General features: G+C 67.0%; 57 protein-coding genes and 1 pseudogene (1 of these 58 only partly in view). 20 read left to right on the forward strand and 38 right to left on the reverse strand.

All coding sequences use genetic code 11. The annotated features are described in order from the left end of the window. Positions 1–80: 80 nt before the first annotated feature. From istB to EI73_RS13470, 3 genes are all read right to left on the reverse strand, one after another. Positions 81–839 carry an IS21-like element helper ATPase IstB gene (gene istB, locus EI73_RS13460; RefSeq protein ID WP_034388521.1) on the reverse strand — a complete coding sequence of 253 codons (759 nt, stop codon included), beginning with the start codon at positions 837–839 and terminating at the stop codon, positions 81–83. Between the two features lie 7 nt (positions 840–846). After that, on the reverse strand, positions 847–2,406 hold the full coding sequence (gene istA / locus EI73_RS13465) for an IS21 family transposase (RefSeq protein WP_051935621.1): 1,560 nt from the start codon (positions 2,404–2,406) through the stop codon (positions 847–849). Positions 2,407–2,763: 357 nt separating this feature from the next. Continuing rightward, entirely contained in the window at positions 2,764–4,410 is a 1,647-nt protein-coding gene (locus EI73_RS13470) for an IS1182 family transposase (RefSeq protein WP_034388523.1), read from the reverse strand. A gap of 90 nt (positions 4,411–4,500) precedes the next feature. Between EI73_RS13470 and EI73_RS17010 the strand changes: the two are divergent. Then, positions 4,501–4,852, forward strand: a pseudogene (locus EI73_RS17010) (ATP-binding protein). Here the strand turns inward: EI73_RS17010 and EI73_RS13480 are convergent. Both EI73_RS13480 and EI73_RS13485 read right to left on the reverse strand, forming a co-directional pair. Then, the gene (locus tag EI73_RS13480) at positions 4,837–5,937 is read right to left on the reverse strand and encodes a HAMP domain-containing sensor histidine kinase (protein ID WP_034388528.1); all 1,101 of its coding nucleotides are present in this window, start codon (positions 5,935–5,937) and stop codon (positions 4,837–4,839) included. The pseudogene EI73_RS17010 and the gene EI73_RS13480 sit on opposite strands and share 16 nt — an antisense overlap. Before the next feature lie 165 nt (positions 5,938–6,102). Continuing rightward, the gene (locus tag EI73_RS13485; protein WP_034388530.1) at positions 6,103–8,013 is read right to left on the reverse strand and encodes a BTAD domain-containing protein; all 1,911 of its coding nucleotides are present in this window, start codon (positions 8,011–8,013) and stop codon (positions 6,103–6,105) included. Positions 8,014–8,411: 398 nt separating this feature from the next. On the opposite strand from EI73_RS13485, the gene EI73_RS13490 reads away from it, so the two are divergent. The 3 genes from EI73_RS13490 (at position 8,412) to EI73_RS16405 (ending at position 12,432) form a co-directional block, all read left to right on the forward strand. Next, entirely contained in the window at positions 8,412–9,752 is a 1,341-nt protein-coding gene (locus EI73_RS13490; protein ID WP_197050785.1) for a M23 family metallopeptidase, read from the forward strand. Between the two features lie 786 nt (positions 9,753–10,538). Next, positions 10,539–11,558: a hypothetical protein gene (locus EI73_RS16400; protein ID WP_156103607.1), complete on the forward strand. Its 1,020-nt coding sequence runs from the start codon at positions 10,539–10,541 to the stop codon at positions 11,556–11,558. Between the two features lie 271 nt (positions 11,559–11,829). Further along, on the forward strand, positions 11,830–12,432 hold the full coding sequence (locus EI73_RS16405; RefSeq protein ID WP_156103608.1) for a hypothetical protein: 603 nt from the start codon (positions 11,830–11,832) through the stop codon (positions 12,430–12,432). A 157-nt stretch (positions 12,433–12,589) separates the two neighbouring features. Here EI73_RS16405 and EI73_RS16045 read toward each other — a convergent pair whose 3' ends face one another. Then, entirely contained in the window at positions 12,590–12,715 is a 126-nt protein-coding gene (locus EI73_RS16045; protein WP_231557357.1) for a hypothetical protein, read from the reverse strand. Between the two features lie 49 nt (positions 12,716–12,764). Here EI73_RS16045 and EI73_RS16585 point away from each other — a divergent pair, with 49 nt between their 5' ends. Beyond that, a complete protein-coding gene (locus tag EI73_RS16585) occupies positions 12,765–12,902 on the forward strand; it encodes a hypothetical protein (protein ID WP_197050810.1) in 138 nt (45 codons plus the stop codon). 27 nt (positions 12,903–12,929) lie between these two features. Here the strand turns inward: EI73_RS16585 and EI73_RS13505 are convergent, their stop codons facing one another. The 5 genes from EI73_RS13505 to lgt form a co-directional block, all read right to left on the reverse strand. Continuing rightward, on the reverse strand, positions 12,930–14,501 hold the full coding sequence (locus EI73_RS13505) for a tetratricopeptide repeat protein (RefSeq protein WP_034388538.1): 1,572 nt from the start codon (positions 14,499–14,501) through the stop codon (positions 12,930–12,932). Continuing rightward, positions 14,498–15,586 carry a protein kinase gene (locus EI73_RS13510; protein ID WP_034388540.1) on the reverse strand — a complete coding sequence of 363 codons (1,089 nt, stop codon included), beginning with the start codon at positions 15,584–15,586 and terminating at the stop codon, positions 14,498–14,500. Before EI73_RS13510 ends, EI73_RS13505 begins: the two co-directional genes overlap by 4 nt. Positions 15,587–15,687: 101 nt before the next feature. Next, complete coding sequence (locus EI73_RS13515; protein ID WP_034388542.1) at positions 15,688–16,797, reverse strand: cell wall metabolism sensor histidine kinase WalK; 1,110 nt, start codon at positions 16,795–16,797, stop codon at positions 15,688–15,690. After that, positions 16,798–17,463 carry a response regulator transcription factor gene (locus EI73_RS13520; RefSeq protein WP_034388544.1) on the reverse strand — a complete coding sequence of 222 codons (666 nt, stop codon included), beginning with the start codon at positions 17,461–17,463 and terminating at the stop codon, positions 16,798–16,800. It lies immediately after the preceding gene. A 290-nt stretch (positions 17,464–17,753) separates the two neighbouring features. Beyond that, positions 17,754–18,701 (reverse strand): prolipoprotein diacylglyceryl transferase, encoded by a 948-nt coding sequence (gene lgt / locus EI73_RS13530; protein ID WP_034388548.1) that lies wholly within the window; start codon positions 18,699–18,701, stop codon positions 17,754–17,756. A gap of 137 nt (positions 18,702–18,838) precedes the next feature. Between lgt and EI73_RS13535 the strand changes: the two genes are divergently transcribed. Beyond that, positions 18,839–19,456, forward strand: coding sequence for a DUF305 domain-containing protein (locus EI73_RS13535; protein WP_034388550.1), 618 nt, complete (start codon positions 18,839–18,841; stop codon positions 19,454–19,456). 142 nt (positions 19,457–19,598) lie between these two features. Then, on the forward strand, positions 19,599–20,366 hold the full coding sequence (locus EI73_RS13540; protein WP_034388552.1) for a M23 family metallopeptidase: 768 nt from the start codon (positions 19,599–19,601) through the stop codon (positions 20,364–20,366). Between the two features lie 862 nt (positions 20,367–21,228). Here the strand turns inward: EI73_RS13540 and EI73_RS13545 are convergent. From EI73_RS13545 to EI73_RS13565, 5 genes are all read right to left on the reverse strand, one after another. Further along, positions 21,229–21,909, reverse strand: a complete 681-nt coding sequence (locus EI73_RS13545; protein ID WP_051935622.1) for a DUF1345 domain-containing protein — start codon at positions 21,907–21,909, stop codon at positions 21,229–21,231. Beyond that, complete coding sequence (locus EI73_RS13550) at positions 21,902–22,225, reverse strand: hypothetical protein (RefSeq protein WP_156103609.1); 324 nt, start codon at positions 22,223–22,225, stop codon at positions 21,902–21,904. The genes EI73_RS13545 and EI73_RS13550 overlap by 8 nt, the downstream gene beginning before the upstream one ends. Further along, positions 22,222–22,695: a cytochrome c-type biogenesis protein gene (locus tag EI73_RS13555; protein ID WP_051935623.1), complete on the reverse strand. Its 474-nt coding sequence runs from the start codon at positions 22,693–22,695 to the stop codon at positions 22,222–22,224. The genes EI73_RS13550 and EI73_RS13555 overlap by 4 nt, the downstream gene beginning before the upstream one ends. Then, positions 22,692–23,276, reverse strand: coding sequence for a TlpA family protein disulfide reductase (locus EI73_RS13560; protein ID WP_051935624.1), 585 nt, complete (start codon positions 23,274–23,276; stop codon positions 22,692–22,694). Before EI73_RS13560 ends, EI73_RS13555 begins: the two co-directional genes overlap by 4 nt. A 1,002-nt stretch (positions 23,277–24,278) precedes the next feature. Next, positions 24,279–25,787, reverse strand: coding sequence for a phospholipase D-like domain-containing protein (locus tag EI73_RS13565; protein ID WP_051935625.1), 1,509 nt, complete (start codon positions 25,785–25,787; stop codon positions 24,279–24,281). A gap of 312 nt (positions 25,788–26,099) precedes the next feature. On the opposite strand from EI73_RS13565, the gene EI73_RS15710 reads away from it, so the two are divergent. Together EI73_RS15710 and EI73_RS13575 are read left to right on the forward strand one after the other, a co-directional pair. Next, entirely contained in the window at positions 26,100–26,288 is a 189-nt protein-coding gene (locus EI73_RS15710; protein ID WP_051935626.1) for a hypothetical protein, read from the forward strand. Between the two features lie 381 nt (positions 26,289–26,669). Then, a complete protein-coding gene (locus EI73_RS13575; RefSeq protein WP_034388560.1) occupies positions 26,670–27,431 on the forward strand; it encodes a M23 family metallopeptidase in 762 nt (253 codons plus the stop codon). Here EI73_RS13575 and EI73_RS13580 read toward each other — a convergent pair. The 3 genes from EI73_RS13580 to EI73_RS13590 form a co-directional block, all read right to left on the reverse strand. Next, positions 27,401–28,009: a hypothetical protein gene (locus EI73_RS13580; RefSeq protein WP_156103610.1), complete on the reverse strand. Its 609-nt coding sequence runs from the start codon at positions 28,007–28,009 to the stop codon at positions 27,401–27,403. The two genes, EI73_RS13575 and EI73_RS13580, sit on opposite strands and share 31 nt — an antisense overlap. Positions 28,010–28,120: 111 nt before the next feature. Next, on the reverse strand, positions 28,121–28,612 hold the full coding sequence (locus EI73_RS13585; protein ID WP_034388566.1) for a TlpA disulfide reductase family protein: 492 nt from the start codon (positions 28,610–28,612) through the stop codon (positions 28,121–28,123). Between the two features lie 146 nt (positions 28,613–28,758). Then, positions 28,759–29,802 (reverse strand): peptidase C39 family protein, encoded by a 1,044-nt coding sequence (locus EI73_RS13590; RefSeq protein WP_231557358.1) that lies wholly within the window; start codon positions 29,800–29,802, stop codon positions 28,759–28,761. 502 nt (positions 29,803–30,304) lie between these two features. Here EI73_RS13590 and EI73_RS13600 point away from each other — a divergent pair. Beyond that, on the forward strand, positions 30,305–31,441 hold the full coding sequence (locus tag EI73_RS13600) for an LCP family protein (RefSeq protein ID WP_034388573.1): 1,137 nt from the start codon (positions 30,305–30,307) through the stop codon (positions 31,439–31,441). Between the two features lie 131 nt (positions 31,442–31,572). Here the strand turns inward: EI73_RS13600 and lnt are convergent, their stop codons facing one another. The 12 genes from lnt to EI73_RS13660 form a co-directional block, all read right to left on the reverse strand. After that, the gene (gene lnt / locus EI73_RS13605; RefSeq protein ID WP_051935627.1) at positions 31,573–33,030 is read right to left on the reverse strand and encodes an apolipoprotein N-acyltransferase; all 1,458 of its coding nucleotides are present in this window, start codon (positions 33,028–33,030) and stop codon (positions 31,573–31,575) included. Further along, positions 33,030–33,917 carry a cation diffusion facilitator family transporter gene (locus EI73_RS13610; RefSeq protein WP_051935628.1) on the reverse strand — a complete coding sequence of 296 codons (888 nt, stop codon included), beginning with the start codon at positions 33,915–33,917 and terminating at the stop codon, positions 33,030–33,032. The genes lnt and EI73_RS13610 overlap by 1 nt, the downstream gene beginning before the upstream one ends. Positions 33,918–33,942: 25 nt before the next feature. Beyond that, complete coding sequence (locus EI73_RS13615) at positions 33,943–34,362, reverse strand: hypothetical protein (RefSeq protein ID WP_034388574.1); 420 nt, start codon at positions 34,360–34,362, stop codon at positions 33,943–33,945. Next, on the reverse strand, positions 34,359–34,724 hold the full coding sequence (locus EI73_RS13620; RefSeq protein ID WP_034389060.1) for a metalloregulator ArsR/SmtB family transcription factor: 366 nt from the start codon (positions 34,722–34,724) through the stop codon (positions 34,359–34,361). Before EI73_RS13620 ends, EI73_RS13615 begins: the two co-directional genes overlap by 4 nt. 32 nt (positions 34,725–34,756) lie before the next feature. Beyond that, positions 34,757–35,386 (reverse strand): SCO family protein, encoded by a 630-nt coding sequence (locus EI73_RS13625; protein WP_034388576.1) that lies wholly within the window; start codon positions 35,384–35,386, stop codon positions 34,757–34,759. Between the two features lie 63 nt (positions 35,387–35,449). Then, positions 35,450–36,346 (reverse strand): cation diffusion facilitator family transporter, encoded by an 897-nt coding sequence (locus EI73_RS13630; protein ID WP_034388578.1) that lies wholly within the window; start codon positions 36,344–36,346, stop codon positions 35,450–35,452. Beyond that, on the reverse strand, positions 36,339–36,959 hold the full coding sequence (locus tag EI73_RS13635; protein WP_081909085.1) for a DUF305 domain-containing protein: 621 nt from the start codon (positions 36,957–36,959) through the stop codon (positions 36,339–36,341). The genes EI73_RS13630 and EI73_RS13635 overlap by 8 nt, the downstream gene beginning before the upstream one ends. Next, on the reverse strand, positions 36,929–37,429 hold the full coding sequence (locus tag EI73_RS13640) for a DUF3105 domain-containing protein (protein WP_034388579.1): 501 nt from the start codon (positions 37,427–37,429) through the stop codon (positions 36,929–36,931). Before EI73_RS13640 ends, EI73_RS13635 begins: the two co-directional genes overlap by 31 nt. Further along, positions 37,426–37,956, reverse strand: coding sequence for a signal peptidase II (locus tag EI73_RS13645; protein WP_051935629.1), 531 nt, complete (start codon positions 37,954–37,956; stop codon positions 37,426–37,428). Before EI73_RS13645 ends, EI73_RS13640 begins: the two co-directional genes overlap by 4 nt. After that, entirely contained in the window at positions 37,953–38,687 is a 735-nt protein-coding gene (locus tag EI73_RS13650) for a ZIP family metal transporter (RefSeq protein WP_081909086.1), read from the reverse strand. Before EI73_RS13650 ends, EI73_RS13645 begins: the two co-directional genes overlap by 4 nt. Continuing rightward, positions 38,684–38,935, reverse strand: coding sequence for a glutaredoxin family protein (locus EI73_RS13655; protein WP_034388581.1), 252 nt, complete (start codon positions 38,933–38,935; stop codon positions 38,684–38,686). Before EI73_RS13655 ends, EI73_RS13650 begins: the two co-directional genes overlap by 4 nt. Positions 38,936–38,943: 8 nt before the next feature. Continuing rightward, complete coding sequence (locus EI73_RS13660; RefSeq protein ID WP_034388583.1) at positions 38,944–41,481, reverse strand: heavy metal translocating P-type ATPase; 2,538 nt, start codon at positions 41,479–41,481, stop codon at positions 38,944–38,946. 122 nt (positions 41,482–41,603) lie between these two features. Here EI73_RS13660 and EI73_RS13665 point away from each other — a divergent pair, with 122 nt between their 5' ends. After that, positions 41,604–41,849, forward strand: a complete 246-nt coding sequence (locus EI73_RS13665; RefSeq protein ID WP_034388585.1) for a DUF2171 domain-containing protein — start codon at positions 41,604–41,606, stop codon at positions 41,847–41,849. 427 nt (positions 41,850–42,276) lie between these two features. On the opposite strand, the gene EI73_RS13670 is transcribed toward EI73_RS13665, so the two are convergent. From EI73_RS13670 to EI73_RS13695, 6 genes are all read right to left on the reverse strand, one after another. After that, positions 42,277–43,398 carry a cell wall metabolism sensor histidine kinase WalK gene (locus EI73_RS13670; RefSeq protein ID WP_051935630.1) on the reverse strand — a complete coding sequence of 374 codons (1,122 nt, stop codon included), beginning with the start codon at positions 43,396–43,398 and terminating at the stop codon, positions 42,277–42,279. A 25-nt stretch (positions 43,399–43,423) separates the two neighbouring features. Next, positions 43,424–44,104: a response regulator transcription factor gene (locus EI73_RS13675; protein ID WP_034388587.1), complete on the reverse strand. Its 681-nt coding sequence runs from the start codon at positions 44,102–44,104 to the stop codon at positions 43,424–43,426. Positions 44,105–44,144: 40 nt separating this feature from the next. After that, complete coding sequence (locus EI73_RS13680) at positions 44,145–44,654, reverse strand: redoxin domain-containing protein (RefSeq protein ID WP_051935631.1); 510 nt, start codon at positions 44,652–44,654, stop codon at positions 44,145–44,147. 19 nt (positions 44,655–44,673) lie between these two features. Continuing rightward, complete coding sequence (locus EI73_RS13685) at positions 44,674–45,150, reverse strand: DUF3105 domain-containing protein (RefSeq protein ID WP_197050786.1); 477 nt, start codon at positions 45,148–45,150, stop codon at positions 44,674–44,676. A gap of 303 nt (positions 45,151–45,453) precedes the next feature. Further along, positions 45,454–46,044, reverse strand: a complete 591-nt coding sequence (locus EI73_RS13690; protein WP_034388590.1) for an SCO family protein — start codon at positions 46,042–46,044, stop codon at positions 45,454–45,456. Next, positions 46,029–46,664: a M23 family metallopeptidase gene (locus tag EI73_RS13695; protein WP_051935633.1), complete on the reverse strand. Its 636-nt coding sequence runs from the start codon at positions 46,662–46,664 to the stop codon at positions 46,029–46,031. The genes EI73_RS13690 and EI73_RS13695 overlap by 16 nt, the downstream gene beginning before the upstream one ends. A 761-nt stretch (positions 46,665–47,425) precedes the next feature. On the opposite strand from EI73_RS13695, the gene EI73_RS13700 reads away from it, so the two are divergent. The 9 genes from EI73_RS13700 (at position 47,426) to EI73_RS13740 (ending at position 54,134) form a co-directional block, all read left to right on the forward strand. Then, the gene (locus EI73_RS13700; RefSeq protein WP_156103611.1) at positions 47,426–47,974 is read left to right on the forward strand and encodes a ferredoxin--NADP reductase; all 549 of its coding nucleotides are present in this window, start codon (positions 47,426–47,428) and stop codon (positions 47,972–47,974) included. 63 nt (positions 47,975–48,037) lie between these two features. Further along, positions 48,038–48,718 carry a cell wall metabolism sensor histidine kinase WalK gene (locus tag EI73_RS13705; protein ID WP_051935634.1) on the forward strand — a complete coding sequence of 227 codons (681 nt, stop codon included), beginning with the start codon at positions 48,038–48,040 and terminating at the stop codon, positions 48,716–48,718. Continuing rightward, positions 48,711–48,980 (forward strand): transposase, encoded by a 270-nt coding sequence (locus EI73_RS13710; protein WP_034388595.1) that lies wholly within the window; start codon positions 48,711–48,713, stop codon positions 48,978–48,980. The genes EI73_RS13705 and EI73_RS13710 overlap by 8 nt, the downstream gene beginning before the upstream one ends. 5 nt (positions 48,981–48,985) lie before the next feature. Continuing rightward, positions 48,986–49,795 carry an IS3 family transposase gene (locus EI73_RS13715; protein ID WP_197050787.1) on the forward strand — a complete coding sequence of 270 codons (810 nt, stop codon included), beginning with the start codon at positions 48,986–48,988 and terminating at the stop codon, positions 49,793–49,795. Between the two features lie 778 nt (positions 49,796–50,573). Further along, positions 50,574–50,972, forward strand: a complete 399-nt coding sequence (locus tag EI73_RS13720) for a cupredoxin domain-containing protein (RefSeq protein ID WP_034388598.1) — start codon at positions 50,574–50,576, stop codon at positions 50,970–50,972. Between the two features lie 67 nt (positions 50,973–51,039). Beyond that, on the forward strand, positions 51,040–51,405 hold the full coding sequence (locus EI73_RS13725) for a four-helix bundle copper-binding protein (protein WP_034388600.1): 366 nt from the start codon (positions 51,040–51,042) through the stop codon (positions 51,403–51,405). A gap of 142 nt (positions 51,406–51,547) precedes the next feature. Next, the gene (locus tag EI73_RS13730; protein WP_034388603.1) at positions 51,548–51,766 is read left to right on the forward strand and encodes a hypothetical protein; all 219 of its coding nucleotides are present in this window, start codon (positions 51,548–51,550) and stop codon (positions 51,764–51,766) included. Then, entirely contained in the window at positions 51,763–53,679 is a 1,917-nt protein-coding gene (locus tag EI73_RS13735; protein WP_051935636.1) for a copper resistance CopC family protein, read from the forward strand. Before EI73_RS13730 ends, EI73_RS13735 begins: the two co-directional genes overlap by 4 nt. Continuing rightward, positions 53,676–54,134, forward strand: coding sequence for a hypothetical protein (locus tag EI73_RS13740; protein ID WP_034388608.1), 459 nt, complete (start codon positions 53,676–53,678; stop codon positions 54,132–54,134). Before EI73_RS13735 ends, EI73_RS13740 begins: the two co-directional genes overlap by 4 nt. A gap of 384 nt (positions 54,135–54,518) precedes the next feature. Here the strand turns inward: EI73_RS13740 and EI73_RS13750 are convergent, their stop codons facing one another. Next, positions 54,519–55,633, reverse strand: the 3' portion of a protein-coding gene (locus EI73_RS13750; RefSeq protein WP_081909090.1) for a mercuric reductase. It continues 421 nt past the right edge of the window; the window shows 1,115 of its 1,536 coding nt (coding positions 422–1,536); its start codon lies beyond the right edge, outside the window — the gene reads right to left on this strand; the stop codon is at positions 54,519–54,521.

Here is a 55,633-nt window from a genome sequence, read left to right on the forward strand (position 1 = left end):
GGCACCCGCCGCTGGAAGTATCCGGCTCCCAAGAATGGAGTTATCCGGCACCCTTCCAGCCAGCGGACGAGCTGCTCCCATTATGAAAGGCTGACCGTTTCCGGGGTCAACTTCCTGCCCTTCTTCCTGAGGCTTTCTCCCTGGAGTTCGCTGCGGTAGGCATGGTGCAGGACGCGATCCAAGATCGCGTCCGCCAGGGTGGGGTCACCCAGGTTGGCATGCCAGGCCGAAGTCGGGAACTGGCTGGTGATGATCGTGGACGCCCGTTCATAGCGATCATCCAGGATCTCCAGCAGAATCCGGCGCCCTTCCGCCGTGGGCACGTCCAGCCCCCAGTCGTCCAGAATCAGGACACTCACCCTGGCGATGCTCGCCAGGAGCTTCAAATACCGTCCATCCCCTTTCGCCAGGGTCAGTTCCTGTAACAGTCGCCCGGTCTGCGCGTACAACGCCGTGAAGCCCTGACGGCACGCCTGATGGGCCAGGGCACATCCGATGAAGGTCTTCCCGACGCCGGTGGGGCCGGTGATGATGACCCCCCGTTTCTCGGCGATCCACTGCCCCTGAGCCAGCGAACGCAGCAACCGGGCGTCCAGTCCTCTCGGGTGTTTCGTGTCGACCTCTTCCAGGCTGGCCTCGACCTTCAGGCGCGCCGCCGACAGGCGGCGCTGGAGGCCCCGAGTGTCCCGACAGGCCCGTTCCCGGTCCACCAGCAAGGTGAGCCGTTCCTCGAAGCTCAACTCACGCAGACCGGGTTGTTCCTGCTGTTCTTGCAGGGCGAGCGCCATACCATCGAGTTTCAGGGCGCGCAGGTGTTGAATGACGGGATGTGGCAGCATCTCAACCTCAATTCAGGGTGCGCTCGGCACCCGGTTCGTCGATCTCGGCGAAATACCCGGGGCCACGCAGGTTGCTGTGCTGGGCCACGGGAAGTTCGATGGAGTTGCCCGGGAGTTCGGCTTCGTCCAGGCGGTGTTTCAGGATGGACTTCACGCTCTGCAAGCTGTGCGCTTGCAGAGCCAGGGCCCGCCGACAGGCCGCTTCCAGCCGCTCCCCGTACTCCCGGTGAAGACGAAGCAGACCCGTCACGACACGCTTTTTCTGTTCAGGATGTTGGTTCCCGTCGAAGATGGCGCGTACCAGGGCCGCCGTCGCCTCCCCGACCTGCTGGGCTTGCTGGGTGAGCTGTTCCGGGCCGACCTCACGGTAATGCCGGTGATGGGCGGGCATGTGGTCGGGCATCGTGGTCTGCTGTCGGGTCAGTGTCCCGGGAACGCGGTGGTGGACGGCGATCCGCTGTCCTGAACGGTAGATCTCGACCAACCGGGCGGTGAGGCGGATGTCCACGCGGGTCTTGGCGTACTGGTGGGGCACGCTGTACGCGTGCCCCTGCACGACGACGTGGTAGTCCAGCCCGACCGTGGTGTGCTTCCACTCGGCCACTTCAAAGGGCTGGGCGGGCAAGGGGCGCAGCACGGGTTGATCCAGGGCTTCGAACTCACTGCGGCGACTCCCGGGCCGTTTCTGAAAGGGCTGCCGATTCAGGGCCTCCAGCAACTCCCGAACCGCCTCGTTCGCCTCGGGCAGGCTGAAGAACACCCGGTCGCGCAGGGGGGCAAGAATGCGGCGTTCCACGATCTGCACGTGCACTTCCACCAGCGCCTTGTCTTTGGGCTTGCGGACGCGTGCTGGAATGACGGCCACATCGTAGTGCTGCGCGAACTCCTGGTAGGTGCGGTTCAGCTCGGGTTCGTAGCGGCTGGCGTGGGTCACGCCAGCTTTGAGGTTGTCCGGAACGATGATCTCGGGCACACCGCCGAAGAAGCTCAGCGCCCGGATGTGCGACTCGATCCAGTCGTGCAGCCCCTGACTGCGGGTGACCTCGGCGTAGGTGTAATCGCTGGCCCCCAGGGTAGCAACGAACACCTGCCCCGCCAGGACGTCGCCACTCCTGGGGTCGGTCACCGGCAGGGTCAACCCGGCGTAGTCGACGAAGAGTTTCTCGCCCGCCCGGTGGGTCTGCCGCATGGACAGGCCGGTTGTGGCCTTCCACTTCCGGTAGTTCTCGTTGAAGGTCGCGTACTGCCAGCCGTCCGGGTGCTGCCGACGGTACTCTTCCCACAGCAGTTGGCGGGTGACGCCTTTGCGCCTCAGTTCCCGGTCGAGGACGGCCCAGTCGGGCTGGTGGGCCGCACTCACAGCGGCCTGTTCGTGGGTGCGAAACAGCAGCGCTTCGAGCTGGACATCGTCCAGCTCTGGGGGGAGGGGCCAGTTGAGGCCTGCCTGGTTGGCTCGCGCCACGTAATCCTGCACGGTGCTGCGGGCAAGCTGGACGCTTTGTCCGACGAGGCGGTCACTGAGGTTCAGTTCCAGTTTCAACCGCAAGACTTCCCTGATTTTCCGCATGGACGCTCGCTTTCTGGTCATCCTTGCAGGATGACCAGGGGAGTCCCGTCCGCGGCTGGGGATGCCGGATTCAACCAGCGTAGGGGGTGTGTCAGGGAAGCTGCTGCGAGACGCAACAGAGCAAAAGCATCCTGCTGGCCAGCATTTCTCTCGCTTCTACCTCCAAGCGCCCAAGTTCCGCCTTCGCTTCTGGAGGTGGCACTTCGGGCCTTCCAGGTAGATTTCTACCCCATCGGCCACCCATCAGCAGTCTCTTTCTCGCCCAGAAATGCCGCCACCAGCAGAACACGGCACTTCTTCACCAACTTGTCTAGCTCTTTTGCGCCTGAACGCACCTTCCCGATACCGTTGGCGAAGTCAGGCGGTGATCGAAAGACGGGCGAAACGTGCCGTTCTGGTCGCTGCTCTGGGCCGCTCTTGCCACCAGGCGTAGATGCGGCCCAGATTGATGCCTGCTGCGGTCGCCATGCTCTGTAAGCGCAGTTTGGCTGTGCCTCGGTAACGTGCTGTCCGTGCCCCGTGGGCACGGACAGCGACGGAGAGGGTGCCTTCTATGCCAGCACGCTGCTGATACAGGACCTTCCATTCCGGCGTTTCCTGCTGCGCCCGCATCGCGTGCAGCGCTTCATAGGCTGCCTGGTCCTGAAGCATCACACTCCGGCCCAAGGACTTTGACTTGGTACAGCGGGGTTTGTCTGGGCACCGGTTGCAGAGGCCGCGACGGAAGGTTGCCGTGACCAATGGAAGCCCTTGCTGACTTCGCCCCACGCGCCATTTCGAAGAGCGGTGACCGCGAGGACAGACCACGCAATGTTCGTCCCAGTGCACGATGAAATCGCTGGATTTGAAGGCGTTCGGATCCTTCTGCTGCCAACCCGTGGCTGAACGTGGGGGGCCGATGACCTCAACCCTGTACTGCTCGTGGCTTTCCACCAGGAGGGTCCCGCTGACGTAGCCCGAATCCACAAGATGTTGCCGGGGCAACATCTCCTTGGCAGCCAACGCGCTGTGGACCGTGGGCATCACCTGAATGTCCTGGGTACACGACGACGAGACGTGAACGTGGGTGATCACTTCCGGCAGCTCCGGCTCACAGGCCTCCGTCAGGTGCAGCTTGTAGCCGACCCAGTCCTGGCCCCGCTTGGTCGAGAAGCGCGCCTCAATGTCATACGGCGATTCCGGGCGCTCGGCAGAAGGTGGAACTGCCGTCCCTGGCTTCCACTGCACCTCGCCATCCTTGCGGCTGAACTGCTGCGTCCAAACCAGTTCCAGGGTCTGAACTGCGGGCAAGCTCAGCAAGGGGGCGACGCTGGGATCGGCCCGGAGGGCCTCCAGCAAGGAAAACCCATCCTGGCCGACTTGCACCACATAGGCCAGGCGAGCGTCTTTGCCCTGTGGGAAGCGGTACGACTCGATTCGGTGGTCATACCACTCCCGCCAGCGGGGATCGAGTCGTGGGGCCAACCACTCGGGCGCAAAGCGCCCGAGTGCATTGAGCGTGGCCCGGAACGTCTCGGCGACCAACTCGATCCGGGTCAGGTACCGGATGGCCGCCAACACGTGGGTCGAGTCGGTCCGCTGTCGGCCACGCCGTTTCAGCAAGCCCTGTTCCCGGAAGCGTTCGAGCATTCGGTCCAGCAGCAGATGTTCGGCCTGTCCCGCGACCAGCCGTGAGCGAAATTCCGAGAGCACACTGAAGTCGAACCCTGGGTCGGTGAGTTCCAGTCCCAGCAGGTATTTGAGGTCCAGGCGTGCTCGCACCTGTTCAGCAGCTTGTCGATCTGTCAAGTTTTCGAGGAACTGCACCACCGTGACCAGCGCCAGTCGCCACGGGGGCAAGGCGGGTTGACCCAGCGCTGGAAACAGCGCTGCAAAGTCCTGATCTGCGTACAGCACGCCCAGTTCGTCTCGAAGCTTGAGGTAGAGGTTCCCCTTGGGAAACGCCGCGCGGGCGATCCGGAGCGTGTCTTCAGGGATAGGGCCGAGTGGGTCTGGACGCAGCATCTCTCAGTGTGCGCCTCACCCGCCGACTTCGCCAACGGTATCGCTTCCCTGACACACCCCCTGGTGCGCGGGGACACGGGGGCCTTGCAGGTGGTCTTCACCCAGCTCCTGACCAATGCCCTCAAGGCGACCCGCCCGCAGGAACAGGCGCGGATTCACGTGGGCGTGAAGCAACTGGAACGCGAGGATGCGGTCTGGGTGGAGGACAACGGGATCGGCTTCAATATGCGCTACCGGGAACGGCTCTTCACCCCCTTCGGCCACCTCCACCGCGAGGAGGACTTCGGGGGGGCTGGCGCTGGTCCGGCGGCTGGTGGCCCGGCAGGGGGGCCGGGTGTGGGCCGAGGGCAGGCCCGGCCAGGGGGCCATGTTCTGGCTGGCCTTCCCCAGGAATCCGGCGGAGACGGAACCCGCGAGGAAGCCGCCTCAGCGTCCCTCCTGACGGAAGAGGGCTTCGAGTTCGCTCACCGACTCGTCCCGGGGAAAGGCGAGGACGACCCGGCCCCCGTTCAGGCGGGCCTCGGCCCAGGCCCAGCCGCCGTGCCGCGCCAGGATGCGCCGCACCTGCACCAGCCCGCTGCCCGGCAGGAGCGGCACCGCCTGTTCGGTCCGCACCGCCAGGTCGAAGAGGGTGGCGGCTTCCTCGCCGGACAGGCCCAGCCCGTCGTCCTGCACCGTCACCCACACCTCGCCGTCGATCTCCTCGCTGCTCACGTCCACCGAGCGCGCGCCCCGGGTGTCACTCAGCGTGAAGGTGAGCAGCACTGCCAGCGCCTGCTTCAGCAGCCCCCGGTCCCCGCGCACGATGGGGAGGGGCTGAATCAGCCACTCGGCCCGGCTCCCGGCCCCGGCCTGCACCTCCGCGAACAGTTCGCCCAGCGGCAGCAGTTCCGTGTTCAGGCCCTGGTCTTCCAGGCGGGCGAGCTGGCGCAGGTCCTGCACGACGCCCCGCAGCCGCGCCAGCTCGTCCTCCAGGGCGGAGGGGCCGTGGGGCGGCAGCTCCGCGAGGAGGTCCGCCGGACGCCCGGGGCCCAGGAAGCGGCTGAGGTACCCCACCGGGGCTTCGAGGTTGCGGGCGGTGCGGGTGATCAGGGCGCCCAGTTCCGCATTCAGGTCCGCGAGGCGGCGGGTGCGCTCCTCCACCCGCTCTTCGAGGGAGGCGTTCAGCGCGCGCAGGGCGGCCTCGGCGCGGGCACGCACGAGATCGGCCCAGAGCCGCTCCGCCACCTCCTGCACCAGCGCGACCTCGCCCTCGGTCCACCGGCGCGCCGCGTGCTGGTGAACCGACAGATTCACCACCAGCGTGCCACCGACGATCAGGGGAACGCTGAGCAGCGCCGTTACGCCGACCTCCGCGATGGCGGCGAGATCGGGCCGCGCGAGGGCGGGATCGCGCGTGTCCTCGATCCGCACAGTCCGGCCCGCGCGAAGGTCATCCAGGATCGGTCCCTCGTACTCCTCCAGCCGCATTACCGCCGGGAAGGGCTGGGCACCGTCGGCGAACCAGCCGTGGAAGATGTCGGCCACGCCCCTCGCTTCGTCGAACTCGGCCTCGCGGTAGCAATGGAACGGCGAACCGGCATATGTCCAGTTTTACTCGTCCAGCACAACGTTTCACAGCAAGGGGCGGACAGGCAGGAAGGTGGGAACAACGCCCTGGAGTGGGATTCCAGGGCGGCTGTCTTCAGGGCATCAGTTCGGCAACTTGTGCTGGAGCTGCTGGGCCAGAGTATCGAGCAGAGGTGGAATATACCCGACCTCCCTGGCGAAGAGGGTTCGGCTCTCCCAGCAGACGGTTCGCGCGGCACTGACACCCTTGACCTGTGCCGTCGCGCGAATCAGGAAGTCATGCAGCCCCTCGTCGAGCGGGTCGATCTCAATGAGCCGTTCGGCGAGTTTGACGCACTTGGCGTAGTCGCCCGCGCTGTACCAGGTATCCATCGTTTCCAGCCCCACCCGGATGATCCAGCGGCTCATGCGCTCACGCTCCGTCTCCACCCATTCACTGTCCGAGTCCTGTAGGAAAGTCTTAACATTGAAACTAGCCGTCAGCATGACATCCCGCTCGGAACTCAGCAAGGCATCCCGCGCCTGCTGCCAGTCCCACGTCAGGTGTACCCCCTCGCAGTGCAGCCGGTACGTCTGTGTCGCCGCGGCATACGGAACCGAGAGTCCGGGCACCAGCCGCTTGAGTTCGTGGCGCACCTGATGGATGTAGTTCTTCGAGCGTGTTTGGGAGACACCCCGGAAGACTTCCGTCTGTAACGTCCCCAATGTCGTTTCCCCCTCCTTGAGGAGGAAGGCGAGAACCTCGACGAACTTCTTCATCTGGAGCCGCACGCGCTGACCATTGACGAGGATCGCTGGACTCCCCAGGGTCACCAGAGTGACCTCGGCGACCGGCATGGCTGTGCTGGAAGGCCCGCACAACACCCGCTCGTACTCGTGTTCCGTCAGCGTATCGAGAAGCTGGCGCGTACGCGCCAGCCCATTCAGTTCCAGGGCCAGATGCTGTTGGCTCCCCAGCATGAGGTGGGCATCCGCCGCCTCGCGTAAAGCCTCGCGAGCGGCCACCGGCGAGCCGAGGACGGCATGGGCCTCCACCAGATGCAGCAGAACCCAAATCACCTCACGGGTACACCCGCTGGTCTGGAAGTACCCCGAAGCCGCGTTCAGCCTTTCAAGGCCACGAGGATTGGCCTGGCGGACCATTGCCGCCCCTAATCGCCAGTCCAGGTAAGCCTGCGCTCGGGGCGTTTTCACGAGGGCCTTCGCTCGTGCCAGGCTGCCGCGTTCAGCCGTCTCGTCACCTCCGGCTGTGGCGAGCGCGGTCAGGCCAAGCTGCGCGTAGAACTCGGTTTCGGGTTGTTGCTGCTCACGTGCCAGATGAATCGCCCGCCCGAATGACTCGCGTGCCTGGTTCCATTGGCCCTGAGCAGAGAACCACATTCCCCAGCGGTAGGCCAGCAGCGCGGTGGCCAGCGGGCAACTTGTAGCCCGCCTCTCAGCAGCCGAGAGAGCCTGCTCCGCATCCTCGAATCTCCCCAGATAGGTGGCACTGGCAGCTCGGGCCAAGAGCACATAGACGCGGCGCATAGCGTTGGCGTGTTCCTCCGCAAACTGGAGATACGCCTCGGCCTTCACATCGTTCCCCTGATGGGCGGCCACCAGCGCGATGGACTGGGCCACCGCCGACTGTACGAGCAGGTCCGCACTGACGGCGTGACTCCAGGCTTCATCGAGCAGGGCGGCGGCCTGGGTCACTTCACCGCATTGCTGCTCCAGAACGGCCGCTTCTCGCAGGGCCAGGGCAGCATCCCTGGCGGTCATCCGTTCTACGTCCAGACTGCTGAGTTGCGCGCGTGCAGCCGCAAACTCTCCCTCAAATCGCAAGCAGGTTGCCAGCTCCACCCGTGCCGCCTGATCTCCCTTCGCCACGGCCATCAGGAGTAGACGGCGGGCCTTCAGAGCATCACCCAGATGAAGGTGACAGACCCCGCCCCAGCGAAAGTCCTGTGCGCCCGGCCGCTTCAGGGCCTCGAACAGTTGAGCGCCCTGCTGGTATTCACCGGTCAGAACGGCTTTGAGGAGGGCCTGAGCCATGGCCCCAGGATATGCCGGGAACAGAAGGAGGTGGTGCGGAGATGACCAGCCGCCTTTCTTTCTGAGAATTCGATTGGCCCATACCATTTTCGCTGTTCTGGACGCTCCAAACCGTTTCCTAAACGCTACCAAACCGGGGGTTCCCTAGCCTTGTCCTCACGAGGACAAGAGATGAAGACCCTGAAGAAAACTCTCCTTTCGCTGTTGTGCTGCACGTTCCTCGTCACCGGGTATGCAGGGGCCGATCCCAGCACCGGGCATGGTCCCGGCTTGATGCCCGCCAGCCCCCCGCCGCCTCCCCCATGCACTTCCCTCTGCGGGAACTGATCTCGGTCCGTTTCTGCCGCCGGTTAGCGGTAGATAAAGCAAAGAGCCTCTCATTTACAAGGAGCCAACTGATGCGTCGAATTGCCGCTCTCTCCGCCGTCATCACCCTCTCCGCCATCCTTGCCGCCTGCGGCAACTCCGAGATCGCACAACAATCTCCCCAGACTGAATCCACAGCGTCCCCTGCGGTGGACCCCGGCCAGGTGCAACGCATCTATGCCGAGACCGACAAGTACCTGCTCTTTGCGGGCACACGGCAGCAGGACGGTGCCCGCATCCAGGACGGTCGGCTGTGGCTGCGCGACAAGCAGAGCGGTCAGACTAGGCTGCTCGAAGACAGTGCACAGTTCGGCCGGAACTACCTCGTGCAGGGCGCTGCACTGGCACCGCAAAACGACTTTGCCTACGCCGTGATCTCGGTGCCGGACGCCCAGCGGGGCCAGAACGATTACCTTGTACGTATCGCAGTGGACAGCAACACGCAGCAGGTACTCGGCACTGACCGCGACCTCGGGGTCTTCCTCTTCAATGGGTACAGCCTCGCGGTCTCCCCGGACGGCCGCAACCTCGCCTTCAAAGCCAGCAGTTTCGAGTCGAAGGCTGAACCCGGCGTTCGGCGCGACGACCCACACTACGCTTCTGAGGGCCAAGCGCTGCAAGAAGAGAATTACATCTATGAGCTGCCCGTCACGCGAACGCTCGCCGCCCAGGGACTCACCAAGCAGAGCATTATGCGAAAGGTGGCCCTCGACGACGGGCAGGGCCTGATGCCCAGGTACGCGGCCAATGGCACGCTGTCCACCGTGGCCACTCCCGTTGCTTTCTCTAAGGGAACGGAGTTGCAACCGCAGGCGCAGGCGTACAACCTGCGCGTGCCGATGGAGATCAACGCGTTCTTCATCTACCGCGCGTACAACTACATGACCCACACCGGCAACGACTCCTACGCCCTCGACTGGGGCCGGGACGGGAACGGTGACGGGGTGGGTGACTGCGGGTACAACATCGTCGCGGCCAACCGTGGGCGCGTCACGACCGCCAAATGGACCGACACAGGGTACGGCTACTACATCGTCCTGAACCACGACATCGCTGACGGCCTGGGTGGCAACCTCCAGGCGAAGACGCTGTACGCCCACATCACCGACCTCAGCAAGGTGTATCTCGATCAGGTGGTGACGCCAGGCACAGTAATCGCCACACTCAACAAGACAGGTTCCGGTTCCGGCAACGTGTGCCATCTGCACTTCGCGTACCGGACCCTCAGTGATTCTCCAATTAAACCTGCGACCTCTCTGAAGCCCATGTTGGGAATGGGGCCGACATCAACACCGAATGGCAGCGGATCGTGCCCGATCACAGGGTTTGAGAACGCCAATACGGCGACGTTCTACCGCTACTATCCCTGTTAAACGTTCTGTTCCCAACCGCTGCACTTCTCCGCACCTGTGGGAGATGGTTCCCACAGGTGCGTTTCAGGAGGTTCCTGTGTTTCATCGATTCCGCCCTGCGCTCCCACTGGTCCTGGCTCTTGCCAGCTCGGCTCTTGGTCTGGGTGGCACCCAAACCGCCTCGGCCCTTGTCGGCACCGCGGCCTCGTTCTATAACGCCCCTATCTGTCGGCAACTCGGCTGCGTCTACCAGGGCGTGCGCCGCACCAAGCTGGAGGGCAGCGGCAATCCGGTGCAGATTTACCGATACGGCCTTCCAGGTGGGCAACAGGTCGAGGTGACACGCTACGACCTTCCGGGACAGCCGGGAAACGACCGAATCTACAGTGTTCGGTATCTCGGGGGCGCGGCGAGGAACGCACCTACCATTGCTGCCCGACTCGCTAGCGCCGCTGCTGGCTATCAGGTGACAGCAGCGCAGGTGACGCCGTGCTTGCAGAACAGAACGGCGAGCGCGGCTCAAGCCCAATTTGTCGCTTCCAGGGGATTCGAGGCGCCAAGTGTGCTTTGCTCCTCAAGTGGAACTCGGCCGGGCGTACTGATTCAGCTCACGAACTGAGGCTGGGGTTCAGGAACGGCCGCCCTCGCGCTCCCCGATTGAGGGCGGCGTATGTCCCCTAAACGCTACCAAACCGGTCAAGTCATAGCCTGGCTATCAGAGAGGTCAAGACGAAGACAAGCCCTCTCTCCTTGTCCGTTGTGTTGGGTCTACTGGCTGCAAGTCTCGTACAGAAGGAGAAAAACATCATGCGTTCACCCTTTGTTCTCTCATCCCTGGTTCTGCTCACCGCCATGTTGGCTGCTTGTGGAACCACACCCACCGCTCAAAGTGGCGAGGCGGTTGATATCCCCAGCACTTCCTCTGCCACGCAGCCTGATGTGAATGCCTTCGTGCAACTCGCCGGTGTTCAACCAGATCGCAATAACCTCCTGCTGCTCATTGACGGCAGTACCGATCAGGTCTATCAAATCGAACCCAAAGGCGAGAGTGGCATCAACGCCCAAAGTGTAGGCTATGTCGCAGTACCCTATACCGATGTCCAGTTCACGAAAACCACCACGAACGGGGCTGGGAGAGCGCTCCAGGCGCTAGCCACCTGTGGCGCCAGCACCGAGGGGCCGTACTACAAGAACATCAAGCAGGGCGGGGTCGGCTGGGACTTCGACGCCATCCTGCCTTACGACACAACCGGATATGGTCCACACCTGTACGGAGGTTATAGAACAAGTACCGTAAATATGGAGATTGGCCTCCAATACAATACTGGGAATACCTGGCAGGTTTACATGCGTATTGCCCAAGGGGCCAATAACCAGTACGCGCCTGACACAGGCGGAGTCTATACTACCAAGGGTTGGAACATGGGCAAGTATTACTTCGCAAACGGCGATACAGTACATTACAACACGCGCTCTGTAATCGGGAGTGACGGTGGACATTACATCATTAGCAAGTTCTCCAACACGATTACGGGTGCCTCCTATACGATAGGCTACAAGGGTACTGCTACATCCAACGACTTCGACGTCTCGTCACTCAGACCGTCGAACTCGGCGAACATCGAGCTACGGAAGGTCGTTAGCCTTGCGTCACCCACAACAGGCTCCAAGATCGTCAACGCGAAGATCCGCAACACAACGTACGCGACCAGCTCGGGAACCTCCAGCTCGTGGCCCAGCAACTTCTGCGCCGCCAACTATGGTAGCTTCGTCGTCTCCTATGATACTGCTGCGCCCGCAGGTGCCGATACTGTCACCATCCGGTAACTAGGTAGAATATTAGAACCCCATCGCACAGTAGTTCCACACTACTGGGGTGCCATAACAGCCAGCGTTCGAGTTCGCTCTAAGTAGCTCGCGGGTGAGAACCAGGCCGTGCCGCCCGCGCACCCCCTCTCCCCGGCGCTGCGCACCGACCCTCGCCCGCAGGGGGCGAGGGTGAACCTGCGCCCGAAGGTGACGTGATGCGTTCTCGCTTGCTACTTACTACGGCTAGCTTATTCCCGTAGAAGAACGGTCAATCGAGCAGGAATGTTCTTTGAGTGAACATACCTTCGACCATTCATTTCAAGGAGTTGCAAAGAAGGAGGACGCCATGAGAAGAACGGTATTAGTGTTGAGCGCCTTAGCCTACGCAGGTAGCACCTATGCAGATGGCGTCTCCACGCAGAACACGCAAAAGATGCTCGTGTTGTCCTACTTCAAACAGAACAGCACATCTCCAGCTTGCGGACCGAACAACTTGGAGGCGTTGTCGAGCGCCACATTCTTTCCATCCTCGAACGAAATGTATATTTGGAATGCGGGTGCATTGAGTTATTACAGGCTACAAAATCAGAGGGCCGTTCGGCTCTGGACAGCCACACCTATTGCGCCCAATGGAATCCCCGGTCCAGATGCACGTAAGGTATCAGTCAAGAATACCTTTACCGAGTGGTTCAAGAAAGATCATGGAATGAAAGACCTGTATGTGATCAACGAGTGTGGCTCTCTTCCAAAAGATGTGCGGAGTGGGCCTTTCTACAACGTCCGAGTTCGTGACGTATACCAAGGAAACCTCACGCCCTCAGGGACTGTGCAGAATCGCAAGAAGGTTGCCTCACAGATCACCATTCCACGGGATCACCTGTATAGTCCCTAAAAGCGAGTGCGCTAACCTCAGGTGGCATCATGCAGCAGGCACCTGGCTATCCACGCCATGACATTCAGCAGCATACTCAGGCGCTGGTCGTCATCGGCAGCCTGTAGCACCGGACGTCTAGGCGGATGCCCTCGTTCAAGCACACCACACCCGCAATTTAAATGCTTTGCCGACGCCATCGCCGCACTTCCTCATCCGCCGTCTGGTCATTCACCTCCGCGTATCGCAGGGTCGTCTGAATGTGCTGATGCCCCAGCCGTTTGCGAATGGTCGCCAGGCTCACTCCACCATTGACCAGCTCCGTCGCATGGCTATGGCGGAGCTGGTGCAGCGTGCAGATCCTGGGCCGCTTCGAGTCCAACTCCCGCTACTACAGCATGATTCGCCGTGACGACACCGGGCTGGTGCGCCAGGTGACCGAGGAGGAATTCGAGTTCGCGGTGGAGCAACTGCGGCAGAAAGCTTCCTGAACGGCCCGGGCACTCCCCCGGCCGCCTTCACCTGAAGAGCGTGGGGGGCAGAACCTCCGGGGGGACCCCGAGGCGCTGCATCTGGGCCCGCAGATGCGCCACGGCGAGGTCCACGTCCGGCGAGGTGCAGGCCCGCGCTTCCTCCAGCGCCCGGAGAAGCACCGCCGGTGCCCGCTCATCGCCGCCGCGGAGCAGCTCCCGGGCAAGGTTGAGCTGGGCAATCACGGCGCGCTGCGGGAGCGCATTGCGCTTGGCCAGGGCCGCCGCCGCCTCGTAGAGGTGGACGCCTGCGTCCGGCTGGCCCCGCCGGAACAGCAGCAGGCCCTGCGTGGCCACCAGATTCGCCCCGTTCCAGACGTTCCCCGGTGCCGTAGCCGCCTGGGCGCGTCGCAGGTAGGTCTCCGCGTCGTCCAGTTGATCGTCGCTGGCCAGGTAGTAGGCCATGTTGTTCAGCATGACTTCGTCGGCCGGATGTGCCGTGAGACCGAGCCGGGTCAGTTCAATCGCCCGGGCCGGGGTGGGATCCAGGGCACCGGCCAGGTACGCCGCCATGGTCACCGGCGTGGCGGCGTACGGCTCGTCCTGCAGCCAGCACTCGAAGGCGTCCCGCGCGGCCTCAAAACGGGACAGGCTGTACCGCTCCCAGGCACGCATCTCGAAGTTCCGGGGAACACTCTTCAACTGTTGCTCGTCCAGGGGCACCTGCACCTGCGGCGCCACCCACTGCACCTGCGCGACCGCGTTCTCGGTGGGCTGCTCGAGGGCCTGCCGGAACATCTTCCGCACGTGCTTGCTTTTCCCCCCATCCTTGAGTTCCAGCGTCCCCAGCGCCGCGGCCAGCTCACTGATGTGGAGGGGGTCGAGGTCCCAGTTCTCCACCAGGTCACGGGCCCGGCGAACAAACCGGGGCGCGACCCCCGCCACCATGGACGCGCTGATTTCCGCGGCGATCAGCCAGGGATCGTGCGGCGTGCGGTCTGAGCGGCGCAGGAGCGTCACGGCCGCGCGGGGGTCGTGCGTGTGCACGTGAAACCGCACGGCGGTGCGCAGGGCAAAGCGGTGCTGCGGCGCCAACGCGAGGGCCAGCTGAAGATGCCGCTCGGCCCGCTGCGCCTGCCCCAGGGCCGCGTAGGCGCGCGCCAGGTCCAGGTGCATCAGGGGGTTGTGCGGGAACTCGCGCAGGAGGGGCCGCAGCCGGCGGACCTCCGCCTGGACGGTCAGCAGACCGGTACTCTGCGGTGCCTGGAGAGCGGCCTCACCTGGCACCGGGAGGGCCAGCAGTGTCCGTGCCGACGCCAGGGCGGCGGGCGTCGTCTGCTCGGCATGCAGCAGCAGGTAGGCGGCGGCTTCTTCCGCCACGTCGGGCCGGTTCATCAAGGCCGCCGCACCCGTCAGTTCCGCCGCCCGGCCCACGCTGGGCTTCGCCCCGAACTCCCGTTGCAGGGTCACCAGCCGCTGCACGCCCGCCTGCTGCGCGCGGGCTTTCTCGTCCGCGCCGGCACGCTGCAAACTCCGCATTTCCCCGGTTTCGACGGCGGCGCGCGTGTCCCGCCAACGGGGAAGCACCCGGCGGTTCTTGGGCCTCGCGGGCAAGCTCACGGCCTGCTCCCCCGTTTCCGCGCGAGACCGGCTTTCATCACCAGGCGGTCGTACAGGCTGATGTACCGCTCCAGACCGAGCGGGTTGAGGCCGGACAGGTTGCGGGGATGCCCCCGGCGCGCGGGGTCCGGGTGGCAGAGTTCCCGGATGCTGCGCGTCACCTCGCCAGCGACACTGGGGTGCAGGCGTGGCCGGAGCGCCACCTCCACCTCACGGGCGGCACGGTCGAAGGCCGCCAGCAGGTGCGGCAGGGCCTCCTCGAACGGCCCGGTGAAGTCCCCGCCCCAGAAGAGCGGCAGCAGCTCCTCCGGCAACTCCCGCTTCAGGAAGGTGTTGAAGTGCTGGTGCGTGAAGAGAAACGTGATCAGGCCGCCCAGCATGTACAGGTCGCAGCGCCGACCATGCTGCCAGGCGTCCACCTGCTCGGCGAGGTACGGCACTTCGGGAGGCGCGCAGTCCCAGCTGCCCGCGAACGCTTTGCCGCCATGCGGGGAAGTCCCGGAAGCGTCCACCGCGGTCCCCAGGTCCCCGATCTTCGACCCCAGCGCCTCGAACACCAGCACGTTGGCCGGCTTGACGTCGTTGTGCGCGAACCTGGCGGTGTGGAGCTGGTGCAGGCCCACCGCCACATGGTGGATGCACCTCAGCAGCCAGACGTCGTCGACGGTCGTCGCCTCCAGATGGTCGCGGACGTCCCCGTCGGCCCGGTCGAACACGATGTACGGCACCGGGATGAGGGCGCCAGGGATGCGGTGCTCACCGTGATCAATCGCGTGGACGACCCGGCTCAGGCGCATGTCGCTGCAGTGCTCGAGCAGGCTCACCTCGAAGTTGAACTGCTCGGTGACCTCCTGAAGCGCCCGCATGACGTTCCTGGCCTGAATGATGCCCGACAGGTCGATGGCCTTCAGAAACCCCGGGTGCCCGTCTGCGCGCTCGACGAAGTACCCCACAGATTGATGCCCGCCGGCCGGCTGCCCTTTGACGGTGGTCGCCCGTCCGGTGACACGCCAGCCCCCCTCCAGGGTCAAACCGTGCAAGAACAGAGCGGGATGCGTGCTGATCGTGGGCGGGGGTGACGTCATGACGGGGAGCCTCCAGGCGTGCAACTGAGAAACATTGTCGCGCAAAGGCCGCTGGCAGGGAAGCCACGTTGAGCAGCAACCGTGAGGCGCGGGCACCGGCCCTACCGTTGCGGCAGGCGGGCTGGCGCGGGACTCAGCGGGACGGTCCAGCGGAAGGTGCTCCCCTGCCCGGGCGCTGAGGTCGCGGTCAGGTCGCCCTGCATCGCCCGGGCGAGGCCGCGGGCGATGGTGAGACCCACGCCGCTGCCTTCCCCAGGGGTGCGGGCGGCGTCCACCCGGTAAAACCGTTCGAACACGCGGTCCAGGTGTTCGGGCGCGATGCCGCTGCCGGTGTCCGCGACCGCGACGGTGACCACTGGCCCGTGCACGTCCGCCGAGACCCGCACCGTTCCGCCTGCCGGGGTGTGCTTCAGCGCGTTGCTCAGCAGGTTGGCGAGCACCTGCTGCGCGCGCTGGGCATCCACCCACACCACGACCTCGGCCGCGGGCAGGTCCACCTGCAGGGTGACGGGGCGGTCCTCGAAGGCCAGGTGGAAGCGGTCCTGGGCCTGACGGAGCAGGTCCCGCAGCGGGACGCTCCTCAGGTGCAGCTCGACCCGCCCGCCCTCGACGCGGCTCACCAGGCTGAGATCGTGCGCCAGGCGTTCCATGCCCGCCACCTCCCGGGCAATGGCGGCCAGGGCCTTGTCGGCGGGGAGAATGCCGTCCTGCGCCGCCTCCGCGTACCCCCGCACGGCGGCGACCGGGGTGCGCAGCTCGTGGGCGACATTCCCAATCAGTTCCGCGCGCGTCTGCTCGACCCGCGCGAGGGCGCCCGCCATGGTGTTGAAACTCCGCGCGAGTTCCGTGAGTTCGTCCTCCCCGTCTTCCGGCAGGCGGCGGTCATACTGGCCGCTGGCGATTGCCCGGCTCCCCGCCTGCAGGTGACGCACGGAGGCGGTCACCCGCCGTGCCGCGACCCAGGCGGTCAGGACCGCGACGAGCAGCGCCAGGGGCAGCGCCGCGAGCAGGGCGCGGGTCAGGGTGACGCGCATGCCGTTGGTCAGATCCGAGCGCATGTGGTTGCCTGGCGCGCCGAGCAGTTCCATCATCTGCGCCACGTGATGCTGGATAAATGGCTGCGCACTCAGCTCCGCGACCACCAGCAGCACGGACGCCGTGACGATCACGACGACGAGGTGGTTGAGCAGCAGGCGGGGGAACAGGCGCATTCAGTCCTCCCGGAAACGGTACCCCAGGCCCCGCACCGTCTCAATGAAGGTCGGCGCTTCCGCGTCGTCACCGAGTTTGCGGCGCAGCGCGGTGATGTGGATGTCCACGACGCGCGTCACGCCGGGGTACTCCGGGCCCCACACGCGCTCGATCAGCCGTTCCCGCGACCAGACCAGCCCGGGGTGCTGCGCGAGCGTCGCCAGCAGGTCGAATTCCGTGCGGGAGAGCGGGAGCGGCTGACCGTGCAGCGTCGCGGACCGCCCGGCCAGGTCCATGGCGAGCGGCCCCGCCTCGATCCGTTCCCGCACCCCCACGCGGCGCAGCAGGGCCCGGACGCGCGCCACCACCTCCCGGGGGCTGAACGGCTTCACCACGTAATCGTCGGCCCCGGCATTCAGGCCCGCCAGACGGTCTTCCACCTCACCGCGGGCGGTGAGCAGCAGCACCGGCAGCTGCGGGTGTTCCCGGCGGGCGTGGGCGGTGAGTTCCACACCGCTCATGCCCGGCAACATCCAGTCGATCACCGCCACGTCGGCCCGGGCCAGCAGCGGCAGGGCCGCCAGACCGTCATCCTCGATCACCACCGAGTGGCCCTCCGCCGCCAGGTACGCGGTGAGGATTTCCAGGATGGCCGGGTCGTCGTCCACGATCAGAACGACAGCCATTCAGTCCTCCCCCCGAACGGTCAACTCTGCCCGGCCGTGCATCCAGTGCCCCGGGACCCAGCGGGACGCGGCAAGCCCTGCTCCGGCGTTCCCGGTCCCGGCGCGCCCGGGTTGATGAACGGCGGCACCCCGGGATCCACCGGACCGTCCAGCACCAACGGCGCGTCCCAGGCACTCAACCTCACCGCTGGCGCCTGCAGCTCGTGAGGAGAGGCCAGCACGTGGCCTCGCGCCTTGGCCTGACCCGTCAGCAGGGCATTTCCGGCAATGTTGGGGAACAGGCAGGCCAGTCACGGGTGCTCCGAGGGGGAAGAAGGTCTTACCTTGGAGGTGGTGACTGCTCTGTCACGTGGGTCCGGTTGATGGCGAAGCCGCCACAACATCCAGAGGCTGACCAGAATCAGCGGAATGCTGATCAGGTGCGTCTCGGTAAAGAGGCCGATGCCCGGCGCCTGGAGGCCCTGGTTGAGATACGTCTTGAGCGGCAGGGGGTTGAGGCGGAAGGTTTCCTCCCACCCGGCGCGCAGGATCGAGTACCACAGCCAGAACTGCCAGAAGGCCCAGCCCGCCTTGCGCGAGCGCAGCCAGAAGAAGGCGGCGACGGCCAGGATGATGCCGATGATGACCCCGTAAAGCTGCGTGAAGTGGACGGGCGCCGTCATCACGAGCTGCCCGCCGATCTCCTGACAGTACCTGGAGAGGTCCAGATCGGGGTTCGGGTTGGGGACGCACATGCCCTGGTGGAAGGCGCGGGCGGAGGCGGGCCAGTGGAACCCGATGGGCCAGCCGGTCACCCGCCCGACCGTGTCGGTGCCGTTCATGATGTTCCCGATGCGCCCGCCGATGATCCCAAAGGCCACGCCGGGGACACACAGGTCGGCGTACTGGTAGAAATTGAGCTTGTAGCGCCAGGTGTAGTACAGCAGCACCAGAATCCCACCGATCAGCCCACCGTGGATGGAGATACCACCCGCCCGCAGGTTGACGATGTCCAGCAGCACGCGCGGAAAGGGGATGCCCGCGAACTGGTGCCAGGAGGTCAGCACGAACACCAGCCGCGCCCCCACCAGCCCCCAGACGATCATCCACAGGATCATGTCGTTGAAGAGGTTCACGTTCAGGCCGCGCTCGCGGGCCAGCCGGGTACCCACCCACACGCCCGCCACGATGCCCAGCGTGATCAGCACGCCATACCAGGCAATCGTGAAACTGCCGATTTTCAGGAAAACAGGGTCCATTCCGCCTCCGCCTGGGCTGAGAAGGGTCAGCCCACCGCAACGGTACGGAGCGTCTGTAAAGTTGCTGTAAAGGTGCCGGGTAGGGGGTGGCTGCCCCGCTTTACAGGAACTTTACAGGGCCCCCGTATCTTCCAGGGGTGAAACGAAACCTTCTTTTGGTGGCCGTCCTCAGCGTCAGTGGGATGGGCTTCGCGCAGGGCAGCATGGGTGGAATGGATCACGGCACCATGGGCGGCATGTCGGGGCAAAGTGGCATGTCCGGTCAGAGTGGCATGTCTATGAAGATGGACATGAGCGGCCTGGAGAAGCTGGGGGGGAAGGCGTTTGACCGTGCCTTCCTGAGCATGATGATCCCGCACCACCAGATGGCCGTGGACATGGCCCGGGCGGTGCTGCCCGTCAGCAAGGATGCCAGCGTGAAGCGCTGGGCGAACGCGATCATCAAGGCGCAGGAGAGCGAAATCAAGCAGATGAACACACTGCTCAGGAGTTATGGCGGCAGTGACGCGGCCATGGCGAACATGATGAAGAGCAGCATGAGCGGGATGGCCGACATGGTGAAGAAGGCCAAGAACCCGGATGTGGCCTTCGTGCAGGGCATGATCCCCCACCACGTGTCCGCCATCGATATGGCCACCCTGGCGCTGCAGAAGAGCAGTGACGCCCGCGTCCTGAAGCTTGCCCGGGACATCGTGCGCGATCAGGCGACGGAAGTGCATGACTTCCGCCTGTGGCTGATCAAGCGCGGCGTGTAAAGCTTCCCTCTGACGTGCGTGCCTCCTTCCCGGGGCACGCGCTTTTTTCCGCGCTGCGCCGCGCGTTTGCCGGTCCGAGCCACCCAACCCGCCGTCACCTTTACGCAATCTTTACAAACCTGGGGCAAGCTGACACCCATTCATGCGTCGTCAACTTCTGCTTGCCCTCGTCCTGTCCAGTCTCCATGTCGCTGCCGCAGCGACGGTGAATGCGCAACCGGGCGACACACTGAACCGTCTGGCCGTACGGTACGGCACCACCCCTCAGGCCCTGGCGCGCGCCAACCCGACCCTGCCGCAGGGTGCCCTGAAGGCGGGGACGCGCGTGACGCTGCCGCCCCCAGCCACCCGGATGTGGACGGTCCGGCCCGGCGATACCCTCTCGGCGATTGCCCGGCGTGAGGGGACCACGGTGGACGCCCTGGTGGCGGCCAACCGCGGCCTGAACCCACAGCAGCCCCTGCAGGTCGGCCAGAAGCTCACCTTGCCGTCCCGGTTAGCCGCCGCGCCGCGGTCCGCCGCCACGCCCGTCGTCCGGCCAGCGTCCATTCGCGTCACGCCGGTCATGCCCGTGACCGGCCGCTTGACCACCCCCTTCCGTGACGGGCACGAGGGGGTGGACCTGGCCGCGCCCAGCGGCACGCCCATCCGCGCCGCCGCACCCGGCGTGGTGACCGAGTCCCGCTTCGACGCCCGGAGCGGCTGGGGTTGGACGGTCGTCGTGGACCATGGCAACGGCCTGCAGACCCGCTACAGCCATAATTCCGCAAATCTGGTCCCGGTGGGCCGCCGCGTGGAAGCCGGACAGGTGATTGGCCGCGTCGGGAGTACCGGCAACAGCACCGGCCCCCACCTGGATTACCGCGTGACGGTGCAGGAGCAGCCCATCAACCCGTTCAGCCTGGACTGATGCTGAAGCGGTGAGCCGGGGCGGGTGCTTGAGAAGACGTCGGGACCGGTATCCCCAAAATACCCCGACGAGACGCAACAGGAAGTGAATTCCGCCGTGATGGGAGGCTCCCCTGGGCAACCGTAGGATGCGCTGCTCGTCGGGGGTGAAGGCTGCAAGGTGGGCACTCGCGTACGCCGAAAGGACCAAAGCGCCGGTTGTCCCGGCGCAGGGCGTGCCAGCCCTCATGGGTGACGGTCCGGGCGCCCTGCGCGCGCTCCCAGAGTCCGCCCCGTAGGTCGGTTCGGACCTCCTCGCTCAGGTACACGGCGCGGTCGGCATGGAACGTCGTGGCCCGGCCCTCCAGGAACTCGTCGCGCAACGCCTGCTGCCGGACCCGCCACGCCTTGTCCCCCTCGCCCGCGAGGCGTGCCCAACGGGCGTCGTACTCCGCAGGATGGGGTTGACCTGGGGAAACTCCAGCACACGTCGGCGAGGCGGGGGTACGCCCCCGTGAGCCAGGCCGTGAGTTCTTGCAGCAGCACCTCGGGCGGCTGGGTGCGCAGCCGCTCGTCGCGCGGCACCTTGGGATCGGGCCACCGCTCGTCGGGTCCGGCGATCTTGCGGCTCTCCCGGTCCGGCCAGCGGGTGCCGAAGCGGCGCAGGATCACCGGGAAATTCAGGCGCAGCCCACGCGCCCCAGGATAGCGCCACGCCCCAGAGGGACTCGCCATCCAACCCGGCACCCACCGGCGGCCCCGGCTGGACATCACCGTCAAACTGCGCCTGCTGGACGGGCAGCTCGCCCTCATGCGACTCCTTGCGCGGGCGTTCCTCGACAGGCCCTGTCCCTTAAAGCGTCAGCAAGGCGGCAGGACCGGCGTCAGATCTGGCTGCCAAGCACGTTCAGGGTCAGCGCGAGGATCGCGACGTTGAACCAGAAGGCGGTCATGCCCTGCCACAACGCCACCCTGCGGATCACGGGGCTGGAGATCTCCACGTCCGAAACCTGGAAGGTCATGCCGATAACGAAGGCAAAATAGGCGAAGTCAAGGGCGGAGGGTGCCTTCGACCCGGGGAACTCCAGACCACCGTCCGGGCCCGCCTCCTCATCCCCATCGCTGTAGTAGAGATGCGCGTAGCGCAGGGTGTAGGTGGTGTGCGTCAGGAACCAGCCGCTCAGCACGGCGATCACGGCGACGGCGATGGCCAGCATGGGCGCCCCCGGCTCCAGGCGTTTGGCGTGCTCGATCACGATGGCCGAGGCGACGAGACTCACGAGGCTGGAGCCGAGAACAACGCCGTTCACGGCCGCGCGCCCGGGGTCTTCGGCAGCGGCAGCATAGCGGGTGCGCGCAGGCGACGAACGCAGGATGAACCGCCAGGTCAAGGCCAGCAAGGTGATCGCACCGGCGTCCCAGCCAGCGACGATCCGCACCAACCCGGACGAGGGGGCCGGGAGGACGAGGGCCACCGTGATTCCGGCGGCACTGGCGACGAGCAGACGTGACCAGGACCGCTGCCACTGGTCCTGCGTCTCCCGGAGGGGGGCAGGCTCAGGCATGGCCCGCGCTCCCCGGCATCAAGCCGTGGAAGGGTCCCAGGAGCAGAAGAGCCCGCTGTGCGCGACGGGTCTGAACTCCAGTCTCCCGCTTGCCGCCAGGACGCCGCCCAGGGGGATTGATCCCACCTTCACTGGCCTTCCAGGGTTCCAGCACGTTCAGGTCGGCGGGCTTCAGGAAGGCGGGCCGGGCGCTCTTGGCCTGTCCGGGCACGGCGCGCAGCGCACCTGGCATCAGGCCGGGGGCGTTCCCGCGCAGCGCCCTCAGCCCTGGAGGCACCCGCTGGCCCAGGCCCAGCCCCACCGCACTGAACATCACGTGCCGTCCCCTGCCTGGGGATCGTCCCGCCGCGTCTGCCGCTGCACTTCCGCGAGGTAGGGGTCGAAGGGTTCCTCCGTCACGTATGGGGCCGCCGCGCCCGCCGGTCGCCTGCACCGAAGAAAGCGCCACAGCACCGCACCTCCCGCGGCCAGGGCCACGATGGGTGCCCCCCACAGCAGGAGGTTGCTGCCCTCCTTCGGTGGGTCGAGCAGCACGAGGTTCCCGTACCGCGCCGCGAAGTAGTCATAAATCTCGCGGTCGCTGCGCCCCGCCGCCACCTGCTCCCGCACTTCCCGCAGCATCTGCGCACTCAGGTCATTGGTGCTTTCCGTGATGGGCAGGCCCGTGCAGATCGGGCAGCGCAGGTTGCGGCCCAGCCGCTCGGTCCGGGCCTCCTGCTCGGGCGTCAGGGCCAGGGAAGCCGACAGCAGGAGGCCACAGAACACGGGAAGCAGCCGGCGCTTCACAGGCCCGCCACCCCGATCTTCCGCAGCCCCACGTTCAGCCGCTCGCGGGTCAGCCCGCCGCGGTCCACGTACTGGATCACCCCCTGGCGGTCGATGAAGAACGTCTCGGGGATCCCGCCCACACCGTAATTGATGGCCGTTCTGGAGTTGGGGTCACGGAGGCTGGGATAGGCGAGGGCAAACTCGCGAATGAACTCGCGGGCGTTCTGCTCCTTCGTCTCCTGAAAGAGGACGCCGACCACTGCCAAGCCCGTTCCTCCCGCCTGCCGTTCGCTGAGTTCACGGAAGAGGGGCGCTTCCTGGCGGCAGGGGACACACCACGACGCCCAGAAGTTCAGCACCACCGGACGGCCCCGGAGGGACGACAGGCTCACCCTCGCCCCGTCCAGGCTGGTGAGGGCGAAGTCAGGGGCTGGTTTCCCCACGAGCGGGCCACCGGTGGTGGCGCTCCGATTGGGGCTCAGCAGCGCCGCCCCCAGCACGGTGACGACCCCGGCTGCCAGGAGAGGTGGGAGGAGACGCCGCCACAGGGGGACCGGCGGGACCACGCGAAGTTGAGGAGAGGATTTCGTCACAGGCATGTCCGATCTGGTGCAGAGGGCAAGGGCACGCCAGCCGTCCCGGGAACGGTCCGCAGGGCCGCCGACCCTGCTCTGGAGCCGCACGCCCGCTTCATTTGCCGATCAGTGTCCATGTGGCCCAGAGGGTCAGGCCTACGGCCAGGATCAGCAGAATGGCCAGCAGGGTCAGGAAAGGACCCCTGCCCTGGGGTTCGGCTGCTGGGGAGGTGACGGCGGTGTCCGCGACCGGCTCGCGGCTGGCGGACGTGGACAGGGGGCGTCTTGCGGAAGGGCCGGTTGCCCCACGCCCCTGCAGGAGAGGCTGGGGAGGGCTGGTCGGTCAGGGCGTTGTCTGGCAGCCCGGTCGGTGCGGGGTCAGTCAGATCTCGCGCTGGCGCGTTTGCCGGAACAGGCTGCCGGGAGACAGACTGGGCTTGTTCCGGGCCGTCTGGCCTGGCCGCTTCAGGGAGCGGGCACTCGGGGGCGGGCAGGACCTCGGGGAAGGGGCGGGCGGCATAGCCGAGCAGCAGCAGGTTGTCTTCCAGGACGGACCGTGACGTTCGCGTTTCGTCCAGTTCCAACCGGAGGTGCTGCGTCCGGGCATCCGCCTCGATCTTGCGGGCACCCGGCAGTTTGGCCACCATACGAACCACGTCCTGAACGCGGCTTTCACAGTCCATTCGGGGGACGTGATAGTCGAGGGGGTTCGCGGGGGAGGCCACGTTCCAAGCATATCTGAGTACCTGGTCATATGTGTAGAGGACATTGAACCCGGGAGAGGTGCGCAGCATCTGCGAGTCCCTGTGTTCCCGCCTGATCCCAGTCAACGGGTGTGGGCGACAACGGTCAGGAGGGTGGACCGCAGGATTGCCTCGGCCAGACCCCACACAGACGGCGTGGACAGTGCTGGCCGGCGCAACTTGTGCTGTCCTGCGCCGCTGGAAGGGAGGCGGGGAATTGCGCCATAACGGGTTGCGCGCGCCATGCCCAGGGTCCCGGTGGTCCTGGGCGATCCCGGTCCCCTTACTTCGGGAGGCGGGAGACATTCCGCATCCACCATTCCTCAGGGACGGCGCGGCTGCGGTTGGCCCACACGTCCTCGAAGCTGGCGCGCTGCTCGGTCACGGCCTGGGGGTCCGTGGTCGCGAGCATCGCCTCGTTCAGGCCAAGCGGTCCCCACGAGGAAAAGTGCAGGTTCATGCTCCCCGCCAGCACCATTCGGTCATCCACCGTCATGGCCTTGGTATGCAGGTTGAAGGTGACGTAGCGGGCCTCGAAGCGGTCCTCCAGGCCGCGCCGCCGTGCTTCCAGCCGCAACAGGGCCACGCCGCTGCGGTTCGCGGCCCGGTCGGTGCCGTAATCGACCATCAGGGCGCGAACCTTCACGCCGCGTTCCATCGCCGCCAGAAGGGCGCGGAAGTACGCGTGCCACTCGCCCACCGGGCAATCGTCGGGGTTCAGGTAGGCGTACCAGCACTTCAGGCTGGGGCTGACCTGTGCCTGCATCAGGTCCAGGCTCCGGCGCGCCGCACCGAACAGCGCCAGTTGCGCCCGGTCCGCCTGATCGAACCCCGGGCGGCGGTACAGCAGGAAGGCGCGCGCTTCCCCGGTCGCCGTCAGCACGCGGGCCGTGTCCGGATGGTTGGACGGCTCGGGCGGACCCAGGGTGCAGCGCCGCGCGACTTCCGCAGCCAGCGTGCTCTCCGGGCAGCGCACCTGCTGGGCGTTGCGCCACAGGTCGTCGAACACCGTCACGCCGTCCTGCGCTGCCGGTCCGCTCATCCGCAAGCCCAGATCGTGCAGGCTCTTTCCGCCCGGTTCCGTGTCCGGCAGGTGCCAGTCAGTGTAGTTGTACCCGGCGACCGTCACGTCCTGGCCGTCGATCACGTGCAGCTTCACGTGGCTGTGCGGAAAGTAGCGGTAGTTCGCCACCGCGAGTCGCCACCCCACCGCCGGGTCGTTCAGAGGAATGCCCAGCCGCGTGAGGTCCCGCACGAGTTCCAGCGGCTGCGTGGCCCCGTCGGGGCGTTTGAAGTCCGGAAAGCCGCCCAGCGCCACCCGCACCGTCATGCCCTGCGGGTACGCTGCGGGATTCGCACGTACCTTCAGGTACAGGTCCCGCACCGCCTGCGCGAAGGTCCAGCCGGGGTTCCCCTCGCCCGCGCGCCACTCCATGCTGGCCAGCAGCACTTCGGCCCGTGCTCCCCGGATCTGGTCCGCCGTTACGTCGAAGGCATCCGGTTGTGTGACGGTGCGCGGCGTTCGCAGGAAGCCCACGAACGCGTTCCCGCACGAGCGGTCCGGGCGCCCCCCCTCGGTCGTGACGCGCCACAGCGCGAGTTCCAGCGGATCAACCGGCCTGGAACAGGACAGGCCGGAAGGATTGAGGCTGGCGGTCGGGGGCACGCCGCCCAGCCCGATCGGGAATTCGGAGGCGTCCGCCAGCCCCCCCACGGTCAGCAGGAGCGTCAGAAACCAGTGCGGGACGCAGGAAAGCCCGCTCACCACCCGGAAGACACGCTGGTGCTTCATATGTGAACAAGTATTCAACAATCAGAGATCAAGGGTTGGATCGATCCTGCCCGCACCTGACAATGTGAGAAGAAGCTTTTTTCCCGAACGCGACGGGCCCAAGCTCCACCGCAAGGAGGTTCAGATGCCGGGACGTATTTACGGGCGGTGCTCCCACCTGGGGGCTTTCCCGGATGGGAGCGCCGTGAGGCGGGGTTTCTCGCTGCTGCTGTTGGTGTTCGTCCCGGCGGCCGCGACGGTCCTCGGCGGTTTCCTGGCCACACGCCGCCCCCATTCGGTGAAGGCTGGCGCTGCGCTTTTCAGCACTTCGCGGTGCTCGTCCGTAACCGGCTGCCCGAGATCAAGCAGGAACACCAGCCGCTGGGTGTCCTGCTGGGCTTGGTCCTGACCGTCCTGCTCGGCAGCCTGTCCGGCTTCGCGCCGGAGGTGAGCCTGTCCTTTGCTGGAGTAACCCTGCTGCACCTGGAGCCGAGGAGTGGCCTACCGAGGCGCACCAGATGACCGGACGGCCACTGCGGACTGCGCCTTTTTTCCCGGGCTTCCTGGCCATCTTCCTGATCGAGCTGCGGCGTCCCCGGAAGCCGGGGCGTGGCGCTCTCGTTCCTCGCCCCCAACGCCGCGAAGTTCGTGCCGGGTACGCCCCCGTCTGGACAGCGGACGCCTGGACCGGCCGCGAAGCCGGAGGTTGATGGCCAGGACACACGCCGCCGAACGTGCACACGGGGCATTCCTGCCAGCTTCAAACACCTGCGAGACGGGCGCCCCGTTTTGCAGGATCTCCTGTTGCCGCTGGCGAAATTGCCGGGCACCACTCCAAAAATTAGCTGCATGATTGCTCATTCATCCAAACTTGAGCCAACCTTGGTACCTTACCGCTCGTTCATGCGTAATCACCTACTCACCGCGCTGACGCTCCTGATGTTCAGTCTCGCTGCCGCCAAGACCGTCATCGTGCAACCGGGCGATACCCTCACCCGCCTCGCGGTGCGGTACGGCACGGCGCCGCAGGCCCTCCTTCAGGCCAATCCTGGATTGAACCCCGCGAAGCTGCGTGTGGGTGCAGCGCTCCGCCTGCCCGCCGTGCCAGCCCGGACCTGGACGGTCCGCCGGGGAGATACCCTGTCCCTGATTGCGCAGCGCAGCGGCACCACCCTGGGGGCCCTCTTGGGTGCCAACCGTGGGCTGAATCCCCAGGTGCCCCTCCAGGTGGGGCAGCGCCTCGGGTTGCCTGCTCCCACGACGGCCCGCACCGCCACCACCGCCGTCGTCCGCACGGCCTCCATCCGGGTGAACGCCGCGCTCCCGGTCCAGGGCCGCATCACCACGCCTTACCAGTCCGCTCACCCCGGCCTGGACCTCGCCGCCCCCGCCGGCACGCCCATTCGCGCCGCCCTCCCCGGCACCGTCGTGGAGTCCCGCTTTGACGGCCAGAGTGGTTGGGGCTGGACCATCGTGCTTGACCACGGCAACGGCATGAGCACCCGGTACAGCCACAACAGCGCCAACCTGGTCCAGGTGGGTGCGCGGGTCAAGGCTGGTGAGGTGATCGCCCGGGTCGGCAGCACCGGCAACAGCACCGGGGCCCACGTCGACTACCGCCTGTACCGGCAGGGTCAGGCGGTCAATCCCTTCAGCGTGCAGTGAAGCCAGGCGGCGGAGTCCAGCCTCCGTCGCTGGGATCCCCAGGACACTTCCCCCGGAGTTGGCGTCAGGGCGGCCGTCCAGCCTGCCTGCTGGTGAGACCGGCCCTCAGGCCACGTTTCGCTGAGGCCGAGGTGGAGTGGGGTCACCTCGCGCCGCGCCCCCGCTCCGGTCGCGGCACCGCAGGTTTGAAGAGCATCACGAGCAGGAGCGCGACCAGCAGCGACCTCACCGGCCTCCGGACCGAACCAGGGAATCCCCACTGTCCGCGTGACGAAGTACATTGCCGCGATCGCCAGGTTCCCCAGCACCCCTGCCCAGTAGTACGGCACTTCCAGCCTGCTGGAGCCCACCCGAGGGTGAGGGTCACTCTGGGCGGCCCGCGCCTCGAAGGAGCGCAGGAGCAGGAAGCCGCCCCACACGAACTGTGCCGCGGTGGCCACCAGGAAGAACAGGCCGTACCCGAACCACTCCGTGAAGTGCGCGCCGGTCACCCCGCCGTGCAGGACCGCCGCCAGCATGGAAAGGGCAGCCGCATAGGGAATCCGGCTGTCGGTGAAGGACAGAGTCTGTGCAGTCAAGATATGTCCCTTTCCGCCCCACCCGGGGGAGGCCAGCCCCACCTTTTCACATCGTGGGCCAAGGGGTCTGTGGGCCTCGCCTCGGCCGTCCCGTTTGGGTGGCCGGAAAGGTCAGAGCAGCCCTTGCAGCGACCGCAACAGTTCGTCCTCATCCAGGCGGCCCCGGCGCACGTCCCGGATGAACCCGTCCCGGTCGATAAAGACCGTGGTGGGGACAGGCAGGGCGTGGTACCGCCGCGCGATCGCCTGCCCCGGATCGAGCCCGGTCAAGGTGCTGAACGTGAACGCCGCGTCATACCGCCGCAGCTCATCCAGCGTGGCCTGCCCGTGTAGGCTGACGACCACCAGGCCGTGGGTCACGTACTCAAGCTGGTAGTGGCGCAGCAGGCGGTCGTTCTCCCGGCAGACGGCGCAGCCCACGTCGCCGAACTGTACGATGACCGCCTGACCCCGCAACTCGGCCAGGCTCACCCGCTCGCCACCCAAGTCGGTGAAGGTGAAGTTCGGGGCAGGACGCCGCAGGGCACCTGCCCCGCCCCCCGCGTAGGCCGGCAGGGGCGTGGCGAGGCTGACCAAGGCAAGCAGAACGAGCACACGCTTCATGGGATCCTCCGAAGAGCAGCGGGTTCCCTCAGCATAGCCAGTTCCACCCGTGGCGGCGAGCGGGCCGGGGACAGTCTGGTCTCGCGCCCTCGGCCCGTCCCAGGCAGCCCGTCCCCCCTGCGCCTCCGGCAAATGCCTTGCCTGCTTCAGGGCTGGGGGGCCATCACGTACGCCATCCCGCCCGCGTGGTTCAGCCACAACCGCTCGAAGGTGCTGCGGGGATAGATGCGCTTCACGTTGGCATCGCTCGGCGCGGCCGGGTCGTTGACCACCGGATTGCCCTGCGCGTCGAACCCGGTGAGGACCAGTAGGTGCCCGTCTGACCAGGCGAGCGGGGCGCCGGGCAACTCGCCCGCCTTGAACCGCACGCTGACGGCCAGCGGGAGGCCTTGACGGAGGTAGGCTTCCGCATCCCGCAAGCTGCCCAGGCGCGTGACGAACGCCTGCATCCCCTGCGTGCCCGCGTATGCCGTGTTGAAGGGCCAGTTGCCGAAGCCGCCGTACACCGCATCGAAGCTGCCCTTCGCGGCGTCCGGGACACGCACGGGGTTCTTCCAGAAGCCCAGGAGCATGCTGACACTGGTCGGGCTGCACCACACCGGCCCACCATCTGGGTAGATCATCTGCGAGAGTCCCGGCACCTTCAGCATCCGGTTCCAGGCGGCCACCTGCCCCGCCGCGCCCTGATCGCGGAAGCGCAGCGCCGTGTCCGACGTGTTGAAGGACAGCAGCCGCACCTGCGCGCCTGCCCCCACGGTCACCCGGTACTGAAAGGCGTCCGCACGAAAAGGCAGCGTCAGGGTGTCGGTGTTCAGCGTGCCGTCCGCCGTGCGCGTGACCCGGAGGCTCGCCCTTGGTCCACTCGCCCGCCACTCGCCGAAGCTGAAGTACCGGGTCCAGCGGCCATCCGGGCGGCGCACCCGCACCTCGACCATGACGGGGCTGGTGGCGGACCCCGTGACGTTCCAGCTCGGAATCAGCTCGTTAAAGGGCGGCACGGTGACGGCCGCGCTTTCCAGCCGGCCCCCCTGAAGCGGCGGGAGGGCGTGCCAGGTGGCCGGGACGCTGATCTGCGCCTGCGCGGCACGGATGGCGGGCGAGGGCGTGCCGAAGCTGGTCTGCTTCGCGTAGGGGGCGGCGGCCGCGCTCTCGAGCAGCAGACCAGGCAGGAGGATCCAGAAGGGCTTCACGGCCAGAGGCTACCGGGCAGGTGGCTCCGTTGGGTGACCGTGGTGCCCTTCAGGAGGTCCTGTTCACCGTCGTCCTGCGGCTTGCCCCAGGTTCAGCGGTGCAGGCCGCGACGTACCGCTTTGGAGACCTGAATTGGAGAACGGCTCACCAGACCCTGACACGCCTGGGCTGGCGCTTCGTGCGTCAAGCTGCTTATGGGGACCCTGGATGGATACCCGCCGTGGGCCACCCTCAAGGCCGACCTCCTGGGCCGACTGGCCGGGTCCTCCCGGAAGGCGATGGCCTCCCCCGGAGCGGACGAGGCGATCAAGGAGAGCCTGATGCCCCGGTATGGACTGTCGGCCTACCGCCAGATGTCCTTCCGCTTTCCCAGGGGAACAAGGACGTCGCGGCGTCCCTCCTCTGCGCTTGCCTGGTCCTATGCACGCGCTGACCGGCTGGCCTCCTCCCGCGTGTCACGCCCGGACGTCTGACCCAGGAAATGGGGCATACACTGCGCGGGTGCGCCGCCTTGCCGTTCCCGTGCTTGTTGTTCTGGCCGGCCTCGTCGCCCTGTCCGCTCCCGCTGTCCCGGCCCTCATCCGGTACGGCGCGCTGCCACGCCAAGCGGCGGGGCCAGTCACGGTGCTGCTCGCCGGCGTCACACCCCGGTACCAGGAAAATGCCGCGGTCTGGCCGTGGCCGGTGGCCCCGGAGGACTTTACCTTTCTGACGGACACCCTGATCCTCGCGCAGCTCTGGCCGGGCGGCACGGCCAACCTGCTGAGCATTCCACGGGACACCTGGGTCAACCTTCCGGGCCAGGGCCCGGGCAAGATCAACGGGGCCAACGTGAAAGGAGGGCCTGACCTGCTGGTCCGGGCCGTGCAGGAGTTGACGGGTGTGCCGGTGGACGCCTACGTCCTGCTGTCCCTCAATGCCGTGCGGGCCCTCACCGACGCCGCCGGCGGCGTGACGCTGGAGGTGCCCAAGCGCATGAAGTACGACGACAACGCGGGCAAGCTGCACATCGATCTCCAGCCCGGGCGGCAACATCTGAACGGGCAGCAGGCTGAGGGCTTCCTGCGGTTCCGGAAGGACAACCTGGGCGACATCGGGCGGGTCCAGCGGCAGCAGCTCTACCTGACAGCGCTGGTGCGCCGGGTCAAGAACCCGCTGAACTGGTGGCGGCTGCCCGCCATGGTGGGTGCCCTGGACCAGAACACGAAGACGAACCTGACCCGGGCGCAGGTGGGCGCGCTGCTGGGCGCGGCGCTGAGCGGCCTGAAGGTGAACACGCAGACCCTCCCGGGGACCTTTGGGGAGGGCGGCACCTGGGTGGCCGACCATCCCGCACTGCACGCCCTGGTCGAGGCGCGTTTCCGGGACCCGAACGACCCGCGCACGCTGACCGTCGCGGTGGTGAATGTCGGCGCGCCTGACGGCAGCGCGCGCCGCCTCCAGGCAAAGCTGGAAGCCCTGGGCTACCAGAAGGTCATCATCTCCAATGGCCTGCGCGCCAAGGGGCCGACCACCCTCACGGGAAAGGCGGCGGCGGCCGTGTTGCGGGACGTGGGCTCCGGGCGGGTCACGCAGGAGGAAGGTTTGCCCGGCGCGGACGTGACGGTGCGTCTGGGGAACGACGTGGAGGAACAGTGAGTGGGCTGCGGCGGGAATGCCCCTGTTCCGCTGGCTGACGCTTCAAGTGGGACGAAAGAGGTGCAGGGAGAAAACCTTCTGTCGCCCAGGGTCTTGAGCCGCCCAGCGCCGGTTCGGCCGAGTTGGCGGCGTCAGGGAGTTCCCCGGGCGGTGAGCCTGCCGCCCCAGAGCCGGAGGCCCACCAGGGTGAAGAGGCTGAGCAGGACCGGCCACTCCCCGAACCGGACAGCGGGCGTGAGGCGGGCTGTCACGCCAAAGGACGCGGGCAGGGTCGCGGCGACTGCGCGGGGCAGGCGGGCCATGACCCGCCCGGAAGGGGCGATCACCGCCGTCACGCCATCGTTGCCCGCCCGCAGCACCCAGCGGCGCGTCTCGATGGCCCGCACGCGGCCCATCTGGAAGTGCTGCTCGGCCCCCACGGACGGCCCGAACCAGGCGTCATTGGAGACCACGGCCAGAACCTGGGCACCGCGCTGCACCAGCGCGCGGGCGAGGGCCGGAAACGTCGACTCGTAGCAGATCAGGACGCCGACGGGGATCCCGCTCAGGGGCAGCGGAGCCAGGGTCCGGCCGGGCACCGTGCCGCTCAGCGGGGGGAGCCCCAGCCAGCGGAAGATCACCCGGTACGCCCCATCCAGGACGGTCCGGCCCGGAAAGTACTCCCCGAATGGCACCAGCCGGACCTTGTCCTGCCTTCCCTGGACCTGCCCCGCCTCAAACGCGTACACGCTGTTGCGGTAGCCGCCCTCCTGGGTCGGGGCACCCATCAGGAGCGGCACGTTGAGGGCCGTGAGGGCACCCGCCACCTCGGGAACGGTGGGGGCGGCGGGCGCGGCAGTTTCCGGCCACACCACCAGCCTGACCGGCCCCGCCGCCAGGCCCGTGCGGGTCAGGTCCAGGTACCGCCGCAACTCGTCAGCGGTACGCCCCTGGGTCTTGGCGCGCGGGTCCACGTTGCCCTGGACCAGCAGGGCCCGCGCGGTGCCCGGTGGGTCGGGGGGCCGGGTCAGACCGTAGGTGGTCCCCAGGACCAGCAGAAGGACGCCGCCCAGTCGCGCCCGGGGGCGGCCGTCGGCCAGCGCCGCCGCGGTGAGCGTGACCACCAGCCCCACCAGCGAGACGCCGCCCAGGTCCGCGAGCTGCACGAGCGGGGTCAGCGCGAAGGCGTAGCCCAGACTGCCCCAGGTGAACCCAAACGGTCCCAGGGCACGCGCGGCGTCCAGCAGCACCCAGGCGAACGGCAGCGCCCAGAGGGTGGCCGGACCCATCACGCGCCGGGTGAGCGCGGCGGCAGCGGCCCAGCCCAGCGCGAGCCACGCGACCAGCCCCAGGTACAGCACGGCCATGCCGGGGCCGAACCATGGGGCCAGACTCGAAGGGAGCCACAGCAGCAACGCGGTGAAAAAGCTGGCGGCAAAGGCGAAGGTCAGCCTGAAGGCGCGGCCCGGCGGCTGGCTGGCCACCTGGCGGAACAGCAGCGCCAGGGGCAGCGGCGCGAGGGCACCCAGCGGCGAAGGCGGGAAGGTGAAGGCCAGGGCTGCCCCCGCCAGGAGACACAGCAGGTGAGGCCAGCACACCCGGCGGTTCATCAGAGGACCAGCACCCCGTGGTGTTTGGCCGCCCCCTCGGGCTCGACGTGAATCGTGACCTCACTGTGGGGCACTTCCCGGGCGATGACCCCTTCCAGGCGGTCACAGATCGCGTGGGCCTGGCCCACCGTGAAGTGTTCCGGCACCACCAGGTGAAAGTCGATAAAGGTCAGGCGGCCCGCGTGACGGGTGCGCAGGTCATGGGCCTCCAGCGCCCCCTCGGCATGCTCGGCCACCAGGCGGCGGATCAGGGCCTGCGTCTCGGGTGGGGCGGCCTGGTCCAGCAGGCTGCGCAGGGAGGAACCCACCAGCCGCCAGCCCACCCACAGGATGTTCAGCGCCACCAGCATCGCCATGACCGGGTCAAGGACCGTCCAGCCGGTCAGCGCCACCAGGCCCAGGGCGACCAGCACGCCCCCGCTGGTCACGACGTCCGTCATCAGGTGCTGGCCGTCGGCGACCAGGGCCGGGGACCGCAGGCGCCGCCCGGTGCGGATCAGGTAGGTGCCGTACCCGGCATTCAGCAGCGTCGCGCCCAGGGAGACGAGCAGGCCCAGCCCCAGCGCTTCCAGCGGCTTGGGAGCCTGCAGATCCTGGTAAGCGCTGGAGATGATGCTGATCGCCGCCAGCACGATCAGGACGCCTTCCAGAACGGCGGAGAAATACTCGGCCTTGGCGTGGCCGTAGGGATGCTCGGCGTCGGCGGGTTTGCGGGCGATGGACAGGGCCAAGAGGGCCGCGCCGGCGGCCACCACGTTGATGATGCTCTCCAGGGCGTCGGAGTACAGGGCCACACTGCCGGTGAGCAGGTACGCGCCGCCCTTCAGGACGAGAATCAAGAGGCCGAGCAGCAGGCTGTACTGCGCCAGGCGGATGGTGCGGTCCAAGGGAGGCCTCCAGAGGTCGGGCGGGTCAGGGCCGGCCACTCAGGGTGATCAGGGTGGTCCGGCCTTCCAGGGTGGCGAGGTAGTGCAGCATGCGGCCCTGCCGGTCGAGGAAGGCCGCGTAGTTCCCCGGCCCAATCGGATCATCGGTCAATTGCCGGTACCCGGCCTGCCGCAGGGGGCCCAGCAGCGCTTTGGGGTGCCAGCCGGGCAGGCGGTACTGCTCGACGCGGCTTTCCCCCTGGCGGACCTCCTGGCGGTAACTGCGGCTTTCGGGACATTCGGGCGTCAGACCGTTTGGGAGGGGCACCAGGCCGTTCCAGAGTGTGCCCGGTTGCTCAATGCAGTACAGGGGGCTTTGCCAGCGGCGTTCGGTGGCCCACCACCACGCGCCCAGGGCCAGAAGTGCGGCGACCACCACCGCCGTCAGGGTCAGGGCCCCTTTCATTCTTTTGCGTGGTCGATGGCGTTGCCGATCAGGCTGGTGATGTGCTGGTCGAGCAGGCGGTAGTACACGACGCGGCCTTCCTTGCGAAAGGAAACCAGACGGTGGGCGCGCAGGAGGCGGAGCTGATGGCTGACCGCACTCTCACTGATGCCCACCACGGCCGCCAGGTCACACACACACAGCTCCTCGACGTTCAACGCACTGAGAAGCCGCAACCGGGTGGGATCGGCCACCATCTTGAGGAGGCTGGTGGCGGCCTCCACGCAGACCGCGTCCGGCAGAGCCGTGCGGACGCGGGCGACCGCCTCGGGATGGACACAGGGGACGTCACAGACGTCATCTTGAGAAGCTGTTCTCACCATCTGAGGGTAGCGCGGAAGGCTGCCTGCGAACGTCACCGCATCACCTCCCGCACGTCCGCCACCACCCGGTTCACGTTCGTGAGCTGGGTGTAGTCCCACACCACCCGCCGCCGCCCTTCCCGGTCGATCAGGTACACGCCGGTCGTGTGGTTGACCTGGTAGTCCGCCGGGCTTTTCACATCCGCCTTCTGGTACCCCACGCCCCAGGCCGCCGCCGTGTCGGCCAGATTCGGCTCCGGGATGAACACGCCTTTGGCACCCGGGCTGAAAAAGGTCAGGTACTCGCGCAGCTTCTGCACGTCGTCACGGGCCGGATCGAGCGTGACCAGAACAGTGCGAAAGTTCTCGCGGTCCCGGGGCGGCAGCGCCTGGCGCACCCGTTCGAGGGACGCCAGGGTCGTCGGGCAGACGTTCGGGCAGTGCAGGAAGCCAAAGAACACCGCCACCGTTGTTCCACGCAGGTCGCTGAGGGAGAACGCCTTGCCGTTCTCCCCGGTTCCGACCAGGGCGGGCGCGGCGGTCACGGGGGTGTAGACCGTGCCGTAGAAGGGGAAGGGGCTTTTGAGGCGCGCATAGGCCCAGACGCCGCCCAGCAGGAGTGTGACGGCCAGGCAGGCCAACAAGGCGGAGCGCCAGACAGGGCGCGGGGGGACAGTGTTCATGGACAAAGTTCTCCGGTCAAAAGGGTGGAGTGGAGAGAAGGTCGGTCTGCTGCCGCCTCCGCTTCATGGGTGAACGTGGCCCTCATGTCCGGCGTGGGCATCCGGGGGTTCGAATTGCACCGTGCTGTGCTCAATCCCGTGGCGCTCAGCGATGGCATGCACCTGGGGCAGCAGGTCCCTCTGCGGCTGGCCTGCGGCCACCACCAGATGCGCGGTGAGGCTGTGCAGCCCACTGGTCACGCTCCAGACGTGCAGGTCATGCACCTCCTGCACGCCGGGCAGGGCCGCGAGTTCCGCCCGGAGCCCATCGAGGTCCACACCTTCCGGCACCCCTTCCAGCAGCACGTTGACGCTGGAGCGCAGCAGAACCCAGGTGCGCGGCAAGACCCAGAGACCGATCAGGGCGCCCAGCACTGGGTCCACCCAGGTCAGGCCGGTAAAGCGAATCACCAGCGCGCCCACGATCACCGCCACCGAGCCGAGCAGGTCCCCCATCACCTCCAGGTAGGCGGACTTCACGTTCAGGCTGTGTTCGCTGCCCGAAACGAGCAGGCGCGCGCTGATCAGGTTCACGATCAGCCCGAGCACGGCCACGACCAGCATGGTGGTGCTCTGCACCTCCACCGGCTCGCGCAGGCGGCGGTACGCCTCGAAGAGGATATACAGGCCGATGGCAAACAGCGCCGCGGCGTTCACGGCCGCCGCCAGAATCTCCGTGCGGCGGTACCCGAAGGTGCGTTTCCCGTCGGCGGCCCGCTGCCCGATGCGGATGGCGAACAGGGACAGGACCAGCGCCATCACGTCGGTCAGCATGTGCCCCGCGTCCGACAGCAGCGCGAGACTCCCGGAGAGGAAGCCGTAAATCACTTCCACCACCAGAAATGTCCCGGTCAGGGCCAGGGCGACGCTGAGCTGCCGGGCGCTCGCGTTCGCGCCGTGGCTGTGGCCGTGTTCACTCATGCTGCATCCCGTCCATTTCCGGCTGGGGCTGACCGCCCGTCATGCGCTTCTTCAGCAGGGCGTCGATGGCCTGGATCTCCGAGGTCTGTGCCGCCACCACCCGCTCGGCAAAGGCCCGGACTTCTGGCCGCTTCACGGTCTTCAGGGCCGACTTCGCCATCGCCACGCCGCCCTGATGGTGGCGGCGCATCAGCACCAGGTAGCGGGTCTGTGCCGTGTTGACGGGGAGGTGCTGGAGCTGCCGCACGTCCCCAGCGGACGCCAGGCCCATGCTGGCGCGGTCCATGCCCGCCATCGGTGCTTCTGTGCCGGCCAGCGGGCGGCCCCAGGCCATCAGCCAGCCCTGCATCTGCCCGACCTGCGCCTGCTGCGTGAGGAGGATGTCCTGCGCGAGCAGCTTCACCGCCGGGTCCGCCGCCCGCTTGAACAGCGTCACGCTCATGTCCACCGCCTGAGCGTGGTGCGCGCTCATGTCCCGCGCGAAGGTGACCTCAGGACTCCCCTCGGTGGGCGGGCGGGGCCAGGTGACGGCCGCGCCCACGCCGAGGACCGCCGCGGCCAGCACCCCACCCGCCCAGGCGTTCAAACCGTGCCGTTGTACGCGCCGCTGCATGAGGCACCGATCTCCGGGGCTTCCCCACCCTGCTCGTACTTCTGGAGGAACTGCTTTACCCGGGGGTCCGAGACGTCCTGCACCGCGAGCTGCCTGTTCCAGGCCGTCAGGATGACGGGGGCCGTCTGCGACTCGTGGGGCGAGAGCAGCGTGTAGGGACGCCCCTCCACCAGCTTCTTCAACGCCTCGACCTGATCAGCTGGCAGGTCCGGCCGATAGCTGAGCCACACCGCCCCGTGTTCCAGGCTGTGCACGGCGTATTCGTCATACAGGGCTCGGTCGTACACGCCGCAGTTCTGCCAGGCGGGGTTGTGCGGCCCGCCAGCCGGGGGGGTCTGGGTGTAGGTGATGCGGCCCTCCTGGTGGGCCCCCCCCTTGTTCTGGAAACTCTTGACGCCCTCGATGTCACCACCTCCCTGGTTGCAGGCGGCGAGCAGGACGGGCAGGGTCAGCAGGATCAGTCGTTTCATGGGTTCTCCTTGGGTTGAGAGGTAGCACACCGGTCAGAGGCGGAATGTCCAGCGCGGCGTTCCGTTCGCCAGGCATGCAGCAGCAGCCAGAGGGTGCCCGTACACACCAGCACGTCCGACAGGTTGAAGATGGGAAAGGGGCGGCCCGTCAGCGGGCGCGCGACCACGTCCAGCAGGGGGGCGGTGAGGTAATCGACGACCGCGCCGCGCGCCAGGCCGTCCACGGCATTTCCGAGCGCCCCCGACGCGACCAGCGCGAGCGGCCAGACGTGCCAGGCGGGGAGACGGCCGGAAAGCAGCCCGGCCACGATCACCAGGCCGACCAGCAGGCGCAGGATCGCCAGCGGGGAGGTCAGGCCGCCCAGCAGTCCCCAGGCCATGCCGGGGTTCAGCGTGAAGCCCAGGTGCAGCAGGCCAGGCAGCAGGACGCGGTCCACATCCGGGGTCAGGTTCGCCGCGGCCCAGGCTTTAAGCAGCCCCTCCAGCGCCAGCAGGGCCGCGATCAGGACCAGGGGCGGCCACCTCACGACGCCAGCTCCAGCAGGTAGAGGGCCACAAAGCCTGCGAAGAAGGCGGCGGTGATGAGGGGCGTCTCCTTGACCTCGTGCGCCTCGGTCAGCAACTCCTCGGTGACCAGGAACAGCAGCGCCGCCGCGCCGAAGGACAGGACGATCTCCAGGGGGAGGCCGCTCAGGCCCTGCAGCAGGGAACCCCCCAGCAGCGCGCCCAGGACCACCAGCAGGCTCAGCCCGGTCACGGTGAGGATGGTGCGGCCCCGGGGCGTGCCGGACTCCCCCAGACTGGACGCCACCGAGACGCCCAAAAACAGCAGTTCCAGCGTGAGGGCCACCACCAGCAGGGTGCCCACCCGCGCGCCCGCCGCGAAGCCCACGCCGATCAGCAGGCCGTCGATCAGCACGTCGATGCCGACCACGGTCACCAGGCCGACGTTCCCACTCCGGGCGCGCCTGCCCGCCTCGCTGGGCTGTTCCAGGCGTTCGGCCAGCGCCCGGATGACGAGCATCACCACCACGCCCAGCGCGAAGCCGATCACCACCCCGACCGGCTGATGGCCCGCGGTGATTTCCGGCAACAGTTCCCCCGCCACCGCCGCGAACACCACCCCGGCCGCGAAGTGCTGCACGAAGGAGCGCAGCCGCTCCCCGGGCCTCCGGAAACTGGCGGCCACCCCGCCGAGAATGGTGGCCGCCACGGGAATGAGCGTGAGTTCCAGAATCTGCTGGAGGGCCGCGCTCACAGCGTACCGGCTCCCAGGGCGGCCAGAATCCGGGGCCGCTGCTCGTCGAAGGGGCCGTAAAAGACCTGCTCACCGATGACCGTGACCGGGGCGATGCGCACGTCCGCTTTGGCCTGCATCTCGGCGAGCGCCTCCGGGTCGCCCCGCACGTTCTTCTCGGTGAAGGGAACACTGTGGTGGGTCAGGAGCCGCTTGATGGCCAGGCAGTCCGCGCAGCCCGGGACGGTGTAGAGCGTGATCTCAGGCATGAGCTTCCTCAGGCGCGGTGGGGAGCGGCGTTGACCGGCACTGCACGGGCTGTTTGGTGTTCACGGCCCTTCCAGCGCAGCAGGCGCAGCGCGTTGGCCGTGACGATGGCGGTGGCCCCAGTGTCGGCCAGGATCGCCATCCAGAGGTTGGTGTAACCCAGCAGCGTGGTGACCAGGAAGATGGCCTTGAGGCCCAGGGCAAAGGCGATATTGACCTTGATGTTGCCCATGGTGGCGCGCGACAGGGCCACCAGATCGGCCACACCCGCGACACGCTCTTGCAGCAGGGCGGCGTCGGCGGTTTCGAGGGCCACGTCGGTGCCGCCCCCCATCGCGATCCCCACGTCCGCCTGGGCCAGGGCCGGTGCGTCATTGATGCCGTCCCCGACCATCGCCACGCCGCCCCGCGCTTTCAGGTCCGCGATCAGGCGCAACTTGTCCTCGGGCAGCAGTTCGGCCTGCACGTCCAGGCCCAGGTCACGTCCGATGGCCTGCCCGGTGCGGGCATTGTCCCCGGTCAGCATGACCGCATGGACCCCCAGATTCCGGAGGTCCGCGATGGCGTCCCGCGCGTCGGGTCGGGGTTCGTCACGGATGGCGATCACGCCGAGGGGCGCAGGGCCGTCCAGCAGCACCACGGCGGTGCGGCCCTGCGCCTCGAACGCCTCGATCTGCTGCTGGAGTTGGCCCGGCAGGGGGGTCAGCGCCGCGGCATGCCGCGGCGAGCTCACGCTGAGGGTGCGGCCCTCGACCGTGGCCGAGACGGCCTTGCCGGGGAGGGCCTGGGCCTCTGTGACCGGGGGCAGGGCCAGCTTGGCCTGCCGGGCGGCGTCGGTGATGGCCTTGGCCAGCGGGTGGCTGCTGCCCGATTCCACGGCGGCGGCCAAGCGCAGCACCTCCTGGCGGTCGAGGTTCAGCCCGACAACGTCGGTCACGCGGGGCTTGCCAGCGGTCAGCGTCCCGGTTTTGTCGAAGGCGACGGTCTTCACGCTGCCGATGGTCTCCAGCGCGGCACCACCCTTGATCAGCAGGCCCCGCCGCGTGCCAGCGCTGATGCCGCTGGTAATGGACGCGGGGACACTCAGCACCAGGGCGCAGGGGCAGCCGATCAGCAGCAGGGCGATGCCCTTGTAGAGCCAGGGATACCAGGCCGCCCCGAACAGCAGCGGCGGCACCAGCGCGACCAGGGCGGACACCGCCACCACGCCCGGCGTGTAGTACCGGCTGAAGCGGTCGATGAAGCGGGCGGTGGGGGCCTTGCTGCCTTCCGCCTCCTCCACCAGGTGAATGATGCGGGCGATGGTGTTGTCCGAGGCGGCCTTGTCCACCCGCACCGTGAGCACGCCGTCGGTGTTGATGCTGCCCGCGTACACGCTGTCCCCGACGCCCTTCACGACGGGGACGCTTTCCCCCGTCACCGGGCTGTCGTCCAGGCTGGAGGTGCCGGTCAGGATGGTGCCGTCGGCGGGCACCCGCGCCCCGGGGTTGACCTGCACGGTCTGTCCCACAGCGAGGGAATCAGCCGGGACCTCACGGGTGCCCGGGCCTTCGACCAGCAGGGCCGTCTTGGGCGCGAGCGCCGCGAGGGCCTGAATGCCCGCGCGGGCGCGTCCGGCGGCAGCGCCTTCCAGCAGCTCACCCACGGCGAAAAAGAACACGACGACCGCGCCCTCGGCGGCCTGCCCGATCAGCACCGCGCCGAGGGCGGCCAGGCTAACGAGCATGTTGATGCTGAAAGGGTCGCCGAAGCGGGCGCTGGCGACCGCTTTCTTCGCGAGCGGCCACACCCCCAGCAGGGTCGCGGCAATGAAGCCCCAGGTGGCGAACTGCGGTTCGATGAAGCTGAACAACCACGCGAGGGCCAGCAACACGCCGGAGGTAATGACCAGTTTGCCCTGCCCGGTCGCATACCAGGGCTGACCGGGCTTCGGCGCTTCATGAACATGGCCGTGCCCGGCGTGGTCGTGACCGCTGTGAGCATGGTCATGGCCCTCGTGGTCATGGTCGTGCTGAGCATGGTTCTGGGCGGTGGGGGCGGGGGCCTTTCCCAGCAGGGAAGGGGTGTACCCCAGGGCCTTCAGGTTGCCTTCCAGCGTCGCCCGCCGGGTCCGCCGCTCGTCGAGGTCCAGGTCCAGCGTCTGCTTGTTGAAGCTGGTCTTGACGCCTGTCGCGCCGGGCAGCGTGGCGATCATACGTTCGACTTTCTGCACGCAACTGGCACAGTCCATCCCGTCCACGAAGTAGGTCAGGTGGGCGGTCTCCGCTTGGGAGGGCGCGGGGGACGCCCCCCCGCTGAGCAGGGAAGGGGTGTACCCCAGGGCCTTCAGGTTGCGTTCCAGGGTGGTCCGTGCTGTTTGCGTCTCGTCGAGGTCCAGGTCCAGCGTCTGCCTGTTGAAGCTGGTCTTGACGTCTGTCGCGCCGGGCAGGGTGGCCATCATGCGCTCGACTTTCTGCACGCAACTGGCACAGTCCATTCCATCCACGAAGTAGGTCAGGTGGGCGGTTCCCGGCCGAGGGGGATCCGAGCGGGAGGGCGAGGCGGTCATGGCTCCACTATACCTGAGGGACAGTTCATATGTAAGTCTGCTCAGACATGAAATGAGATTGGCGGTACACTCATCTGGGAGCCGAAAGAGGGCGCGTACGCTGACTACCCAGGAGGCAAGGTATGACGATGCAGTCGCAGATCAAACCCGGTATGCCCGTGAAGTGCGCGAACGGAATGGACCACGGGCAGGTGGACAGCGTCGATGGCGAGTACATCAAGCTCACCAACGATGATTCCGGTCAGCCCCACTGGCTGCCCTTGAGCGCGGTGGACCACGTGGATCAGCATGTGCACCTGAACCTGAACCACGAGCAGGTGCATCAGCAGTGGCTGAGCCAGGACCCCCACCCCGAACATCGACAGTAAGCTGGCCGTGATGAGGGGGCAACTTACGGGTTGCCCCTCTGTCTCTCCCCTACGGTGCCCGTGGACGTTCTGTAAAGAGTGGGCACTCCCGCCGGACTGGCCCGCGCTGCAAGTCGATCTCACCGCCCAGCACACTGCCTACTCAGGCCACTCCAGGCGCTCGTCCTCCGCACCGTCCGGGTTCGGGGCGTGCAGGCGGCACGAGCAGAGTCCATCTTCCCGGTGCTCTCCCTGGGGGTGCGCCGATGCTGGCGCTTCACCGTGCACCGCAACACCAGTGGTGCCTGCTGCCGACATGCTAGGGAACGGCGAGAGCGGGGATACGGCCGCGCCAGAGCGTGCAGTCACGGCCGCAGCAACTCGCCAGGATGAGCCGTTCTCCCATGTGCGGGTTGAGCGGTTCGGGTCCATGCCGCTGCCGTCGTCATCAGGGGAGCGTGGGTACGGCGGTACCCTCCCGTTCCATCCCCACCGCCAGGGGCAGTTCCACCCCGAACGTCGTCCCCTTCCCCTCGGCGCTCATCACCCGGATCGACCCGCCCATCGCCTCGATCAGGTGCCGGGAGACGGTCAGGCCCACCCCCGCCCCGACGCTCTCCTCCGCGTCCCGGGCGCGGGACTTGTCCGAGCGGTAAAAGCGCTCGAAGACGTGCGGCAGGTCCTGCGGGGCGATGCCCTCGCCGGTGTCCTGCACGTCCACCCGGCCGCACCTGCCGTTCCCGTCCACGTAAACCGTCACGCCTCCCGTGGAGGTATGCCGGAGCGCGTTCGACAAGAGGTTGACCAGCACCTGCGTGACCCGGTCCGGGTCTGCGAACACCCGAACCTCCCGCCGCACGTCCAGTGCCAGGGATAGCCCCTTGTGCGCGAAGGGCCGCTCGAACTGAGCGCAGGCCGCGCGCACGAGTTCTGCCAGGTGAACCGGCCGCGGTACCACTGGAATCACGCCCGCCTCCGCCTGCGTCACCAGGGACAGGTCCTGCGTGAGCCGTTCCAGCCGCCGGATCTCCCGGATGAGGTCCGGCCCGGCCTCCTCGATGCGAAAGACGCCGTCGAGCAGCCCCTCGGTCAGTCCACGCATCCCAGTCAGGGGCGTCCGCAACTCGTGCGCGACCGTCCCGATCAGTTCCCGCCGCCGCACCTCCGTCGCCTCCAGGGCCTCCGCCATGCGGTTGAAGCTGCCGGTCAGCTCGCCGAGTTCGTCCCGGCCCATCTCCGGCAGCCGCTCGGCGTAGTGTCCTGCTGCGATGCGGGTGCTGGCATGGCTGACGCGTTTCACGGACCGCAGAATCTGTCGGCTGACAAAGGCACTCACCACCAGGGCCACCAGCAGCGTCGTGAAACTCGCCACCGCGAGGGCACTCCCGAACGCACCGGTGAAGCCCTCGGACAGTTGGCGGCGCATCTCCGGGATGTTGCGGATGCCGAACATTTGGACCATCTGCTCAATGTGCGTGTGGTAGAAGAGCGGGGCCGTCCACTCCGCGATCACGATCATCGTCGTGGCGGACAGGGCGATCACCGCCAGGTACGAGAGCAGCAGCTTCACTCTCAGGCCCAGACCAGAAGTGGGCTTACTCGGCGCGGCCAAAGCGGTACCCCACCCCCCGCACGGCGTGAATGAACCGCGGCGACTGCCCGGACTCTCCCAGATGCTTGCGCAGGCTGACCAGGTGCACGTCCACCACACGGTCCACGCCCGGGAAGTCCTCTCCCCACACCCGCTTGATCAGCTCGTTGCGGGTGAACACCCGCCCCGGCGCCCTGGCGAGTTCGTACAGCAGGTCGAACTCCAGCGCGCTGAGGTCCAGCGCTTGCCCGGCCAGGCTCACCGTGCGCGTCACCGGGTCCACCCGCAGGTCCTCGTACACCGCGGGGAGGGGCGCCGCCTCACCGGAGGTGCGCCGCAGGACCGCCTTCACGCGCGCCACCAGTTCCCGCGGGCTGAACGGCTTGACCACGTAATCGTCCGCGCCCAGTTCCAGGCCGAGGATCCGGTCGAACTCCTCCCCGCGGGCGGTGAGCAGGATGACCGGCACGTTGGAGGAGGCCCGGAGGCGCTTGCAGACGTCCAGGCCGCTCATCTTCGGCAGCATCACGTCCAGCACGACGAGCGCCAGGCCACCTGCTTCCGCTTGCCGCAGACCGTCGATGCCGTCCGCCGCCGTTCGCACCTGAAACCCTTCGCGTTCCAGGTACGCCGAGGCGACCTTGCGCACGCTCGGCTCGTCGTCCACCACCAGCACGGTACTCATGCTTCTTTCCAGTATGTCAGGCGGGGGACGGCGCGCACCATCAGAAGCGGACGCCGATTCGCCGGGCGCTGTTCCAGAGGTCCTCGCGGGTGAAGGGCCCGTTGTGTTTCTCGCGGATCACGCCGCTGGCATCGATGAAGAACGTCTCCGGAATGCCCGCCACCCCGTAGTCGATGGCGACCCGGGACTGCCGGTCCACCATGCTGGGGTACGGCACGGCGAACTCCCGCACGAAGGCCCGCGCCGCGTCCGGCTGATCCTGGAAGACCACGCCCACCATCGTGAGGTTCTGGGCATCTCGTGCGAATTCACCCAGCATCGGGGCTTCCTCCCGGCAGGGCACGCACCACGATGCCCAGAAGTTCACGACCAGCGGCTGCCCGAGGTGGTCCTGCAACCGGAACGGCTGGCCGTCGAGGGTGACGAGCGTGAAGTCGGGGGCGGGTTTTCCCACCCGTGGGGACTTCGCTTCCTTGTTGGGGCGCAGGAGGGCAACGGCCAGCACGGCGACCATGATCGCCGCGAGCACCGGGGGCAGCCAGCGCCGCACGCCGCCTGTCCGGCGAGGTTCAGTCGGGGAAGCGTTCGGGGGCACGATTCTTGTACCGTTCGATGAAGTCCACGATCTTCGCCTCGGCCAGCGTGTCCAGGGTGTACAGTCTGCGCCAGGCGGTCAGGGCCAGCGGCACCTCCAGCTTGGAATCCGGCGCGACGACCGTCTTGTTCGGGAAGCGCCGCTGAATGTCCTCCAGCTTCGCGACGTCGCCCTTCAGGAGCGAGGGGTTGTACTGGATGACCACGCCACCGTGTTCCAGATTGTGGACCAGGGTTTCGGGGGCGATCTCGTACACGAAGGTGCCCCAGGGCTGCGGCCGCACGTAGTGCCAGCCACTGGTGGCGGGGAAGGAGTTGTAGGGGGGGTGCTGAGCACCGAAAGCGATGTGTTGCTGGCCCTGGTTGGGGAAGGTCTGGCCCAGTTCTCCGGCCCCTCCACCGGAACGGGCCCACCAGGCCCCGCCCCCCAGGGCCAGCAACACCGCTCCCACCAGCACCCCCGGCCACGGACTCCGGCGCTGCGGCTTTGACGAGAACTTTGGAGGCTGCTTACTGAAAGCCTTCGACATTCCCGCAAACTACGAATGTTGTGTTCAAAAAGAATAAAGGGCCTCACGGCGGAGTTTCTCGCCAGCCACTCCACTTACAGCGACTCAGCACCGGGGCGTTTCCGCTAGACGGTTCAACGCCCCCTCGGTGGAACAGGCTGCCTCGAGAAGCTCTCGGCCGCGTGCGGCTGCGGAGAGAACAGCTGAGTTGCAGGACCCGGGGCCAACGCCATGGGACGGCCAGCGTCACGAGTAAGCATCGATCAGGTGAGGCAGGTCACGTGTCAATGTCCCGTCCATGACGTCCAGGGGGAAATAAAAGCGGCGGAAGTGTCCGTCCTGGTCGACGATGGCGATGGAATCACCGTGGTTGATCTGCCCGCCGGGTTCGCGGTAGGCATGGACGTAGAAACCCTGCCGCGTCACGTCCAGTGCCTGCTCGGTTCCGGTCAGGCCACGGAAGGTGTTCGGGAACATATGAAGATATTTGCGCAGTCTGCTGGGCGTGTCGGTTCCCGGATCAACCGTTACCAGAATGATCCGCAGGCGCGCCCGGTGAGCAGGTGTGAGTCGCGCGGCTGCCTCGGCAAGGCCCTTCAGGACGATGGGGGTCAGGTTTGGACAGCGCGTGTACCCAAACACGACGACGCGCGTCTGGCCAGCCCAGTCGGAGAGGCGGTGAGTCCGGTTGTCCTGGCCGGTCAGCGGCACATCCGGGACGAGGGGCCGCGTGTCCACTTCGCTCCCCCCCAGCGGCATGAGGTACGCGCGTTGCACCAACACGCCGCTCAAGACCAGGGCCACGGCGAGCAACAGGGCTGTCAGGAGGCGGGACATGAACGCCGGGTGGAGTCCGCCAGCTGGAACGCTGCTGGGTTGAGCGGAACCGAGTCGCGGTAGAGGCGGTAGTCAAGATGAGGGCCGGTGCTGTGTCCGGTGGAGCCGACGCGGGCGATGACCTCCCCGCGAGTCACCTGCTGTCCCACGCGCACGAGATTTCTGCTGTTGTGGCTGTAGCGGCTGGTGAGCCCATCACCGTGGGCCAGGACGATGGTCCAACCCCACCCGCTCACCGTATCCAGCCGTGACTCGACGACCACTCCAGTTGCCGGGGCGATGATAGGCGAGCCAACCGGGGCCGCGATGTCGAGGCCCGGATGTCCCGGGCGAAAGTACGTGGTGATCACGCCTGCCAGGGGTACGGTTGCGGCGCTGGAGCGAAAGCCGGCCGTCCGGATGACCTGTACCTGTGCGGGTGAGCGTGAAGCACTCCTCGCTGGGAGGGGCAGGTGCAGCGACTGGCCGACCTGCAGCGCACGGGCGCGATCGACGGCAGGATTGGCTGCAAGCAGCGCGTCCAGACAGAGGTCGTGCTGCTGGGCAATGCGGCTCAGGGTATCACCGGCCTGGACCGTATAGGTTGTATAGGTTGTGGTCGCAGCCGACGCGGGTGCCATGAACAACAGACACGTGAGGGCCCACGAGCGATGCAGCTTAGACAGGAGAAACACGCGGAATGGTTTACCACCCGTCCACGACAAAGTCACCTGCACTTAACTAAGATTTAACATGAACATCGAAGGTCCTGAGGTTTAGCGCCCGTTGTTACCGAAAGTGACCATTGTTCACCTCCGGCGCGCCGACGACCCACAGGATGATTCCTGCGCGTGTTGCCCGTCCATCCTGCGCGATGGGGCGATGTCCTGGGTAGACTGCTCGGGCGCCTTCCCAAACGTCGCTTGGCCCTCCAATGGTCCTCTTTACCAGGAACGGCTGGCGTGGATCGATAGCCCATGGACTGTCTCATGCGGCACGCCAGACGACACAAGCGCGTTGGCGTCTCCTGCCAGGCAGAACGCCGCATGCCGCTTCCCCTCTGAACGGTCCGTATGGGTGAACAGTTCAAGCTTTATTCGGGCTGAACATGTCCCTGGTACTGATTAGTCCATGACCGCTGCACAACTCCACGTTCCCAGCCACCATCCGGAGCGTTCCTCGTTCGTGCGGGTGGCGTGACGTGGCCTGCAACTGCGAGTGCGCCTGCTGCAAGCCGCAGTTTGCCGTGCAGGTGCTGGAGACTTGGCAGGAAACACCCACCATCCCTGTGGTGCGGATCGCTAAACCTGATCCGTTCCACTTCCGGGCGGGACAGTATGCACAGCTCAAGCTGAAACTCCAACCATCCACCCTCGGCGGACCATCGCCCGTTGCGGGCCGCATGCTTTCCATGGCCTCGTCGCCCACCCGGCCGTACCTGGAATTTGCCGTCCGCATGTCAGGCAGCTCCTTCAAGCGCACCTTTCAACAGTTGCAGGTGGGCGACGAGGTGTTGATCAGCGGCCCAGCCGGCAGTTTCGTGATTGACCCTGCGGAGCACCTGGTGCTGCTGTCTGGCGGGGTGGGCATCACGCCGCTTAAAAGCATCGCGGAGTACGCGGCGGACCTGCGTCTGCCCATGCGACTCACGCTGCTGTACAGCAACCGGGACACCAGTGAGATGGCGTATGCACAAGCCCTCGCTGAACTCGCCGGGCGCAATCCTCTCTTTCGGGTCATTCACACCCTCACGCGCGAACCGGGTACGTGCTGGTCGGGCCAGCGTGGACGCGTCGACGCCGCCCTGATTCAGCAGCATGTGGTTGACCTGGACCGCGCGGTCTTCTTTCTGTGTGGACCGCCGGGTCTCGTCCGGGGGCTTCACGCGACGCTCAACGAACTTGGCGTGACGGATGAACGCATCCGTTCTGAGGACTTCACAGGGTATTGAGCGCAGGGGCGCAGGATCTCCGCTCGCCCAGACTTTCCATGTCCTGCAGGAGCTGTGACTGAGATGGGTGACACCGGCGGACCTCAGAACGTGAAACGGCAGGACGTGGCCATGAACGCGGACTCGGCGGAAATCAAGTTCCCCCGCGAGTGGGCGGCAGCACTGTCGCATGAAGTGCGGACGCCCTTGGCGGGTATCCGCGGGTACGTCGAAGGCCTGGCCGACGGCGTTCTGAGCGGTGAGGACGCCCACCGCGGCGTGCTGCGCGAGGTGAGGCGGCTGGACGGGCTGGCCGCGGACCTGGCCTTACTGGCCGCGTCGAGCGCCGACACGCTGCCCCTCGACCCGCGTGTGTTCTCGCTGGGTGAACTTCTGGTTCCCCTGATGGAGCAGTACGCCACACTCGCCCAGGCGCAGCGGACGGCCGCGGTCCTCGAGGGGAACCTGGGCGCGACTGCCTTCGCTGATCCGCGGTATGTCGGCGTGGCGCTGTCAGCAGCGCTTCATAACGCTGTGTGCCATACCCCGGGTGGTCGCGTGACCATCACCGGTCAGCGGCGAGGGACGTGCGCAGTGGTGGTCATCGCGGACAGTGGCCACGGCTGCACCGAGGTGGAACTGGCCCGTGCCTTTGCCCCCTTTTTCCGAGGGGATGAGTCGCGCACACGCGCCCACGGTGACGTTGCCCCCGTTTTGAGGTCCAGCGCTGCCACCCCAGGTAGAACAGGGGGAGCGTATGGGTAAGGAACGACACAGTGAGGAGAAGGTCCTCGAAATCCTCGGGCGGATCGAGAACGGTGAAGCCATCGCTGCCGTGAGCCGCTCCACGGGCATCAGCCGCAAGACCATCCAGAACTGGAAGGCCACCTACAGCCGTCAACCCAAAACCGACGACGCCAAGCGGCTTAAACAGCTTGAAGACGAAAATGCTCGGCTGAAGAAGCTGGTCGCCGACCTGGCCCTCGACAACGCGATGTTGAAAGACGTCGTGGGAAAGAAGTGGTAGCGCCCGTGCAGCGCCGTGAAGCGGCGCGCTACCTCCAGAGCCATCACGGCGTCAGCGAACGTCGAGCATGCCGCGTGCTTGGTTTCGGCCGTTCCTCGCATCGCTACAAGGTTCGCAAAAATGATCAACAGTTGGGGGCGCGACTGGCAAAACTCGCCCAGGAGCGGCCTCGATTCGGATACCGACGACTGGAGGTGTTGTTGCGCCGCGAGGGTGAGGTCGTCAACCACAAGCGGGTCTACCGCGTCTACAAAGCGCTCGACCTGACTGTCAGGAAAAAGACCCGCAGAAAGCGGGTCGTGCAGCGTCGCACGCCGCTGTCAGTACCGACAGCGGCCAATCAGCGCTGGAGCACCGACTTCGTGAGCGACCAGCTCGCCAGTGGGCAGCGCTTTCGGGTGCTGAACGTGGTGGACGACTTCACGCGGGAGTGCGTGGTGTGCTTCGCCGACACCTCGATCACGGGCGACGGTGTCGCCCGTCTGCTGGCGGAGGCGATCAAAGAACGGGGCAAGCCCAAGGTCATCATCAGCGACAACGGCCCGGAGTTCACCAGTCGTGCCCTGGATGCTTGGGCACATCAGGAGGGGATCGAGCGGCATTTCATCGACCCAGGAAAACCCGTGCAGAACGCCTATATCGAGAGTTTCAACGGGCGCTTTCGGGACGAGTGCTTGGATCAGAATTGGTTCGTGAGCCTGCCTCAGGCCCGGTTGGTTCTGAGCGTGTGGCGACGCGACTATAACGGGGTTCGGCCGCACAGCTCGTTGGATAACCTGGCACCGCAAGAGTTCGCCCGCCGTTCGACGGGCTGAGGTAGGCTGCCATGAGGGGTCCAGGTTGGACCACAAAATGGGGCAGGCTCAACGGTGCCGGACCCGGCCTGGGCCTGACCGTGGCCCGCACCTTAATTCGTGCCATGCACGGCGAACTTTCTTTGAGCAGTCGTGGGCGAGGACTCGGAGCGCGGGTCCGATGCGTCCTCCCCACAACCGGCCCTTCGCCATGACGTCCTGAGTTCCTGGGTGCCAGACCTCTGCGAAGGGCCGGGGGCCAGGGCGGTGCAGGTCAGACACCTCCCGGCCCGTGCGGTGATCAAGGACGCGTTTCCACGCTCGCTTGTCTCTGCGGGTGCGTTGTGGCGCCCGAACCAAGAGGCGCAGGCCAGGCCCACAACACGCGTCTCTGGCCCTGACGGCAGGGAAGCTCTGGCTACGGGTGATCGACCTCAAGGAATGCCCAATGCCCCACTTTATCGAAGCTGAACACAAACTACGTACTGTTGCGGCAGTCAGAGCTGGAGGTCATGGCCAATTTGTACTGAAGCACAGGAGGAATGAGGTCATGCGGATCGGAGGCTGGCGCACCAGGGGAAGAGGGCAGCCCTTGAACGGGTCGTCTTGGGTGAGCCGCAGGCAAGCAGCCGAGCGGCGAACATGACACCCCTGCGCTGCTGCCCACCTGGTGAGGGGTTGCTCCGCCCAAAAGGAATGCGGGGGAACATCAACTTGAGGGTGATTGCATGCGACGGTGCCGTTTCGCCCGCAGCTGGAGCAGGCTGTCCCCGCTGTTCCACCTATGGGAGGGAAGGGCATGAACACGACGCAGTGGATCGTTACGCTGGTGGGCTTTGGTTTGATCGCCTGGATCGTCTGGTACTTCTGGTTGTACCGGCGGGAAAGCGTGCAGGCACACGCGAAGGAGGGGGGCATGCAGGAAATTGACGTGACGGTGAGGGGCGGGTACCAGCCCGCCGTGATCGAGGTGCAGGCCGGGCAGCCCGTCCGGCTGAACTTCACCCGGCGGGAGGCCAGTACCTGCGGGGAGGAAGTGGTCCTCCCGGCGTTCGGGCAGCGCGCGCACCTGCCGGAGAACCAGACCGTGCCCCTGGAGGTGACGCCCGCTCAGCCCGGCGAGTACGAATTCACCTGCGGGATGAACATGTACCGGGGCAAGATCGTCGCCCGCCAGGAGGGAGCAACGGTGAAGTAACAGGACACGCAGCAGGACCGGCTGGTGCCACCCGAACCCAAGCTCCTCAACGCCACGGGAGAATCACATGACGAACGCGCAACAGCAGGGAATGAGCAGCATGAACTCGATGATGCAGGACTGTATTCAAGCCTGTTCCGACTGTCACGACGTGTGCTTGCAGACGCTGACGTACTGCCTCCAGCAGGGCGGGCGGCACGCGGAGGCGTCGCATGTCCGCTTGCTGATGGACTGCGCGATGATCTGCCACACCAGTGAGGACTTCATGCTGCGCGGCTCGGAGTTGCACGCGCGGGTGTGTGGGGTCTGCGCGGAGGTGTGCGAGCGTTGTGCGCAAAGCTGCGAGGGAATGGGGGACGACCCGCAGATGCGAACGTGCGCGGACACCTGCCGCCGCTGCGCCGACTCCTGCCGGCAGATGGCGCAGGCCTGACACCAGGGCCAGATCGACAGGAACCCGCAGGGTGCGGGTTCCTGTTTTTATTGAAGTTGAACAGAGGGGCGCTACCTTGCCCTCGATCACGCGACTGTCCGCCCACCCCGGCGCGGACGTTGCGGGCAAGGAGTGACGCGTGATGATGGGAATGATGGGGTGTGGCGGGACAATGCTGCTGAGCGTGCTGTTGTGGGTAGCAGTCATCGCTGCCGTGGTGTACCTGATGGTGCGGCTCACCCGCGATGGGCACCGCGACGATGGGCGGGACCGGGCCTGGCAACTGGCGCGTGAGCGCTTCGCCCGTGGCGAGATCAACGCTGAGGAACTGGACGACCTGGAGCGCCGACTCCGCCCATGACCTGGAAGGCTGGTCGCCGGATGCGGGCCGTCTTGGCGCTGTGCATCGCCCTGAGCCTGAGTTGGCTCTCCGGCGCCGCCGCGCACGCCTTCCTGGTCAACACCCTCCCGCGGGCCGGGGCGCGCTTTAGCGAGGCGCCACGCCAGCTCGCATTGCAGTTCAGTGAACCGGTGAGTCCGCGCTCGGCCCAGGTCAGGGTCCGCGCCCTGAAGGGGGACGCACTGGAGGTTCGTGAGCTTCACCCTGGGGCCGACGCCCGGAACCTGCTGGCGACCCTGCCATCACTGAAGCCGGGCGTGTACGTGGTGTCCTGGCAGGTGGTGGCGGCGGACGGGCACCTCTCCAGCGGGGAGTTCGCCTTCGGCGTGGGTTCCGAGGGGGCGATCCCCGGGTTGCAGGACAACGTGGACGGGGTGCCGCTTCCCTGGGTGACGGGGAGCGCCCTGCTGCTGGTGGGGCTCGCCCTCGCGCTGGGCGGGTGGATCAGCGAGCGATACGTGTGGAGGGGGCAGAGCGTCCCGCGCGCGTGGATCGGCCTGGGCGCGGTTCTGGCCGTGCTGGGCGGCGCCGTGCAGCTCGTGTCCCTGGCTAGCGCTGGCCCGCAGGCCGTCAACACGGTCCTGACTGGCCGCCCGGGCGTCGCGGCGTCCCTGGCGCTGCTGGCCTTCCTGGTGAGCGCCCTCATGGCCAGGGGTCGCGCGCGGCCTTTCGTGGGCCTCCCGTTGGGCGTCGGGGCGCTGGCCGTGGCGTGGCAGGGGCACCTGGGCAACGCCGAGAGTTTCTGGTTCACGCCGCTCGGTCTGGCGCACCTGCTGCTCGCCGCGGTCTGGGTCGGAGCCCTGGTCCACCTCGCGCAGGTGCTGTGGTCGGGGAGGGCCACCGGGTGGACGGAAGGGATCAGGGCGGGCACCGGGCGGTACGCGGGGCTGGCGGCCTGGACGGTGGGGCCGCTCCTGCTGCTCGGTCTGGTCCTGGCGTGGCCGAAGTTCGCAGTCCCGGATGAACTGTGGACGACGCAGTACGGGCGGCTGCTCCTCGCCAAGGTCGCCGCAGCGCTCGCCGCCCTGGCGCTGGCCTGGCTGGCCCGCACTCGGGCGATGCCGTCCCGAACGACCACCCCCTCGCGCCTGTCGCGGTTGGTGCCCGGGGAAGCTGTCGCGCTGCTGGGCGTGTTGCTCCTGAGCGCGGGGCTGGTGAACGCCACCCCGCCGCAGGCGCTCACGGCCGCAAACATCCTCGGCGCGCCTCCTGCGGGCTCGGCGGTGCGCGCAGCCGATCAGGTCGGATTCCTGAGCGTGTACGTCACGGCCACCGAGGGGGAACTGCGCGTACAGGTCACGCAACCCACCGGAAAGCCGGGCGAGAAGACGCGTGTCTGGGTGAGTGGCGGGGGGCCTGCTGGAAGCTTCACGCTGTACCCGCGTTCCTGCGGCCGGGGGTGTTTTCGCGCTCCGTACGAGTGGAAGAATGGGGAAACGACTGTCCAGGTGAGGGTGACCGACCCGGAGTGGCCAGGTGGGAGGGCCACGGTGAAGCTGCGCTGGCCACCCGGCCCGGATCAGGCGGGGCGGCTCGCGCGGGTGGTGGAGGCCATGAAGCGTGCGGGAAGCTTTACCGTGACGGAGCAGGCGCTCAACAGCCTGGACCCGTCTCCCCATTCCTTTCCGCTGACGGCAGAGACGCTCGCCGCGACCGACCTCTACCTGGGCGGTGGGGCGGAGGACGTGCGGGAGGTGGGACGCGACGAAGAGGGCCACACCGTGCTGTCGCTGTTCGTTCCCGGCTCCAGCATCTGGTACGAGCTGCATGTCGACGGGCGCAACCGCATCCGGCGGGAACGGGTCGTTGGCCCCTCATACGCTGTCCAGCGTGAGATCGCGTACCCTCCATCCCAGAAAGGGGACTTGCCTTGACCAGCCGGATACAGTCCTTCACCGACCTGCGCATTCCGCTGGCGGCGGGCCTCTCCATGCTGGCGGCCGTCCTTCACGGCGGGGTGACCGGCGCGCATTTCGAGGAGTGGTTCGGGTACGGCCTGTTCTTCCTGGTGGCGACGGCCACGCAGTTCGTCTGGGGCGGCTTCCTGCTGCTGCGTTACTTTGAGACGAAAGCGGCGCAAAACGACCCTTTCCCCCGGGTGGGGAGCAGCCGACTGGAAGTGCCGTACTCCTGGGCTGGCGTGCTTGGGAACCTGCTGATCGCCGGGATGTACTTCGTCACCCGCACGGTCGGGATTCCCTTTTTCGGGCCGGAGGCGGGTGAGATTGAGCGATGGGACGCCTTTGGGCTGATCACCACCTCCCTGGAACTGCTGCTCGTGGCGCTGCTGCTGGTGATGATCACCGGGAGGCGGCATCAGCAGACCTGACCGGGTTGCCAGCGCCCCCAGGACCGCACTCTCGTCGCTGCCAATGTTCCCAGTCCTCGACCTGGAGGCCCGCGGTGGCCGCCACTTCACGGCCAGACGCCGCACCGGCCTCGTTTATTGCCTGCACGGTAGCGTCGTGGACGGGGAAAAGAGACAGCACGTCCGGTTGGGCGTCATGGTTGTGCGGGGGTTGCTCGGCAAGGTGCAGGAGGTCCACCCGCGACGGAAAGTCCGCAAAGATAAAGTGCCGCCGGGCGTGCTGATCGGGAAGACTGCGGTCGTCGTGGGGAGGTGAGGCGAAGCCCAGCCCCGTGGGAGGAACAAGGGGTGCAGCCGATCAGGTCAGGCCACTTGCGCCCGTGGGCACGAAGGGCTCATCCCTCCTCATTCCAGCCCTTCCTCGTAATGCACCCCGCCCAGGGCGTTGTTCAGGCCCTCCGCCAGGGTCGGGTGGATGTGGATCATGTCCTGCAAGTCGGTGTACCGCGCACCAAGCTGCATCGCCGTCACGAACTCGTGCACCAGTTCCGCTCCCTCGGCCATCAGCACCGCCGCACCCAGGATGCGGTCAGTCGCTGCGTCCGCCACCACCTTGATCAGTCCCCGCGTCTCCCCGAGGGCCCGCGCTTTGGCGACCTTGCGCGCCTCGTACCGCCCGATCTTCAGCTTGAAGCCCGCCGCCCGTGCCGCGCGTTCGGAAAGTCCCACTCGCCCGAGCTGGGGGTCGGTGAACACGCCCCACGGCACCACCCGGTCCCGGATGCTCAGGTCCTGCCCCTTGACGACGTTCTGGTAGATGATCCGCGCGTCATCCCGCGCGGTGTGCGTGAACATCGGCCCGCCCCGCACGTCCCCCAGCGCCCAGATGCCGGGCGCGGTCGTCTCCAGCCGGTCGTTGATCCGGATGAAGCCGTGCTCGTCGAGGTCCACGCCGGCGTGCTCCAGACCGAGCCCATCCGTGTTCGGCACGCGCCCTGCGGCGATCATCAGGTGGGTTCCGGCATAGGTGCGGTCCTCGCCGTCCACCGTGGCCGTGACCCGCACGTGCCCCTCGCCGCCCTCCACGCGCTGCGCACGTGCCTCCACGACGACCTCGATGCCCTCGGCCTCCAGTGCCTCCCTCAGCGCCGTCGTGATGTCTTCGTCCTCGCTCGCCAACAGGTGCGGCGCACTTTGCAACACCGTCACGTCACTGCCGAAGCGGCGGTACATCTGTGCGAACTCCCCCCCGATGTACCCGCCGCCCACGATGACCAGGTGCGGGGGGACCTCACGCAGTTCCATCGCCGTGGTGGAGTCGAGGAACGGCACGCCCTCCAGCCCCTCGATCCCAGGCACCCGGTTGCGCGTTCCGACCGCGATGAAGACCCGCTCCGCACTGATCTCCTCCCCGTTCACCTCCAAGCGGCGCTCCCCAACGAACCGCGCGTTCCCACGAATCAGGGTGAGGTTCTTGTTCTGCGCGACGTTCCGCTCGGACCCGGCGCGGATGCTGCGCA

The sequence above is a fragment of the Deinococcus sp. YIM 77859 genome, assembly GCF_000745175.1.
Taxonomy (GTDB): domain Bacteria; phylum Deinococcota; class Deinococci; order Deinococcales; family Deinococcaceae; genus Deinococcus.

What these genes read in the sequence shown, in the direction of transcription:
- istB (WP_034388521.1), bottom strand. Translation starts at nt 839, where the DNA reads ATGCTGCCACATCCCGTCATTCAACACCTGCGCGCCCTGAAACTCGAT.
- istA (WP_051935621.1), bottom strand. Translation starts at nt 2,406, where the DNA reads ATGCGGAAAATCAGGGAAGTCTTGCGGTTGAAACTGGAACTGAACCTC.
- EI73_RS13470 (WP_034388523.1), bottom strand. Translation starts at nt 4,410, where the DNA reads ATGCTGCGTCCAGACCCACTCGGCCCTATCCCTGAAGACACGCTCCGG.
- EI73_RS13485 (WP_034388530.1), bottom strand. Translation starts at nt 8,013, where the DNA reads ATGGCTCAGGCCCTCCTCAAAGCCGTTCTGACCGGTGAATACCAGCAG.
- EI73_RS13490 (WP_197050785.1), top strand. Translation starts at nt 8,412, where the DNA reads ATGCGTCGAATTGCCGCTCTCTCCGCCGTCATCACCCTCTCCGCCATC.
- EI73_RS16400 (WP_156103607.1), top strand. Translation starts at nt 10,539, where the DNA reads ATGCGTTCACCCTTTGTTCTCTCATCCCTGGTTCTGCTCACCGCCATG.
- EI73_RS13510 (WP_034388540.1), bottom strand. Translation starts at nt 15,586, where the DNA reads ATGACGTCACCCCCGCCCACGATCAGCACGCATCCCGCTCTGTTCTTG.
- EI73_RS13515 (WP_034388542.1), bottom strand. Translation starts at nt 16,797, where the DNA reads ATGCGCCTGTTCCCCCGCCTGCTGCTCAACCACCTCGTCGTCGTGATC.
- EI73_RS13520 (WP_034388544.1), bottom strand. Translation starts at nt 17,463, where the DNA reads ATGGCTGTCGTTCTGATCGTGGACGACGACCCGGCCATCCTGGAAATC.
- lgt (WP_034388548.1), bottom strand. Translation starts at nt 18,701, where the DNA reads ATGGACCCTGTTTTCCTGAAAATCGGCAGTTTCACGATTGCCTGGTAT.
- EI73_RS13540 (WP_034388552.1), top strand. Translation starts at nt 19,599, where the DNA reads ATGCGTCGTCAACTTCTGCTTGCCCTCGTCCTGTCCAGTCTCCATGTC.
- EI73_RS13545 (WP_051935622.1), bottom strand. Translation starts at nt 21,909, where the DNA reads ATGCCTGAGCCTGCCCCCCTCCGGGAGACGCAGGACCAGTGGCAGCGG.
- EI73_RS13560 (WP_051935624.1), bottom strand. Translation starts at nt 23,276, where the DNA reads ATGCCTGTGACGAAATCCTCTCCTCAACTTCGCGTGGTCCCGCCGGTC.
- EI73_RS13565 (WP_051935625.1), bottom strand. Translation starts at nt 25,787, where the DNA reads ATGAAGCACCAGCGTGTCTTCCGGGTGGTGAGCGGGCTTTCCTGCGTC.
- EI73_RS13575 (WP_034388560.1), top strand. Translation starts at nt 26,670, where the DNA reads ATGCGTAATCACCTACTCACCGCGCTGACGCTCCTGATGTTCAGTCTC.
- EI73_RS13585 (WP_034388566.1), bottom strand. Translation starts at nt 28,612, where the DNA reads ATGAAGCGTGTGCTCGTTCTGCTTGCCTTGGTCAGCCTCGCCACGCCC.
- lnt (WP_051935627.1), bottom strand. Translation starts at nt 33,030, where the DNA reads ATGAACCGCCGGGTGTGCTGGCCTCACCTGCTGTGTCTCCTGGCGGGG.
- EI73_RS13615 (WP_034388574.1), bottom strand. Translation starts at nt 34,362, where the DNA reads ATGAAAGGGGCCCTGACCCTGACGGCGGTGGTGGTCGCCGCACTTCTG.
- EI73_RS13620 (WP_034389060.1), bottom strand. Translation starts at nt 34,724, where the DNA reads ATGGTGAGAACAGCTTCTCAAGATGACGTCTGTGACGTCCCCTGTGTC.
- EI73_RS13625 (WP_034388576.1), bottom strand. Translation starts at nt 35,386, where the DNA reads ATGAACACTGTCCCCCCGCGCCCTGTCTGGCGCTCCGCCTTGTTGGCC.
- EI73_RS13630 (WP_034388578.1), bottom strand. Translation starts at nt 36,346, where the DNA reads ATGAGTGAACACGGCCACAGCCACGGCGCGAACGCGAGCGCCCGGCAG.
- EI73_RS13635 (WP_081909085.1), bottom strand. Translation starts at nt 36,959, where the DNA reads ATGCAGCGGCGCGTACAACGGCACGGTTTGAACGCCTGGGCGGGTGGG.
- EI73_RS13640 (WP_034388579.1), bottom strand. Translation starts at nt 37,429, where the DNA reads ATGAAACGACTGATCCTGCTGACCCTGCCCGTCCTGCTCGCCGCCTGC.
- EI73_RS13655 (WP_034388581.1), bottom strand. Translation starts at nt 38,935, where the DNA reads ATGCCTGAGATCACGCTCTACACCGTCCCGGGCTGCGCGGACTGCCTG.
- EI73_RS13660 (WP_034388583.1), bottom strand. Translation starts at nt 41,481, where the DNA reads ATGACCGCCTCGCCCTCCCGCTCGGATCCCCCTCGGCCGGGAACCGCC.
- EI73_RS13665 (WP_034388585.1), top strand. Translation starts at nt 41,604, where the DNA reads ATGACGATGCAGTCGCAGATCAAACCCGGTATGCCCGTGAAGTGCGCG.
- EI73_RS13675 (WP_034388587.1), bottom strand. Translation starts at nt 44,104, where the DNA reads ATGAGTACCGTGCTGGTGGTGGACGACGAGCCGAGCGTGCGCAAGGTC.
- EI73_RS13690 (WP_034388590.1), bottom strand. Translation starts at nt 46,044, where the DNA reads ATGTCCCGCCTCCTGACAGCCCTGTTGCTCGCCGTGGCCCTGGTCTTG.
- EI73_RS13695 (WP_051935633.1), bottom strand. Translation starts at nt 46,664, where the DNA reads ATGGCACCCGCGTCGGCTGCGACCACAACCTATACAACCTATACGGTC.
- EI73_RS13700 (WP_156103611.1), top strand. Translation starts at nt 47,426, where the DNA reads ATGCTTTCCATGGCCTCGTCGCCCACCCGGCCGTACCTGGAATTTGCC.
- EI73_RS13705 (WP_051935634.1), top strand. Translation starts at nt 48,038, where the DNA reads ATGGGTGACACCGGCGGACCTCAGAACGTGAAACGGCAGGACGTGGCC.
- EI73_RS13710 (WP_034388595.1), top strand. Translation starts at nt 48,711, where the DNA reads ATGGGTAAGGAACGACACAGTGAGGAGAAGGTCCTCGAAATCCTCGGG.
- EI73_RS13720 (WP_034388598.1), top strand. Translation starts at nt 50,574, where the DNA reads ATGAACACGACGCAGTGGATCGTTACGCTGGTGGGCTTTGGTTTGATC.
- EI73_RS13725 (WP_034388600.1), top strand. Translation starts at nt 51,040, where the DNA reads ATGACGAACGCGCAACAGCAGGGAATGAGCAGCATGAACTCGATGATG.
- EI73_RS13730 (WP_034388603.1), top strand. Translation starts at nt 51,548, where the DNA reads ATGATGGGAATGATGGGGTGTGGCGGGACAATGCTGCTGAGCGTGCTG.
- EI73_RS13735 (WP_051935636.1), top strand. Translation starts at nt 51,763, where the DNA reads ATGACCTGGAAGGCTGGTCGCCGGATGCGGGCCGTCTTGGCGCTGTGC.